The organism is Paraburkholderia unamae (assembly GCF_003268775.1).
Classification (GTDB): Bacteria; Pseudomonadota; Gammaproteobacteria; order Burkholderiales; family Burkholderiaceae; genus Paraburkholderia; species Paraburkholderia unamae.
In genome coordinates, this window is the sequence record NZ_QLSU01000035.1 from 57,199 (window position 1) to 99,873 (window position 42,675).

At 63.4% G+C, this 42,675-nt stretch carries 34 protein-coding genes; 12 read left to right on the forward strand and 22 right to left on the reverse strand.

Translation table 11 applies throughout. The annotated features are described in order from the left end of the window. The first annotated feature begins 173 nt into the window (after nt 1-173). The 3 genes from C7401_RS37255 (at nt 174) to C7401_RS37265 (ending at nt 2,629) form a co-directional block, all read left to right on the forward strand. The gene (locus C7401_RS37255) at nt 174-1,340 is read left to right on the forward strand and encodes a porin (protein ID WP_112177047.1); all 1,167 of its coding nucleotides are present in this window, start codon (nt 174-176) and stop codon (nt 1,338-1,340) included. A gap of 240 nt (nt 1,341-1,580) precedes the next feature. Then, nucleotides 1,581-1,988 carry a sugar ABC transporter ATPase gene (locus C7401_RS37260; protein WP_258397372.1) on the forward strand — a complete coding sequence of 136 codons (408 nt, stop codon included), beginning with the start codon at nt 1,581-1,583 and terminating at the stop codon, nt 1,986-1,988. Nucleotides 1,989-2,122: 134 nt separating this feature from the next. Beyond that, a complete protein-coding gene (locus C7401_RS37265) occupies nt 2,123-2,629 on the forward strand; it encodes a metal-dependent hydrolase (RefSeq protein WP_112177080.1) in 507 nt (168 codons plus the stop codon). A 129-nt stretch (nt 2,630-2,758) separates the two neighbouring features. Here C7401_RS37265 and C7401_RS37270 read toward each other — a convergent pair whose 3' ends face one another. Further along, a complete protein-coding gene (locus C7401_RS37270) occupies nt 2,759-3,283 on the reverse strand; it encodes a hypothetical protein (protein ID WP_133254488.1) in 525 nt (174 codons plus the stop codon). Between the two features lie 397 nt (nt 3,284-3,680). Then, the gene (locus C7401_RS37275; RefSeq protein ID WP_112177050.1) at nt 3,681-3,884 is read right to left on the reverse strand and encodes a DUF6900 domain-containing protein; all 204 of its coding nucleotides are present in this window, start codon (nt 3,882-3,884) and stop codon (nt 3,681-3,683) included. Nucleotides 3,885-4,226: 342 nt separating this feature from the next. Here C7401_RS37275 and C7401_RS37280 point away from each other — a divergent pair, with 342 nt between their 5' ends. Continuing rightward, entirely contained in the window at nt 4,227-4,892 is a 666-nt protein-coding gene (locus tag C7401_RS37280) for a helix-turn-helix domain-containing protein (RefSeq protein WP_112177051.1), read from the forward strand. A gap of 22 nt (nt 4,893-4,914) precedes the next feature. On the opposite strand, the gene pcaQ is transcribed toward C7401_RS37280, so the two are convergent. Further along, complete coding sequence (gene pcaQ, locus C7401_RS37285; protein WP_112177052.1) at nt 4,915-5,925, reverse strand: pca operon transcription factor PcaQ; 1,011 nt, start codon at nt 5,923-5,925, stop codon at nt 4,915-4,917. A gap of 143 nt (nt 5,926-6,068) precedes the next feature. Between pcaQ and pcaH the strand changes: the two genes are divergently transcribed. Both pcaH and pcaG read left to right on the forward strand, forming a co-directional pair. Beyond that, entirely contained in the window at nt 6,069-6,773 is a 705-nt protein-coding gene (gene pcaH, locus C7401_RS37290; RefSeq protein WP_112177053.1) for a protocatechuate 3,4-dioxygenase subunit beta, read from the forward strand. 3 nt (nt 6,774-6,776) lie between these two features. Beyond that, entirely contained in the window at nt 6,777-7,364 is a 588-nt protein-coding gene (pcaG, locus tag C7401_RS37295; protein WP_112177054.1) for a protocatechuate 3,4-dioxygenase subunit alpha, read from the forward strand. 190 nt (nt 7,365-7,554) lie between these two features. On the opposite strand, the gene C7401_RS37300 is transcribed toward pcaG, so the two are convergent. From C7401_RS37300 to uvrA, 3 genes are all read right to left on the reverse strand, one after another. Then, nucleotides 7,555-8,133 carry an NnrU family protein gene (locus tag C7401_RS37300; protein WP_112177055.1) on the reverse strand — a complete coding sequence of 193 codons (579 nt, stop codon included), beginning with the start codon at nt 8,131-8,133 and terminating at the stop codon, nt 7,555-7,557. A 321-nt stretch (nt 8,134-8,454) separates the two neighbouring features. After that, entirely contained in the window at nt 8,455-8,685 is a 231-nt protein-coding gene (locus C7401_RS37305) for an H-NS family nucleoid-associated regulatory protein (RefSeq protein ID WP_112177056.1), read from the reverse strand. Nucleotides 8,686-8,993: 308 nt separating this feature from the next. Then, a complete protein-coding gene (gene uvrA / locus C7401_RS37310; protein WP_112177057.1) occupies nt 8,994-14,891 on the reverse strand; it encodes an excinuclease ABC subunit UvrA in 5,898 nt (1,965 codons plus the stop codon). 479 nt (nt 14,892-15,370) lie between these two features. On the opposite strand from uvrA, the gene C7401_RS37315 reads away from it, so the two are divergent. Continuing rightward, nucleotides 15,371-17,314 (forward strand): acyltransferase family protein, encoded by a 1,944-nt coding sequence (locus tag C7401_RS37315; protein ID WP_181565788.1) that lies wholly within the window; start codon nt 15,371-15,373, stop codon nt 17,312-17,314. Between the two features lies 1 nt (nt 17,315). Here C7401_RS37315 and C7401_RS37320 read toward each other — a convergent pair whose 3' ends face one another. Together C7401_RS37320 and C7401_RS45195 are read right to left on the reverse strand one after the other, a co-directional pair. Then, nucleotides 17,316-17,507 (reverse strand): hypothetical protein, encoded by a 192-nt coding sequence (locus C7401_RS37320; protein WP_112177059.1) that lies wholly within the window; start codon nt 17,505-17,507, stop codon nt 17,316-17,318. 63 nt (nt 17,508-17,570) lie between these two features. Beyond that, entirely contained in the window at nt 17,571-17,726 is a 156-nt protein-coding gene (locus C7401_RS45195; protein ID WP_181565789.1) for a hypothetical protein, read from the reverse strand. A 151-nt stretch (nt 17,727-17,877) separates the two neighbouring features. On the opposite strand from C7401_RS45195, the gene C7401_RS37325 reads away from it, so the two are divergent. Then, on the forward strand, nt 17,878-18,135 hold the full coding sequence (locus C7401_RS37325) for a site-specific integrase (protein ID WP_112177060.1): 258 nt from the start codon (nt 17,878-17,880) through the stop codon (nt 18,133-18,135). 538 nt (nt 18,136-18,673) lie between these two features. Here the strand turns inward: C7401_RS37325 and C7401_RS37335 are convergent. Next, nucleotides 18,674-20,989, reverse strand: coding sequence for a tetratricopeptide repeat protein (locus tag C7401_RS37335; RefSeq protein WP_112177062.1), 2,316 nt, complete (start codon nt 20,987-20,989; stop codon nt 18,674-18,676). A 338-nt stretch (nt 20,990-21,327) separates the two neighbouring features. Between C7401_RS37335 and adhP the strand changes: the two genes are divergently transcribed. Then, nucleotides 21,328-22,356 carry an alcohol dehydrogenase AdhP gene (adhP, locus tag C7401_RS37340; protein WP_112177063.1) on the forward strand — a complete coding sequence of 343 codons (1,029 nt, stop codon included), beginning with the start codon at nt 21,328-21,330 and terminating at the stop codon, nt 22,354-22,356. An 84-nt stretch (nt 22,357-22,440) separates the two neighbouring features. Here adhP and C7401_RS37345 read toward each other — a convergent pair whose 3' ends face one another. The 4 genes from C7401_RS37345 to C7401_RS37360 form a co-directional block, all read right to left on the reverse strand. Further along, a complete protein-coding gene (locus C7401_RS37345) occupies nt 22,441-22,740 on the reverse strand; it encodes a putative quinol monooxygenase (RefSeq protein ID WP_112177081.1) in 300 nt (99 codons plus the stop codon). Nucleotides 22,741-22,792: 52 nt separating this feature from the next. Continuing rightward, nucleotides 22,793-23,890 (reverse strand): NADH:flavin oxidoreductase/NADH oxidase, encoded by a 1,098-nt coding sequence (locus tag C7401_RS37350; protein ID WP_112177064.1) that lies wholly within the window; start codon nt 23,888-23,890, stop codon nt 22,793-22,795. A 208-nt stretch (nt 23,891-24,098) separates the two neighbouring features. Next, the gene (locus C7401_RS37355; protein WP_112177065.1) at nt 24,099-24,782 is read right to left on the reverse strand and encodes a type 1 glutamine amidotransferase domain-containing protein; all 684 of its coding nucleotides are present in this window, start codon (nt 24,780-24,782) and stop codon (nt 24,099-24,101) included. Nucleotides 24,783-24,939: 157 nt separating this feature from the next. After that, a complete protein-coding gene (locus tag C7401_RS37360; protein ID WP_112177066.1) occupies nt 24,940-25,542 on the reverse strand; it encodes a TetR/AcrR family transcriptional regulator in 603 nt (200 codons plus the stop codon). Nucleotides 25,543-25,671: 129 nt separating this feature from the next. Between C7401_RS37360 and C7401_RS37365 the strand changes: the two genes are divergently transcribed. Continuing rightward, nucleotides 25,672-26,322: an SGNH/GDSL hydrolase family protein gene (locus C7401_RS37365; protein WP_112177067.1), complete on the forward strand. Its 651-nt coding sequence runs from the start codon at nt 25,672-25,674 to the stop codon at nt 26,320-26,322. Between the two features lie 92 nt (nt 26,323-26,414). Here C7401_RS37365 and cyoD read toward each other — a convergent pair whose 3' ends face one another. The 5 genes from cyoD to C7401_RS37390 all read right to left on the reverse strand — a co-directional run bounded on the left by cyoD (nt 26,415) and on the right by C7401_RS37390 (nt 32,176). Then, complete coding sequence (cyoD, locus tag C7401_RS37370; RefSeq protein ID WP_112177068.1) at nt 26,415-26,744, reverse strand: cytochrome o ubiquinol oxidase subunit IV; 330 nt, start codon at nt 26,742-26,744, stop codon at nt 26,415-26,417. Then, a complete protein-coding gene (gene cyoC / locus C7401_RS37375) occupies nt 26,745-27,356 on the reverse strand; it encodes a cytochrome o ubiquinol oxidase subunit III (RefSeq protein ID WP_112177069.1) in 612 nt (203 codons plus the stop codon). Then, nucleotides 27,356-29,389, reverse strand: a complete 2,034-nt coding sequence (cyoB, locus tag C7401_RS37380; protein ID WP_112177070.1) for a cytochrome o ubiquinol oxidase subunit I — start codon at nt 29,387-29,389, stop codon at nt 27,356-27,358. Before cyoB ends, cyoC begins: the two co-directional genes overlap by 1 nt. A gap of 7 nt (nt 29,390-29,396) precedes the next feature. After that, entirely contained in the window at nt 29,397-30,284 is an 888-nt protein-coding gene (cyoA, locus tag C7401_RS37385; protein ID WP_112177082.1) for a ubiquinol oxidase subunit II, read from the reverse strand. A gap of 338 nt (nt 30,285-30,622) precedes the next feature. Continuing rightward, entirely contained in the window at nt 30,623-32,176 is a 1,554-nt protein-coding gene (locus tag C7401_RS37390) for an NADH-quinone oxidoreductase subunit M (RefSeq protein WP_112177071.1), read from the reverse strand. Between the two features lie 835 nt (nt 32,177-33,011). On the opposite strand from C7401_RS37390, the gene C7401_RS37395 reads away from it, so the two are divergent. Further along, nucleotides 33,012-33,491 (forward strand): hypothetical protein, encoded by a 480-nt coding sequence (locus tag C7401_RS37395; protein WP_112177072.1) that lies wholly within the window; start codon nt 33,012-33,014, stop codon nt 33,489-33,491. A 124-nt stretch (nt 33,492-33,615) separates the two neighbouring features. Beyond that, the gene (locus C7401_RS37400) at nt 33,616-35,118 is read left to right on the forward strand and encodes an MFS transporter (protein ID WP_112177073.1); all 1,503 of its coding nucleotides are present in this window, start codon (nt 33,616-33,618) and stop codon (nt 35,116-35,118) included. 24 nt (nt 35,119-35,142) lie between these two features. Here the strand turns inward: C7401_RS37400 and C7401_RS37405 are convergent, their stop codons facing one another. The 4 genes from C7401_RS37405 to C7401_RS37420 form a co-directional block, all read right to left on the reverse strand. Then, nucleotides 35,143-36,582, reverse strand: coding sequence for a sugar efflux transporter (locus C7401_RS37405; protein WP_112177074.1), 1,440 nt, complete (start codon nt 36,580-36,582; stop codon nt 35,143-35,145). 808 nt (nt 36,583-37,390) lie between these two features. After that, entirely contained in the window at nt 37,391-38,662 is a 1,272-nt protein-coding gene (locus C7401_RS37410) for an SEL1-like repeat protein (RefSeq protein ID WP_112177075.1), read from the reverse strand. Nucleotides 38,663-38,665: 3 nt separating this feature from the next. Next, nucleotides 38,666-40,696, reverse strand: a complete 2,031-nt coding sequence (locus tag C7401_RS37415; protein WP_112177076.1) for a phospholipase D-like domain-containing protein — start codon at nt 40,694-40,696, stop codon at nt 38,666-38,668. A gap of 20 nt (nt 40,697-40,716) precedes the next feature. Continuing rightward, on the reverse strand, nt 40,717-42,675 hold a 1,959-nt coding region (locus tag C7401_RS37420), incomplete at its 5' end, for a DUF2345 domain-containing protein (RefSeq protein ID WP_112177083.1).

Consider the following 42,675-nt stretch of genomic DNA (forward strand, 5'->3'; position numbering starts at 1 on the left):
TGCAGCACGTTACGAGAATTAGTGCTGATACTGAAATGAGATATAGACATTGTTGCGGCAATTAACGCGAAGAGTCGAATTTACAGGCTTAGACTGCGTAGCGAATCACCCGAACACGAAACCGATTTTCCGAATTCGGCCGTGAAATACCCAGGTACTGACCGGAGAAAAGCATGAAAAAAACCCTCATTCTTGCAGGTGTCCTAAGTGCATTTGCAATGAGCGCCCATGCGCAAAGCACCGTCACACTGTATGGCTCGCTCGACGCCGGCATCGTCTACGCCAATAACGCAGGCGGCCACAGCCTGTGGGCGCAGGGCAGCGGCGCCCTGTCGAACAACTACTTCGGCCTGCGCGGCGCCGAAGACTTGGGCGGCGGCCTGAAAGCGATCTTCACTCTGGAAAGCGGTTTCAACATCAATAACGGCGGCTACAAGAACGGCGACAACGGCTTCAACCGCCAGGCCTACGTCGGCCTGAAGAGCGACCAGTACGGCACGCTCACGCTCGGCCGGCAATACGACTCCATGGTCGATTATCTCTCGCCGCTCGCGGAGGCCGGCGCGGGCTTCGGCAACAATCTCGCGGGCCACCCGTTCGATAACGACAACCTCGCCCAGAGCTACTCGATCAAGAACTCTGTGAAGTACGCGAGCGCGAACTACGCGGGCTTCCAGTTCGGCGGCCTGTACGGCTTCAGCAACGACGCCAACGGCTTCGCGAACGGCCGCGCATGGAGCGTGGGCGCGTCCTACGCCACCGGCCCGCTGAACTTCGCCGCCGCCTATACGCAGTTGAACAATTCCGGCGGCCTTGGCGCGGCCAACAGCGCCGCTTCGGCCGACGAGAACATCTCGGCACGGATGCAGCGCTCGTTCGGCGCGGGCGTGAACTACACCTATGGCCCGGCGCAGGTGGGCTTCGTGTGGACGCACTCGCAAATCGACGGCATGCAGAGCCTGTCGAGCGGCGGCAGTGTTCCACTGCCCGGCCTTTCGGGACTCAACCTGCATCTGGACAACTATGAGATCAACGGCGCCTACCATCTGACGCCGGCACTCGCATTCGTCGGCTCCTACACGTTCACCGACGGCACCGTCACGGGCACCGGCAACGGCAACAACAGCCCGAAGTGGCACACCGTGGTGCTCGGCACCGACTACTCGTTCAGCAAGCGCACCGACGTCTATCTCGCCGGCGTCTATCAGCACGCTTCGGGCAACCTCGGCTACAACGCCGACGGTTCGGGCATCTCGAACGTCGCGGCGATCAACACGCTCTCGCCCTCCTCGACGAACAACCAGGTCGCCGCAACGATCGGTCTGCGTCACCGCTTCTGATCGATCTGCCTGGCAGGCGCGCGGCGCGATCCGCCGCGCGGCCTTTATCTTTCCTTTGCCTTTCCTTTACGAACTTGCGAGAACAGGAAAAAACGCACACGTGCCACGAGCGCGTGTGCGTTTTTTCCTGTTCTCGTAACGGCAACATTCAATGCGGCGCGCGAGGCGGACAACGTAGCGTGCAGCGGGTACTCGCTGTTGCATCTTTTTACGTCTGCGAGGGGCTCGATTGAGATCGGCGTGCGTATACTCATTGGCACATTCCGCTGCATCGCTCATGTCACGCCGCCTATGAAAACGCTCACGCAACGTCTCCTCGCCGCCACTGCGCTCGCACTCGTCGCCGCTTGCGGATCGACGCCGCCTTCCAGCTCCGCCGACAATGGCGAGCCGATGATCTACGCGTCGTCAGCACGTTCGACGTCCTCGGTCGCGAACTGTCTCGAAGACCGCCTGCCGCACGTGCACACCTCGCGCGACGGCAACGCAACGGAGCTAAGCGTGGGCTCGCGTTCGGACGCGTCCTACCTCGTCACGCTCACGCCGAATGGCCACGGCTCCGTGATACGCGTGACGCATGGCGCTTCGGCATCGAACGATCCGCCTGAAGAAGAGTTGCGCTTCGACGTCGCGCGCTGCACGACCTGAGACGCCGACCTCATGACGGGCGGCAGCGCGTTCGAGGCTGCGCGCGCCGCACGACAAACCGTGCGCCGCCCCCTGTCATAAAGGCGACACATCTGCGAAGATTGCGCCCCTTCGACTTCGCATCACTCCGCTTCATGGCATCAGGCACCGCACATCACGCCACCGGTTGGGCCGCCGGCGTCATCGCCGCCGCAATCGTCACGCATCAGGGCGCGGACAGCCCATGGCACCTCTACGCCGCGCTGGCCTTCGTGGCCGGCGTCGCGGGCGGATCGGCGCCCGACTGGCTCGAAGTCGCATGGTGGCGCAAGAAGCGGCGCCTCTGGGTCACGCATCGAACCATCACGCACTGGGGCATAGGCTGGATTGCATTGCTCGTGTGGTCTTATCACAAGCTCGGGCATCTGGCGATTGCCGCGCCGGCGTTCGGCTTCGCATGCGGCGGTGTGATTCACCTGCTAGCCGACTGGCCCAACCCGCTTGGCGTACCGTGGATCCTGCAACGACATTCGCTGAACTGGTGGCGCAGTGGCCGATGCGATCTGGTTGTCGTCGCCGCGTCCTGGGTGGCGGCCTGGTTTTTCGCCGTGCACGGCGTGCCGCGTGAGTGGTCGCTCGGACCGCTGAGTCGATTTGTTTAGTTCGTCAGGTATCCCAGGTAATCGATACCGCAACGACTAGGTTGCGGCGATCTCCGTTGATCAGCGCGGCTCGCGCTCATCACGAAAGCCGCGGGGTTCAGGCGAGCGCCAACGACGCTCGCCGACACCTCACCAACGGGCGTTGCCGTTCGCGTTGCCGTTTCCGTTGCCCTGCCAGTTCGATCTTCCGTTCGAACCGCCGCCTTCCTGGTGGCCTCCTCCGCCCTGCCGGCCCTGCTGCCCCGGTCCGCCGCCCGCACCCGGATTGGCGCCTGGATTTGTGCCTTGATTGGCACCCGGATAGCCGCCGCGCCCGTTCGGATCGCGCCCGCCGTTCGCGGCCGTCGTCTGGCCAGGTTGCGGGCGGCGGCCGTCGTAGCCTCGCTGCTGTGCGGCGCGCGCGTCGTCGCGCGAGCCGTGCCAGTCGCCGCGCGGGGGGCCGTCGTGATAGCCGTGATAATCGCGGCCGTCGCGCTGGCTGCCCACCGCGATATCGACCTGGCCATAGCCATACCCCGGCGCATAGCCGTATGCGGGCGCCGCGCCATAAACCGGCGCCGTCGCGTAACCCTGGTCGGCGTAGCCATAACCCGGCCCAACGACACACCCCGCCAGCGAGCCCAGCGCGCCCACCGCCAACAACCGTTTAAACATATCGAAATCCCATACACAATCTGGTCGCACAGCGAACGGCCGGACCGACGCGCCCGGACTCGGGCGGCCATGTCGGCAACACAAACCCCACGCGGGCGGGATTCGGCGTTCCGCGCCGGCATCTTACCGGTAGCACCGTGCTCCGTGGAAATGTTCGCGAACTTTGTAACACAAAAGACCGCCGCAAACCCGATTCAAACCGGATACAAACGCTCGCATCCTGGCAGCAAGCCCAATAGCCCGCCACCAATGCAAAATGCAAATTAACAGAATGCCTGGCGCACGCCAGTATCGGCCGAATTAATCCGGATATGTTTCTTATCGTTTTAATAAAGACCCAATGAAAAAGCGGCGCCCTGATTAAGGAACGCCGCCTCCCAATCGCCTCAAACGGTAATCAGGCGTCTTGCTCGCACTCCGCGCGGCCCATCCGGTAGCCGACGAGCAGGCCGGCGTCATATGCCGATTCCAGCGCGCGGCCAAGGTCCTCGACGCTCACCACGTGCGCGTCGGCCGTGGGCTTGCCCGTCAGTTCGAAGCTCTCAATGCCGAGCGTCCTTCGCGCGATCAGCAGCAGTAATTCAAGTCGTTCGTCGTGCATTTTTCCCTCCAAGCTTGCTTTATATCATCTGATTTCAATGATAAATGTCAAAGCTTTATGAATTGCGCGACGCATGGACGCATTTTGAAGAATTACTCTAAAATAATAGACGAGTAAAGTTTAAAATCTGTAAAATCGTCGGAATCAATCTTTAAATATCTTTAAATTAAATCGATTGATTATCATTCCATTTTCGACTCTGGCACCAAAGGCGTCCAGGAACCGGTGACGGCGCAACGCCCCGGCCATCCGGCCAGGGTTTCGCATGGGCAAGCGTTTGATATGATCGGAAACACCATGCGCGGGCCACCCGCGCTGGCCGTCAGCCTCCCAACGTCGCCCATGGACACCACGCTCAACCCATCCGCCAGCCCGGCGACCACCGACCTCGGCCGCCGCGTGCGCGCCGCGCGCGTCGCCCAGGATCTGACACTCGATACGGCCAGCCGCCTGTGCGGCGTCTCGCGCTCGACTTTGTCGAAAGTCGAAAACGGGCTGATGTCGCCCACCTTCGACGTGCTCCAGAAGATCGTCGGCGGCCTGAGAATCGATCTGGCGGAGCTGTTCGGCACCACGCCCAAGCTCAACGCAGGCGGGCGCCGCGCGCTCACGCGCAGCGGCGCGGGCCAGCGCCATGCGTACCGCGGCTATCAGATGGAGCTGCTCGCCACGGATCTCGCCCACAAGGCAATGCTGCCCTTTCGCATCCGTATCACCGCGCACTCGCTGGATGCCTTCGACGACTGGGGCCGCCATGAAGGCGAAGAGTTTCTCTACGTGATCAGCGGCAGCGTGTGCCTGTATTCGGAGCTCTACGCGCCCACCTACCTCGAAGCCGGCGACAGCCTCTACTTCGACAGCCGCACGGGCCATGCGGCGATCTCCACGAGCGAGGAAGACGCCGAAGTGCTGTGGATGGCCACGAGCGCCCGCCTGGCGGGCGTCGTCCCGGAGGGCAAGCCCGCGTCCAAAGCGCCGCGCGCCAAGGCGAAGCTGCCCGCACGCTGAACGCGCGAGTGCGCCCGGCGGCTCAGCTCTGTGCGCCGCTCGGGCGCTTGCCGCCGCCAGCCGCTCTGGCGCGCCGCGAGCGCGGCGTAGCGGCCCCTTCCGGCACCACCTCGCGTTCGCGCGCCGCGCGCCGCACAGCCTCGATCAACGCGCGCCCGGCGGGCGTGGGCTGCGTATCCGTGCGCTGAATCACGCCCACCGGCTCCTCGCCACCCGCGGAAGGTAACGGCAGCCGCACGAGCGTCCCGCGCCGCAGGTCATATTCCACGGCGCCCGCGGGCACGAACCACACTGCGTCGTTCTCGAGCGCCAGTGCGCGCCCCACCGAAACCGAGAGCAACTCCACGAACGCCGACAGCGTCGGCGCGCCCCAGGCGGCGAGCAGGCTGTCCGCCGCCTGGCGAATCAACGTGCCGAACGGCGGCAGCACGAGCGGAAACGTCGCGAGCTGCGCGGGCAGGCCTGCGCCTTGGGCGAGCGGATGCCCCGCACGCACCACCACGGCCAGCGGCTCGTTGTACAACTGCTCGAAACTCAGGCCGACCATGCGCTCCGGGTCGGCCACCCGCCCCACGGCGAAGCTGATCGCACTGGTCTTCAGCCGCTCCAGCAGTTCCGTGTTGGAGCCGGTCACGAGGCGCACGCTCACGCGCGGCCACTCCGCCGCGAAGTGGCGCAACGCCCCCGGCAGCAAGGCCGTTGCCACCGTGGGCAGCACGCCAATATCGATCGTCGCGGCCACGGCGCCTTCGTCGCGCGCGAGCAGCGCCACGCCCTGGCGCAGCGCGCTCACGCAGGCGCTCGCGTGCGGCATGAAAAGCTGCCCTTCGCGCGTGGGCACCGCGCCGTGGCGACCGCGCTCGAACAGCTTCACGCCGAGCACCAGTTCCAGTTCCGCGATCGTCTTCGAGACGGCGGGCTGCGTGATCGACAGACTCGCGGCGGCCTGCTGCACGCTGCCCATCTGCGCCACGGCCAGAAAGCACTGGAGATGACGGAATTTGACGCGTCCGTCCGCGAGCCGGTTTTGCATAACGATTCGTTATACGAGATACGAAAAAACATCATTTTGCATAACTTTTCGCATTGGATAAAGTGGCTGCATCGGCTCGCGTCGCCCCAACCCCTCCCGGCGGCGCGTGGCGTTCCCCCAATAATCCACTCAGGAGACACCCCATGGACGAGTCCATCCTGTCGCCGCGCGACTTCGACTCGCACCCCGCGTACGTTTATCCGCCGTACCGCTCGTCGGTCAAACGCGGCCCCACGCTCCCGCTCATTCCGCTGAAGGAAAAGCTGCGTAACCAGCACGCTCCCGTGTACGGCACCGACGACCTCGGCGCGCTCGATCACGACCTCACGCGCAACGCGGCCAAAAACGGCGCGCCGCTCGGCGAGCGCATCATCGTGACGGGCCGCGTGCTCGACGAAGGCGGCAAGCCCGTGCGCAACACGCTCGTTGAAATCTGGCAAGCCAACGCCGCCGGCCGCTACGTCCACAAGCAGGACCAGCACGACGCGCCGCTCGACCCCAACTTCCTCGGCGCGGGCCGCGCGATCACCGACAACGACGGCCGCTATCGCTTCCTGACCATCAAGCCGGGCGCCTACCCCTGGGGCAATCACCCGAACGCTTGGCGTCCGAATCACATCCACTTCTCGCTGTTCGGCGACTACTTCGGCTCGCGTCTCGTCACGCAGATGTATTTCCCCGGCGACCCGCTGCTCGCGTTCGACCCGATCTACCAGGGCACGCCCGAAGACGCACGCGAGCGCATGATTTCGCGCTTCTCGCTCGACACCACCGAAGAAGGCTTCGCACTCGGCTACGAATTCGACATCGTGCTGCGCGGCCCGAACCAAACTCCCACGGAGCGTTGAACCATGGCACTCAAGGAAACGCCCTCGCAAACCGTCGGCCCGTACTTCGCATACGGCCTGTGTCCGCAGCAATACGACTTCGACTACAAGAGCCTCTTTACCGCCGACGTGGTCGGGCCTGAAACGCCGGGCGAACACATCACGCTGATCGGCCGCGTGATCGACGGCGACGGCAATGCCGTGTTCGACGCGATGCTCGAGTTTTCGCAGGTGGATGCCGACGGCCGCTATCCGGCCTCGCGCGCAGACATCGCGCAAAACGGCTTCCGCGGTTTCGCGCGCGTGGGCACCGGCACCGATGCGCAAAAGCGTTTCATCGTGCGCACCGTGAAGCCGGGCAGCGAGAACGCCGGCGAAGCGCCGCACGTGAACGTGATCGTGCTGATGCGCGGACTGCTCACGCACACCTTCACGCGCATCTACTTCGAAGACGAAGCCGCCGCGAACGCCGCCGACCCGGTGCTCTCGTCGGTGCCCGCCGCGCGCCGCGACACGCTCATCGCACGCCGTAGCGAACAAGCCGGCAGCATCGTCTACACGTTCGACATTCACATGCAAGGCGAACGCGAAACGGTGTTCTTCGACCTGTGATGGATCGCGGGGCGCGCAGTTGAAACCGTCTGGACTTTCGCGCAGCTTTCACGCGGGTTTAACGAACGCGCCCTATCATCGCGTCACTGCGATCTGATCGCGGAACTCCGAGCTGTACCTTGCGAAGCCTGCCATGCGCAGGCTTCTTTTTTGCGGCACGCGGCGCGTTCCAGCTACGCGCGCATCGGCTTCAGCCCAACGGGCGCACGCCGATCAGCACGCCGTGCAGCCAGAACGCGAACACGGCCCAGGCCACGAGCCCGACCACCACGACAATCGCGTCGCGCGACACTTGCCCCGGCGGATAGACGACCCCGGCTTCGCGCTCGCGCCGGTTCTCGCCGCGCAGTTCGAACAGCGCCCACACCAGAAATACCGCGAAGAGAACGATGTCGTTGAGCGTGCCGTTGGCGAGCAGATGCGCGAACGCCCACAGCGCCACGCCGCTCACGAACGGCTGGCCGAGCGCGCGCTTGAAGTGATTGCCCGGCACGTAGGCCGCCACGATGAGGATGAAGGCAATGGCGGTGAGGAGCGCCGTGATGTGCGCGGTCCAGAAAGGCGGCAGCCAGATCGGCACCGGATAGCGGCGCGAAAGGCCGTAGCCGTACACGGTGAGCACGATGCCGAGGATCGAGAGCAGCGCGAACGCGCCACGCCACGCATGGGGACCAAAGCGCTCGATCTGCGCGGCGCGCCACGGGGCGGCCACGATGCGGATCGAATGCACGCCGATGAAGATCACGAGGCCCAGCACGAGTATCGCCATGACAACCTCCCTGCCGCAGCAAGATGGGAATGGGCGAGATTGTCTCCCAGCCTGGCCGCGCGGCCAACCGGCGATTTCAAAAAGGCTGACGAATTACACGCATGTGAATGCTGCAAAAGCGCAATAGTAAATCGCCGCGGACCAAACGGGCGCGCGCGATTAGTCGGCACGATTAATACCACGTCGTGCTGAAAGGTATTTTAAAACTACACTGAAGAATGCCTTGCACCGCGGCATTGCGCGGGCATTACAGCAGGCGTCGCGAACGGCCGGGCGGCAACGCCGGCGCGCGTTTTCACGCACACTCGCGCGCCGTCATGGCTAACAGCGAAAATGCTCGATATCCTGTCCCGCATGCTTATAGCGCAAGAGCCACGCTGGCATTTCACCCTCGCCATTCCAGCTATTGCCATATGCGTCGCGGTACTTCGGTAATTTTTCGCTTTCGGCAATGGACGCTTCAAGCTCTTCGAGCGTAATGCCGTACTCTTCCATGCGGCGTCGAATCCACACGATGAGCCGTTCGCGCGCCTCTCCATCGAGGTCGAACATCGATTAATTCCTCTCGCTTCGTCAAGGGCAAGACGCCGATGCAACGATCAGCATCGAATCGACTTTCCTGAAAAGACAAAGGCTTCGCGCTAACAGACTGCGAAGCCTTGCTGCACTGATGAGGTGGTTCGGGCGTGAAAACCCGTGACCGGTTCGGAGGGGATGGCAGTCCGCTGCTCCGCTCGCCAGGTGACGCCGCTACAGGTGAGCGAACGTTTGCTGCAAGCGGAACCCATGATACCTTGCGCGCGCGGCACAGATCAAGCGGTTTCAAGGCGCAACGGGCCTCTGCGGCCCGTTGCGCGCGGTCAGTGCGCGGCGGCCGACCCCGTTGCGCGCCGCTTTTCTTCCGGCTTCCGAACCGCCGGCGCCGGCTCGCCTGGGCGGCGTGCCAGCACCGGCGCGAGCGCCGCGCCGGTGTGGCTCGCGCGCACCTTCGCGAGCGCTTCGGGGTCGGCGGCGGCGACGATGGTGCCGCCGCCCACGCCGCCTTCCGGCCCGAGGTCGATGATCCAGTCAGCCTCGGCGATCACGTCGAGATCGTGCTCGATCACGACGACGCTATGCCCCGCGTCCGCGAGCCGGTGCAGCACGCTGATGAGGCGCGCGACGTCGGCCATGTGCAGACCCACGGTCGGTTCGTCGAGCACATACAGCGTGTGCGGCGCTTTCTGCCCGCGCCGCGTGACGTCGTCGCGCACCTTGGAAAGCTCGGTCACGAGCTTGATGCGCTGCGCCTCGCCGCCCGAGAGCGTGGGCGAAGGCTGGCCGAGCGTGAGATAGCCGAGGCCCACGTCCTTCATGAGTTGCAGCGGATGCGAAATGCTCGTGATCGACCCGAAGAACTCCACGGCTTCGTCGATCTCCATCGTCAGCACTTCACCGATATTGCGGCCGCGCCAGGTGACCGCCAGCGTTTCCGGGTTGAAGCGCTGGCCGTGACACACGTCGCACGGCACTTTCACGTCGGGCAGGAAACTCATGCCGATGGTGCGCACGCCCTGGCCTTCGCACGCGGGGCAGCGCCCGTCGCCGGTATTGAACGAGAAGCGCGACGCGCTATAGCCGCGTGCGCGCGCCTCGAGCGTATCGGCAAACAGCCGGCGAATCGCGTCCCATACGCCGATATAGGTCGCGGGGCACGAGCGCGGCGTTTTTCCGATCGGCGTCTGGTCGACTTCGAGCACGCGGTCGATGGTTTCCCATCCGCTAATCGAATCGCAGCCCTGCCACGTATGCGCAACCTCGAGCTTCGGCTTCGCGCTCGTGCGCGCGAGCACGCTCGAACGGCGCTCCGCCGCGCTCGGCGCTTTCTCCTTCACGGCCTTGCGCGCGCGGCGCTCGGCAGGCGACGACAGCACCGAGCGCCCCACCGCGTCGAGCAGGTTGGACAGCAGCACGTCGCGCGCGAGCGTCGACTTGCCCGAGCCGCTCACGCCCGTGATCGCCACGAGGCGCCCGAGCGGAATCTGCGCGGTGACGTTGCGCAGGTTGTGCAGCTTGCCGCCGTGCACGGTGAGCCACTGGCCCGGCACCGCCTCGCGTCCCGCGCGCGCCGGACGCACTTCGCGGCGCGGTTGCAGCGGGTGGACGATCGGCTGCGCGAGGTAGCGGCCCGTGATCGAGTCGGCCTGCGCCGCGAGATCGGCCACACTGCCCTGCGCGACCACGCGGCCGCCGCGCTTGCCCGCGCTCGGCCCGATATCGATGATGTGATCGGCGCGCCGGATCGTGTCCTCGTCGTGCTCCACCACGACGAGCGTATTGCCCTTCTCGCCGAGGCTGCGCAACGCGTCGAGCAGGATCTGGTTGTCGCGCGGATGCAAGCCGATGGTCGGCTCGTCGAGCACGTAGCACACGCCCTGCAAGTTGCTGCCCAGTTGCGCCGCGAGACGAATGCGCTGCGCCTCGCCGCCCGAGAGGCTTGGCGCGGCGCGATCGAGGCTCAGATAGCCGAGCCCGACTTCTTCGAGGAATTGCAGGCGGCTGCGGATTTCGCTCACCACGTCGCGCGCGATCTGCGCGTCGCGGCCATTGAGCTTCAGCGTGTCGATCCAGCGGCGCGTGTCCGCCACCGTCCATTGCGCGACATCGACGATCGCGTGCTTGTCGAACGTCACGGCGCGCGCCACCGGATTCAGGCGCGTGCCGCCGCAATCGTGGCACGGCTCGTCGACCACGCCTTCGGGTTCCTGCTCCTCGGAAGGCAAGGTTTGCTCGCGGCCGCGGCCGTCTTCGGCGACGATCGTGTCGTCGTAGGCCGCGCGTTGTTCGCGCGTGAGCGCGAGGCCCGTACCCACGCAGGTCGTGCACCAGCCATGCTTGCTGTTGTACGAGAACATGCGCGGATCGAGTTCGGGATAGCTCGTGCCGCACACCGGGCACGCACGCCGCGTGGAAAGCACCTTGACCGTGCCGATGCGCGACGTCGAGCCGCCGTTGCCGAGCGCGTGATCGAGGCCGTCGAGCGGCGCGAGCAGATGCACCACGCCTTTGCCCGCTTCGAGCGTCGCGTCGAGCATCGCGCGCAATTGCGCCTCGTTTTCCGGCTCGATCACGAGATCGCCCACGGGCAGCTCGATCGTGTGTTCGCGGAAGCGGTCGAGCTTCGGCCACGGCGCCACGGGCACGAACTCGCCGTCCACGCGCAGATGCGTATTGCCGCGCGCCTTCGCCCACTTCGCGAGATCGGTGTACACGCCCTTGCGATTGACGACCAGCGGCGCGAGCAAGCCCACATGCTGGCCGCGATGCTCGCGCAACAACTGCGCGACGATCGCATCGACGCTTTGCGACGTAATGGGCGCGCCGTCATGCACGCAGTGCTGCACGCCGAGCTTCACATACAGCAGACGCAGGAAGTGCCACACCTCCGAGGTCGTGGCCACCGTGCTCTTGCGCCCGCCGCGCGAAAGACGCTGCTCGATCGCGACGGTCGGCGGAATGCCGTACACGGCATCGACTTCGGGGCGGCCCGCGGGCTGCACGATCGAACGCGCATACGCATTGAGCGATTCGAGGTAGCGCCGCTGCCCTTCGTGAAAGAGGATGTCGAACGCGAGCGTGGATTTACCCGAACCCGACACGCCGGTGATCACGTTGAAGCGGCCGTGCGGAATATCGACGTCCAGGGCCTTGAGGTTGTGCTCGCGCGCGTTCACGATGCGCACGACATCCTCCCCTTGCACTTCGCGGCGCGCCTGAGCCGCGCGCAGCGCGGTTTGCAGCGCCACGCCCTCTTCCTCGGCGAGCAACTCGGCGCTGCTGCCGAGCGACGCTTCGTAGCGTTCGAGCGCCGCGCCCGTATGCGAGCGCGGGCACGCGATCACGTCGTCCGGCGTGCCGACGCACACCACTTCGCCGCCCGCATCGCCGCCTTCGGGGCCGAGATCGATCAGCCAGTCGGCCGCGCGGATCACGTCGAGATTGTGCTCGATCACGAGCAGCGAATGACCGCCCGCGAGCAGCTTGCCGAAGGCGCGCATGAGCTTGGCGATGTCGTCGAAGTGCAGACCCGTGGTCGGCTCGTCGAACATGAAGAGGCGCCCGCCGCCTTCCTTGCCACGCGACTGCGCGGTTTCGGCGAGATAGCCCGCGAGCTTGAGGCGCTGCGCCTCGCCGCCCGACAGTGTCGGGACCGGCTGCCCCAGCTTCACGTATTCGAGGCCCACGTCCACGATCGGCTGCAACACACGCAATACTTCGGCATCCTCAGCGAAGCATTGCACCGCTTCGCTCACGGTGAGGTCGAGCACGTCCGCCACCGACAGCGTGCGGCCGCCGCGCTCGATCTTCACTTCCAGCACTTCCGCGCGATAGCGGCTGCCGTCGCAATCGGGGCAGCGCAGATACACATCGCTCAGGAACTGCATTTCGATGTGCTCGAAGCCCGAGCCGCCGCAGGTCGGGCAGCGCCCTTCGCCCGAATTGAAGCTGAACATGCCCGCCGTGTAGCCGCGCTGCTTCGCAAGCGTGGCCTTGGCGAACAGCTTGCGGATCTCGTCGAACGCGCCCACGTAGCTGGCCGGGTTCGAGCGCGCCGTCTTGCCGATCGGCGACTGGTCGACGAACACGGCGTCGCTGATCTGCTCCGCGCCACTCAGCTTGCGGAACGTGCCCGGCGCTTCCGTGGCCTTGCCCAGATGGCGCGCGAGCGCGGGATACAGCACGTCCTGCACGAGCGTCGACTTGCCCGAGCCCGAGACACCCGTCACGCACACGAGGCGCTGGAGCGGAATCTGCACGGTCACATCGCGCAGGTTGTGCTCGCTCGCGCCTTCGAGCAGCAGGTTCGGCGTGGACGTATCGACCGGCCGGCGCTCCCAGTGCGAAGCGTCGGCAACGGCGCGATGGCCGCCCAGATATTCGCCCGTCAAGGTACCCGAGGTGCGAATATCGTTGGGCGTGCCGTCGTAGACGATCGTGCCGCCGCGCTCGCCGGGGCCGGGGCCCATGTCGATGAGACGGTCGGCCGCGAGCATGACCGAAGGGTCGTGCTCGACTACGACGAGCGTATTACCGGCGTCGCGCAGGCGATGCATCGCCTCGACAATGCGGTTGAGGTCGCGCGGATGCAGGCCGATGCTCGGCTCGTCCAGCACGAACAGCGTTTTCGTGAGCGAGGTGCCGAGCGCCGTAGTCAGGTTGATGCGCTGCACTTCGCCGCCCGAGAGCGTGCGGCTCTGGCGGTCGAGCGTGAGATAGCCGAGCCCCACGTCGCACAGGTATTTCAGACGCGTGCGCACTTCCTCGAGCAGCAGCTTGAGCGCGTCGTCGAGCAATGATGAGGAAAGCGAAAGATTGTCGAAGAAGCGGCGGATGCGCTCGATCGGCAGCAGCATGACGTCATGCACCGTGAGGCCCGGCAGCGCTTCGAGCTGCGCGCGCGTCCAGTCCACGCCATGCGGCAGGAAGCGCCCCGAAGGCGCGAGCACTTCGTCGGCGTTCTGCTGCGTGCCGAGACGCCACTGCAAGGCTTCGGTCTTCAGGCGCGCGCCGCCGCAGGTCTCGCACGGCGTGTAGCTGCGGTACTTCGACAGCAGCACGCGAATGTGCATCTTGTACGCTTTCGATTCCAGATACTGGAAGAAACGCTTCACGCCGTACCACTGCGTTTGCCAACTGCCCTTCCAGTCCGGCGCGCCGTTGATGACCCAGTCGCGTTGCGGCTCAGTCAGCTCCGACCACGCGGTGTCGCGCGGAATGCCCGCCTTGGCCGCGTAGCGCATCAGGTCGTCCTGGCACTCCTTCCACGCCGGCGTTTGCAGCGGCTTGATCGCGCCGCCGCGCAGCGACTTGCGCTCGTCGGGAATCACGAGCCCCCAGTCCACGCCGATCACGCGGCCAAACCCGCGGCACACTTCACACGCGCCGTAGGCCGAATTGAACGAGAAAAGCGCGGGCTGCGGGTCCGCATAGCGCAAATCGCTGTCCGGGCAATGCAGGCCGGTCGAGAAGCGCCAGATCTGCGGCTCGGCGGGCGCTTGTTCATCGTTGTCGGCCATCACGTAGACATTCACGCGCCCGCTGCCACGCTTGAGCGACGCCTCGATCGCCTCCACCGCGCGGCTTTTCTCCACGTTCTGCATGCGGAAGCGGTCGGCGACCACGTCGAGCAGTTTGCGCGTGCCTTCGGCGGTCTTCACCTCGCGCTGCGCCTGCACGCGCGTATAGCCGCTCGCCGAAAGCCATTGCGTGACTTCATCCTCGGTGGTGGTGTCGGGCAACTCAACCGGAAACGTGACCACGAGGCGCGGATCGCCCACGACCGTGCGCGCCATCAGCTCGGCGTAAATCGTTTCGGGCGTGTCGTGCCGCACCGGCTGCGCCGTTACCCGGTCGAACAGGTTCGCGGCGCGCGCGTAGAGCAGCTTCAGATGGTCGTTCAGTTCGGTCATCGTGCCGACCGTGGACCGCGAACTGCGCACGGGATTGGTCTGGTCGATGGCGATGGCGGGCGGCACGCCGTCCACGCGATCGACCTGCGGCCGGTCCATGCGGTCGAGGAACTGGCGCGCGTAGGCGCTGAAGGTTTCGACGTAGCGGCGCTGGCCTTCCGCATACAGCGTGTCGAATACGAGGCTCGACTTGCCCGAGCCCGAAGGCCCGGTCACGACCGTCATTTCGCCGGTGTGCAGGTCGATGTCGAGGTTCTTGAGGTTGTGCTGGCGGGCACCGCGGATTCGGATCGTTCTATCGGACGGCAATTTTGGCAATTGAATCAGTTGGTTAGGTCGATTTCAGCTGCCGCTGCACGGCACGAATTTCCACATCCGTGCACCAATAGAATCAAACACTTGCAGAGGCATTTTGGATCGCGCGGCCGACCAAAAGCCCGAATCCAACGTCATGCTGCATGATGGTAGCATACTGTATAGCTATACAGTATTCTTGCCATCATGTCACGCCCTCATCGCCAGCGCCGTCACTCATAGCGGCAGCGCTTGCCGAGATCCAGAACACCTATCCGACGGCCGCGGTCTTGCGCCTTTTATGGAAGATCCGCCGCCAGCGAAAAAAATCGTGCTCATCGAACAAGGTGCGCCTGACGCTCGGCCCGCGTGTCGGCACAGCCAACTTTCCCTACTCCCCGACAATCTGATGCAATTTTGACCCTCCGCATAGATTTTCGATCGCCTTCTCCGCTTCAATAGCGTGAATTACAACGACGACTGAGAGGCATCGAGTGCAAGTATCTCTTCGTAGTTCGCATGAATTTGAATACCGGCCAGACATAGACGGCCTCAGAGCAATATCTGTGCTGGCTGTCTTAATTTACCATCTCGATAAAAATATCCTTCCCGGTGGATTTATTGGCGTAGATATTTTTTTTGTTATATCTGGATATCTAATTACTCATCAAATTCTAACCCGGATAGAAGATAGAGATTTCAAATTAACTATGTTTTACCGACACCGTATCCTGCGCCTGCTGCCGGCATTATTTTCAATGCTGATCGTAACATGTGCCGTCGGTCTATTCCTGCTTTCACCAGCCGACCTTGTCAAGCTGGCCAAATCGGCCGCTCTCGCAATGTTTGGCCTCTCAAACATCTACCTCTGGCATGAATATGGCGGATATTTCAACGGCGGGGCTTCGGAGGCTCCCTTGTTGCACACATGGTCACTCGCCGTCGAAGAACAGTTCTATCTCATTTGGCCGTTTGTGTTATTTGCGCTCACGAAGCGCAGTGGTCGATCGAGAATCGTCTTTTGTATCATACTGCTTCTCGTCGCCACAGCGATTTCTGAATTCGGCGTACGTTATGCCCAAAGCGCAGCATACTTTTTGCTTCCAACGCGAATCTTTGAGCCACTCGCTGGCGCAGCGCTCGCCATTTTTTTGACCTCATTCAATCACCATCGATGCAGCGCCATATTCAAAAACTCCCTAGGATTCGCTGGACTCACATTGATCACCGCGTCGATGGTGATCATTGACGATACCGCACCGTTCCCCGGTCTAGTCGCGGCAATACCCGTCGCTGCGGCAGCATTTCTAATATTTAGCGGGCTGAATCTGAAAAGTCATTTGACGAAATTTCTTTCATGCTCGCCGCTAAAATTTATTGGGCTGATATCTTATTCCGTCTATCTTTGGCATTGGCCAATCATTGCATTCGTAAGCTATTACGGCATCGAGTCGACTATCGCAGTCAATTTGACCATTCTGATGTGCTCGCTGTTGATTGGCTATATATCGTGGAAATACATCGAAAAACCATTTCGCAATGCTGACAAACAACTTTCCTTCCCTCGATTTATCATTCAACGGTATGTGCCTACTACGGCGCTCGTGCTCGGCTTCTCGATCATTTGCGTTCTGTCGAGTGGTTTGCCAGCGCGTTGGAGCGACCGCACTCTTGCGTATGATCGCGCTGAATCGCAACGACCGGACCAAATCAGAGCTGGCTGCCACGTAAGCACCCAAAACTACGCTGCACTTCCTCAGACACGGTGCGTCATTGGGAAACCGGCCGGAGATGTTCAGGGGATATTGATCGGAGACTCCTACGCCAATCACTTTACGTCAATGATCGACGCGTTGGCTTCGCAAGACCACATCACTCTTCGCGACTACACGATGGATGGATGCCCGCCAATCCTTGGATATTCGAATCAGCGTAAGGCGTCCTACGCTGCGAAGTGCATTGCCCGAAACGATTTCCAATATAGCCTCATCGAGCGAAGTCGCTTTCGCCTCGTAATCCTCGCCGCGCATTGGCCTGCGAACGACCCCGATGGAAAGTTGGGACAGGCGGTCAACGCCTCCGTGCGCGCAATTGTGACCACCAATGCACACCTGACAATCGTCCTCCCCAACCAGACAATTGCTCACGCCGCCGAATGCCCGCTGCGGGTGGTTATGTATGGCAAGCAAAGAGACTGCACCGTCCCGCGTAGGCCATCGATGCCAGACTATCTCGCCAAGGTGAAGGCGGCCTACCCGCAGGTAACCTTTTTGGATCCCGATTCCGTCATCTGCACCGCCAACACCTGCAGCCCGGTGTACAACGATGTTCCCCTCTATCGTGACGACGGCCACCTCAATGACGCTGGTTCCCGGATGCTGGGCGACGAACTGTCGCGTCGCGGCGTGGGCCTGACGGGTCAAAGAAGTAGCTCATAGCTCACTTGTTCGAGCGCGGCACAAGTGGACCGAACGGTAACTGGATCGTGCCGTCGCTCGCCGCGCGCGCCGGCAACTGGAAGCAACCGGCTGCGAGCTGGAAGTGTGTGTTGGGCGATTCGAAGGCGCACCCGCCGACGAGTAGTGCGCGCACGATCGACGCGGGCCACGATCTGCGCACCTTCTTCAGCATCGCATCGATGCGTGATCGAAAGTCGCTTTCCTCTGGTCATATGAGGATTCCTAATCGTAAAGATCAAGCGTAAAAATCTCGCGACAAGAGCGCGTCGCCGAAATATGCGATGATCTTCCGATAGCGTTTGGGATTGCCGTCCTGCTCGCGCTTCAGCACGCAGTCGATCCACGTCCCTTTCTCTACCGCCTCCGCCACGCGAATCAGGTAGTCCGGCATCAGCTCGTTCGGTGTCGCGGGCAGGTTCTGCCGCTTGCCCAGCGTACCGATGCCTGACGCGCTTTCCCATCACAGCGCGCCGTCGCCGTCATGCCCAGTCAGCTCGCTTTCGTCCAGCGGCAGCTCGTCCTCCCACCGACGCTGATTCAGGATGAAGCGCGAGAACCGCGCGATGGCATTGGCCGCGCGCGCGTTCCTGCTTGTGCTGCTCACGGGCGAGCGCCGCGAGGACATCACGAAGTTGCAGTTCAACGACGTGCGCGATGGCTGCGTATGGGTCGAACAGTCAAAGAGCAAGGGGCAGACAAAGCTGAGGATTCCGGTGACGCTCGGGTTGGCAGCGCTCGACGGCCTCACGATAGAGGACGTGCTGAGCGAGTGCCGCGAGAACTACTGTCGAAGCACGTGATCAGCAAAGGCGCGGCGGAGCCCGGTGACAGACCGAAGCTTGGCTGCTTCACGACGGTGCTCGTCAAGTTCCGAGATCTTGCAGAGGTAGTCGCCCCCGACGGCAATACGCCCCCATCCTTTCATGAAATTCGCTCGCGGCGCGCCTCTACTGTGATGAGCGCAGCCCAAAATTTGCCCAAGCGCATCTCGGCCACAAGAACGTACTGATGACCGCGCTTTACCGCGACAACCGCGGGCGTGAGTGGAATGAGGTAAAAACAGGCTGATCGTTTTGGACCGGCTTTGGATAGTCCAATAAAAATTGTTTCAAATCAACCACATAGACAGCACCAATCCATCGGATTCTGATGGATCGGTTATCGCTCACTCGCGCTGGCATTCCGGATGGATCTCACGCGTGGGGCCGGACGGCGCGCGAATTGGGGCATAGGCGCGGCGCGACCCGGCAGCTTGCAGCGCGGCGCGCGGGAAGTTCGCCGCGCGTGCCTGGCGGCGCATTGGGCACGAAATCGGATGGATTGACGCGCCAGATCGCTTCATCGCGCCGCCGCGCGCCACATGCCCTCGTAAGCATGCTCCATGCCGCGCGCGAACCGCTCTCCGTCCATGAGCGGCGACCCCGCCACGCGCTCGCGCAGGGTCGCGCGCGGCCGCGCGAGCCGTGGCAGGTCGTTCGCGAGACTCCCCGCCATCGCCATTAAGGTCTCGTCGGAACCGGCGGCGAGATCGGTCAGGCCGAGATTCGCCAGTTGGCTCAGGCCCGCGGGCCCCGCCACCGTAGGCCCGACGCGCGTGACGACGGGCACGCCCATCCAGAGCGCGTCGAGCGACGTCGCATGGCCGTTGTACGGCAACGTGTCGAGGGCGAGGTCGATCTCGTGATAGTTGCGCAAATACGCCTCGCGCGGCCTGAACGGCACGAAGCGCACGCGCGCCGGATCGATGCCGGCGCGCACCAGCCGCTGCACAAGGCGCGCGGCGGGCAAGCGCTCGAAAACGCCGGCCCACATCGCCAGCGAGGCATCCGTGAGCTTGCAGGGGTTGTTCAGGCTGCCGAACGTGACGCTGCCCGCCGTCAAGGGCGGCAGCGGATTCACTTCGACATCCGGATCAAGCGGGTCGTAGCACCAGAACGTATGCGGCAGGCGCCATGACTGCTCGCTGTAGTGACTGTCGTGCACGCCCGGATCGAGCCAGGGGTCGGTCAAGCGCCAATCCATCGCCCCGATTCCTGTCGTGCCGGGGTACGCCAACCACGCGACCTGTACCGGCGCCGGCTTGCGGGCGAACACCAGCGGCCGGCCATCGGACATGTGCATGGTGAGATCGGCGAGGATGTCGATGCCGTCCGCACGAATCCTGTCCGCCAGCGCCGCGTCGCTCAACGTGCGGACGTCGCGCCACTTTTCGACGTGCGCGGCGAGACGCGCAGTTGTCGCATCGGGCCTCACCACACTCGAATACGCATGGATTTCGAAGCGCGTGCGGTCGTGATGCGCGAGCAACGGCGTCATGAACAACGCCTGGCAATGCTCACGAAAATCGGCCGACACGTAGCCGATGCGCAACCGCCGTCCCTCGGCCCATTCTCCATGCGCGCGCGTGCGCTCCTGGCGCAGTGGCGCTTCGTGCTGCGCCGACCAGCGTCTTGCCTCGTCGAGGATCACATGCGGATCGGCGACCTGGAACGACAGGGCGTACAGGAGATTGCTGTGCGCGATGAGGTTGCCGGGTTCGCTCGTCACAGCACGGCGAAAGCACTCGATGCCCTCATCCAGATCCCCGCCGTCCTTGAGCACGTTGCCGAGGTTGTTGAGCGTGGCCGAGCGCGAGGGATCGAGTTCGAGGGCCTTGCGCAGCAGCGCTTGCGCCTCGTCGAGGCCGCCGAGCGTGCGCATCAGGTTGGCGGCGTTGTTGTACGCGTCGACGAAATCCGGCCGCACATGAATGGCCGTTTCGTACGCCTCCTGCGCGGCCCGGTGCTCGCCGAGATCGCGGCAAACGTTGCCCAGGTTGCAGGCCGCTTCCGCGTGCGCCGGGTCGAGCGCCAAAGCGCGGCGATATTGCGCCCCGGCGTCGCGCAAGCGGCCTTGCGCCTGAAGCGCGACGCCATAGTTGTACGCGGCAGGCGCGAGGTGAGGTTCGAGCACAATCGCGCGTTCGAGCAGGGACAACGCTTCGTCCAGTGGCCCGAGACGCGTGAGCAGCACGCCGAGATTGATCATCGCGACCGCCGTGCCGGGCGCGGCGGCCAGTGCGTCGCGCAGGCATGCCAGCGCCTCGTCCTCGCGCCCTTCTTCCTGCATCAGCGTGCCGAGGTTCGTGAGCGCGTTGGCGTCGCCCGGTTGCACGGCGAGTGCGCGGCGATATGCCGCCTCGCTTTCGCGCGGTTCGCCCAGCAGCCGCAGGCAATTGCCGAGGTTGTTCCAGGCGTCGCCGCGGTGCGCGTCGCGCAGCAGCGCCGCTCGCCATGCATCGGCCGCTTGCGCGAGCGCGCCGTGCGCCTGCCACGCCGAGGCGAACCCGCACCAAAGATCCGCGGACGATGGATCGTCTGCGAGCAGGCCGCGATAAATCGCCGCCGCTTCTTCGTGGCGGCCGGCCATCGTGTACGCCTGGCCCAGTGCTTCGCGGTAGCGCCGCTGGCCCGGTTCGATCGCGAGCGCACGCCGAAGCCACTCGATCGCGCCCGCCGCCGCGCCCTCCTGCAAGGCAATGACACCGAGGCGTAACATCGCCGCCCCGTGCGCGGCGTCGTCGGCAAGAAGTTGCGCGTACAACTGGCGCGCGCCCGGCAGGTCGCCGGCGACATGGCGCTCGCTCGCGCGCTCGAAGAGGGTTTCGTCTGGCATGCGGTTTTGTCGTTGTTCGTGCCGTGACAGGCTGTCGCACATGTCTCGCCCCCGGTGCACGAGACTCCGCCAGGGATAGGGCTCAACGCCCTTTCTTCATTTGCCGGTGTTCACCAGAACTTACCCGAAGATCGTTCGAAAACTTTCCGGCCAGGGCGACCAGAATTTGCGCATTCTCATCGCAGGCGAAACGGGTTTCCCTCACACTTGAAAGCCAGCCGCGAACGCACGGCGACACCGCGATGCGCAACGCATCCGGTCGCACGCCGCCACTCAACCATGCATGTGTCCAGAGCGAGCATGAAAGCGCTGACTCTGGATCGACAAGGAGCCCGACGATGAACAAGACGATGCAAGCAGCAGTAGTCCGCGCGTTTGGTCAACCCCTCGTTCTCGAGGAGGTGGCTGTCCCAACGCCCGGTCCGGGCGAACTGCTCGTGAAAATCGAGGCGTGCGGCGTTTGCCACACCGACCTGCACGCAGCCCATGGCGACTGGCCGGTCAAGCCGCAGCCGCCGTTCATTCCCGGCCACGAAGGCGTGGGGTATGTGGTGGGCGTGGGCGCCGGCGTCAAGCACGTGAAGGAAGGCGACCGGGTGGGCATTCCGTGGCTCTACTCGGCGTGCGGCCATTGCGAGCATTGCCTCGGCGGCTGGGAAACGCTTTGCGAGCAACAGCAGAACACCGGCTACTCGGTCAACGGCGGCTTCGCCCAATACGCAAAGGCCGACGCGAACTATGTCGGCCTGTTGCCGAAGGGCGTCGATTTCATCGAGATCGCGCCCGTGCTTTGCGCCGGCGTGACGGTCTACAAGGGACTCAAGGTCACCGACACGCGCCCCGGCAACTGGGTCGTGATTTCCGGTGTGGGCGGGCTCGGCCACATGGCCGTGCAATACGCGCGCGCAATGGGGCTCAATGTCGCGGCCGTCGATGTTGACGATGCGAAACTGGAACTCGCGAAGCGGCTCGGCGCGACCGTCACGGTCAACGCGAAAACCACCGACCCCGCCGCGTATCTGAAGAAGGAAATCGGCGGCGCGCATGGCGTGCTCGTCACCGCCGTTTCGCCCATTGCGTTCTCACAGGCGCTCGGTATGGTGCGCCGGGGCGGCACGGTGTCGCTCAACGGCCTGCCGCCCGGCGACTTCCCGCTGCCGATCTTCGACATGGTGCTGGGCGGCGTCACGGTGCGCGGCTCGATCGTCGGCACACGCCTCGACCTCGAAGAGTCGCTGATCTTCGCGCAGGAAGGCAAGGTCAAGGCAACCGTTTCCACCGACAAGCTGGAGAACATCAACGACGTGTTCGCGCGCATGGAGCGCGGTGCAATTGAAGGCCGCGTCGTGCTCGATTTCGCGAGCTAAGCGGCGCGCGATGTAAAAGCAGGACGCCGCGGCGAAGCGGCGTCCTGCGCCGGCCGGCATGCCGGCCAGCACGCAAACGCGGTTTCAGTCCGCGACATCCACGCCAGAGAGCACCTTCACTTCTGGCGGCTCGGTCACCCACGCACCGATCTTCGCGCGATACGTAATGAAGTGCGCGCTGTCGCGATGCGCCTGCACAGCGGCCTCGTCGACATAGGCTTCGTACAGATGGAATCCCGGTGCGCCATCGGCGCGGCGCAGCAGGTCGTAGCGCAGATTGCCCGGCTCCTTGCGCGTGTGCGAAACCATCTCGCGCATCAGCGCTTCGACTTCGGCGACATGCCCGGCCTTGGGCGTGAGGCTCGCGAACACATAGACGGTCATCGGGATTCCCTCATCGTCAGCGGTTTTGCCGATCGGCAACATTCGGCGTGTTTCAGCCGACCTTGTAGCGTTCGAGCCAGTGCGCGTACGGCGCGGGCAAGGTCCACGCCGCACGCTCGACGCCCAGTTCCTGGGCCGCGAAGTACGGCCAGTGCGGATTCGCGAGATGCGCGCGGCCCACCATCACGAGGTCGAGCTGCTCTTTCGCCACCGAGCGCTCGGCCAGTTCCGGCGTGCCGATGCCCCACGCCGACGACACCGGCAGCCCGGCCGCGCGGCGCACCTTTTGCGCGATCGGCGCGAGGAACGCGGGCGCCCACGGAATCTGCGCGGTGGGCGTCGAGAAACCCACGCTCACGCCCAGCATGTCGAGCCCTTCGCGTTTGAAGCCTTTCGCGAGTTCGATCGATTCGGCGAGCGTTTCCTCGTCGCGTCCATCGTATTCGATCACGCCGAAACGCGCGGTCAGCGGCAGGTGTTCCGGCCAGACCTTGCGCACCGCGGCCAGCGTTTCCAGCAGGAAACGGCTGCGGTTTTCGAGGCTGCCGCCGTAGGCGTCGTCACGCTGGTTCGAATGCGTCGAGAAGAAGCTCTGGCCGAGATAGCCGTGCGCAAAATGCAGTTCGAGCCATTCGAAGCCCGCGTCGAGCGCGCGCTTCGCGGCCGCCACGAAGTCTTCGCGCACGCGCGCGATGTCATCGAGCGTCATGGCTTTCGGCACCTTCGGCAGATGCGCGCCGAACTCGATCGCCGAAGGCGCGATGGTCTGCCAGCCGCGCGCGTCGCCTTCGGGAATATGGTCGTCGCCTTCCCACGGACGGTTCGCGCTCGCCTTGCGGCCCGCGTGCGCAATCTGGATGCCGGGCACCGCGCCCGCCGCCTTGATCGCGGCGACGGTGGGCTTGAACGCCTCGGCCTGCGCGTCGTTCCACAGCCCCGCGCAAGCGGGCGTGATGCGGCCTTCGGGCGAAACCGCCGTGGCCTCGACGATCACGAGCCCCGCGCCGCCGCGCGCGATCTGCGCATAGTGCACGTGGTGCCAGTCGTTGATCACGCCGTCGACGGCCATGTACTGGCACATCGGCGGCACGGCGATGCGGTTGCGCAGGGACACACCCTTGAGCTTGAACGGTTCAAACAATGCGGACATCTACAGCACTCCTTTCTGGCGCATGTCGCGCTGCGCGCGGCCTGCGCCGGTTGGCGAAAACGGGATTTCCTCGCGGCCACACACAGCCGCGCAGCCGCTGCGAGCGGCGCTCGCAGCGTTGCCGAAAGGAAAAGGAAATAGGGACTGCGGGCGGGCAAACGTACGTGACGCGCGCTTGCCCGCGTTGCGGTGCGGATCGGCGGCGCGATCAGCCTTGGCGCAGCGCCGCGAGCAGGGCCTCGGCAACCGGCTCCGACGACGCCGGGTTCTGCCCGGTGATGAGCAGCCCGTCGGTGACCACGTGCGGCTGCCAGTCGGCGACCTTGGAGTACTGGCCGCCGCTCGCCTTCAACATGTCCTCGACGAGGAACGGCACGACGTCGGTCAACTGCACGGCCGCTTCTTCGTCATTCGAAAAACCGGTGACCGACTTGCCCGCCACGAGCGGCTTGCCGTCTGCCCCCTTCACGTGACGCAGCACGCCCGGTGCATGGCAAACGGCAGCGACGGGCTTGCCCGCCGCAATCGTCTTTTCGATCAGCGCAATCGAAACGGGGTCTTCGGCCAGATCCCACAGCGGGCCGTGGCCGCCGGGGTAGAACACGGCGTCGAACGCGCTCGCGTCGATGTCGGCAAGACGTTTCGTATTGGCAAGCACCGCCTGTGCATCCTTGTCGGATGCGAAACGGCGCGTCGCGTCGGTTTGCGCCGAAGGGTCGCTGCTCTTCGGATCGAGCGGCGGCTGGCCGCCCTTGGGCGAAGCGAGCGTGAGGTCCGCGCCGGCGTCGCGCAGCGCGTAATACGGCGCGGCGAACTCCTCCAGCCAGAAGCCCGTTTTCTTGCCCGTGTTGCCGAGGTCTTCGTGCGAGGTCAAAACGATCAGTACCTTCATCGGCGTTCCTTTATCGGTGAGGTTCGGGTGCTCGCGCACCCCGTGAAAACCGGTCCTGGCCGCATCGGCTATTAGACCGGTCGTCTAGTAGAATCACACAATGCGCGGCGCTCGCGGCCAGACTTCGGGGCCGCTCCCGCTGCTGCTTCGCGTTCGATCAGTTGCCCGGAGGCAGGTTCAACAAGATTCGCGTGGTCGTCATCGCCGAGTCGAGCGGCTTGCGGTCACGATGGATTTTTTCGAGCAGCGTGGCGCCCAGCCACAGTTCGTAGAGCGTCACCGCCGTGGTCGCCGCGTCGCTCACGCTCGCGAGCGAACCATCGGCGCGACCTTCCTCGATGCACGCGGCAATGCGCGTGATGATCGCGTCCGTGCCGCGCCGCAGAACCTCGCGCATCGCCTCGGAAAGGTCGCTCACCTCCGCGCCCAGCTTCACCGCGAGACACTTGCCTACGGGGTCGTCGGCGCACTGGATCTGGCGCCATTCGTCCCAGTAGCGCATCAGTTTCGCGGCGGCCGTGCCCGGTTGCCGCACCAGCAGTTCGTCGAGGCGCTCCGCGTACTCAGCGAAATACGATGTGAGCAACGCCTCGCCGAACGCTTCCTTCGAACCGAAATAGTGATAGAACGAACCCTTCGGGACGCCGGCCGCCGCGAGGATCTCGTTGAGTCCGACTGCCGAGAAGCCCTTGCCCAGCAAGATGGGCATGGCGGTATCGAGGATGTGTTGCCGTACTTCGACGGCGGCCGTTGCATTCATGGGGTGGCATGTTACAGACCAATTAGACCAGTCGTCTAGTAATCTCCCATGCTGAGTAGTGGCATTGCAGTCCGGCCGGAGTTTCACATCGGCAACTCCGCAACCTCACCCCATTCGAGAGAGGCAACCATGACGTCACGCACCCTGCTCTGTTACGGCGATTCCAATACGCACGGCACGAAGCCGTTGACCGTACCCGGCGTATCCGAGCGATTCGGCCCCGCCGACCGCTGGCCCGGCGTGCTGCGCGAGCATCTCGGGCCGGGTTGGACCGTCATCGAGGAAGGCTTGCCCGCGCGCACCACGGTTCACGACGATCCCATCGAAGGCCGGCACAAGAACGGGCACGCCTATCTGCGCCCTTGCCTCGAAAGCCAGTTGCCGGTGGACGTGGTCGTGCTGATGCTCGGCACCAACGACCTCAAGACGCGCTTTTCCGTCACGCCCACCGACATCGCGAACTCGGTGGACGTGCTGCTCGAAACGCTCGTGGCGTGCCGTGCGGGCCCCGGCGGCTCGACGCCGCATGTGCTGCTGATGTCGCCTGTGCCGATCGAGGAGATCGGCTTTCTCGGAGATATCTTTGCGGGCGGCGCGGCCAAGTCGCGCCTGCTCGCCCCGCTCTATGAGCGCGTGGCCGTGAAGTACGGCTCGGCGTTTCTCGATGCGGGCGAGTTCGCCGCGGTCAGCCCCACGGACGGCATTCACTACGAAGCCTCGCAACACCATCGGCTCGGCAAGGCCGTCGCCGAAGTCGTGCGCCAACGCTTTGGAGCCTGAGTCGCAAGCCTGAGCCGCAAAAAAGAAAAACGCCGCCGGCCCGAAGGCTCGGCGGCGTTTGCCGAAACGTTGCCGTTAGCGGCGCGATGCGCTTAACGCGACATCATGTTCATGCTGACGTTGTGCATGACCCACAGCGTACCGACCACGACAATCAACACGGTCAACACGGTGAAGCCAAACGCGGTCACGTTCCAGCGCTGACCCGACGACGTGTTCATGTGCAGGAAGAACACGAGGTGAACCACGATCTGCACCACGGCCAGCGCGGCGAGGCCGAGCAGCGCGGTTTCGCGCGGGAAGCCGCCGTGCAGCACGAGCCAGAACGAAGCGGCCGTGAGCACCACCGCCAGGACGAAACCGGCCACGTAGCTGCCTACGCTGCCATGGCTTTCTTCTTCATGGATGGAATGAGCACTCATTTAGATCACGCTCGCAAGATAAACAAAGGAGAACACGCAGATCCAGACGATGTCCAGAAAGTGCCAGAAAAGGCTCAGGCACGTCAGGCGGCGGATTTCGCGCTCGCCCAGCGTCGGCGCCTTCACGGCCTGAACCATCAGGACGATCATCCAGATCATGCCCATCGTCACGTGGATACCGTGGGTGGCAACCAGCGTGAAGAACGACGACAGGAACGCGCTGCGTTGCGGGCCGTTGCCCTCGGCGATCATGTTCGCGAACTCATGCAGTTCGAAGTACAGGAACGTCGCGCCCAGCAGGAAGGTGATCGCCAGCCAGAACAGCACTTGACCCTTGCGCTGCTTGTGCGCGCCGATCATCGCGAAGCCGTACGTGATGGACGACAGCAGCAGCACTGCCGTTTCCATCGCGACGCCATTGATGTCGAACAGGTCCTTGCCCGTCGGGCCGCCTGCGAACTGGTTCTGCATGACGGCGAACACTGCGAACAGCGAGCCGAACAGAATACAGTCCGTCATCAGGTACAGCCAGAAGCCGAACACCGAGTGTGACGGCGGGTGATCGTGGTGATCGTGCTCCGCGAGTGCGGCCGCACTTGTTTTCGTCAACATCAGTTGGCCTCCAGGGCTGCTTCAACCTTGCCACGGCGTTGCTTGTCTTCGAACGCCTTGACCAGTGCGCGGCTGCGCGCTTCTTCGTCTGCCCGGACCTTGGCGGCCGGGATGTAGTAACCCTCGTTCTTCTGGAAGCTGTAGGCGATGGCCGTGCCGAGAATACCGACGAAGCCAACGATCATGAGCCACCAGATGTGCCAGATGCCAGCGAAGCCGAGCACCAGGCTGAAGAAACCGATGAACACACCAGCGCTCGTGTTCGAGGGCATGTGGATGTCGGTGTACTTCGTGTTCGCGACGTCCACGGTTTCGCGGCCGGTTTCCTTCAGGTGCGCAAACTCGTCGAGCTCGCTCACGTGCGGAATGATCGCGAAGTTATACGACGGCGGCGGCGACGACATCGACCATTCCAGCGTACGGCCACCCCACGGATCGCCCGTCAGGTCGCGGTTTTCCGGCAGGTTGCGGTCGCGGATCGAGACATACAGTTGCAGCAGTTGATGCGCGATGCCGATTGCCACGAGCACGGCGCCAACCCACGCGATGATCATCCACGGATGCCATGCCGGATTGTCGTAGTGGTTCAGACGGCGCGTTGCGCCCATGAAGCCCAGCACGTACAGCGGCGTGAAGGCGACATAGAAGCCCGAGAGCCAGAACCAGAACGCACGCTTGCCGAGCTTTTCGTTGAGCTTGAAGCCGAACGCCTTCGGGAACCAGTAGTTGAAGCCGGCGAGGTAGCCGAACAGCACGCCGCCGATGATCACGTTGTGGAAGTGAGCAATCAGGAACAGCGAGTTGTGCAGCACGAAGTCCGCGCCCGGGATCGCCATCATCACGCCGGTCATGCCGCCGATGGTGAAGGTGACCATGAAGCCGATCGTCCAGAGCACCGGCGAGGTGAACTCGAGGCGGCCGCGGTAGATCGTGAACAGCCAGTTGAAGATCTTCACGCCCGTCGGGATCGCGATGATCATCGTCATGATGCCGAAGAACGCGTTGACGTTCGCACCCGAACCCATCGTGAAGAAGTGGTGCAGCCACACGAGGAACGAGAGCACCATGATCGAGCAGGTCGCGTAGACCATGGTCTTGTAGCCGAACAGCGGCTTCTTCGCGTAGGTCGCGACGACTTCCGAGAAAATACCGAACGCCGGCAGGATCAGGATGTACACCTCGGGGTGACCCCAGGCCCAGATCAGGTTCAGGTACAGCATGGCGTTGCCGCCGCCGTCATTCGTGAAGAAGTGCGTGCCGATGTAGCGGTCGAGGCCGAGCAGCGCGAGCGTCACGGTCAGGATCGGGAACGCGGCCATGATCAGCACGTTCGTGCACAGCGCCGTCCACGTGAAGACCGGGATCTTCATCATCGTCATGCCGGGGGCACGCATCTTGATGATGGTGACGAAGAAGTTCACGCCGGTCAGCAGCGTGCCGACACCGGAGATCTGGAGCGCCCACAGGTAGTAATCGACCCCTACCCCCGGACTGTACGCAAGCTCCGAAAGCGGCGGATACGCGAGCCAGCCCGTCATCGCGAACTCACCCACGACGAGCGAGATCATCAGCAGGATGGCGCCGACCGCGGTCATCCAGAACGACAGCGAGTTCAGGAACGGGAACGCGACGTCACGTGCGCCGATCTGCAACGGCACGATGATGTTCATCAGGCCGACCATGAAGGCCATGGCCATGAAGAAGATCATGATCACGCCGTGCGCCGTGAAGATCTGGTCGTAGTGGTGCGGCGGGAGATAGCCCGGTGCGTTGTACGCGAGCGCGAGCTGGGTACGCATCATGATGGCGTCGGCGAAGCCGCGCAGCAGCATGATGAGGGCGAGGATGATGTACATCACGCCCAGACGCTTGTGGTCGACGCTCGTCAGCCACTCCGTCCACAGATATTTCCACTTACCGAGGTAAGTGACTGCACCGAGGACCAATGCCCCGATGACTGCCATGCCGATCATCGTGCCGAGAATAATCGGCTCGTGATACGGAATGGCGTCCAGTGTAAGTTTTCCGAACATGCTTGGCTTACCCCTTGGTCACACACGACGGGTCACTGAAATTCGTGACGTGGCCGTTGTTGTACTTCGCGATGATGTTGTTGAAGAGCTTCGGGTCGACCGTCGAGAAGTACTCAACCGGAGCCTTCTCACTCGGCTGCGAGACCGTTGCGTATTGATCCATGGAAAGCTGCGTCTGCGACGCCTTCACCTTCTGGACCCACGCGTCGAAGTCTTGCTGGCTCGTGGCGAGGGTGCGGAACTTCATGTCCGAGAAGCCCTTGCCGCTGAAGTTCGCCGAAAGGCCGGCGTAGTCGCCAGCGTGGTCGGCGATCAGGTGCAGACGCGTCTGCATGCCAGCCATCGCATAAACCTGGGTGCCAAGCTGCGGGATGAAGAACGAGTTCATCACCGAGTCCGACGTGATGCTGAAGTTCACCGGCGTGCCAACGGGCACGGCCAGCTGGTTCACCGTCGCGATACCGAGATCGGGATAGATGAACAGCCACTTCCAGTCGAGCGCCACGACTTCGACGTTGATCGGCTTGACGTTCGATTCGAGGGGCTTGTACGGATCGAGCTCGTGCGTGGTTTTCCACGTGAGCACGCCGAGGAAGAGAATGATCAGCGTCGGGATCGTCCAGACGACGATTTCGATGGCTGTCGAGTGCGACCACTTCGGTGCGTAGGTGGCGTTACGGTTCGACGCACGATAGTGGTACGCGAACCAGAGCGTCAGGATGATCACGGGGATCACCACAATCAGCATGGCCCAGGTGGAGGTCGCGATCAGCTGCTTTTCCGCCACGCCCACGCTACCTTTGGGGTCGAGGAGCTCCATGTTGCAGCCGGAAAGACACATGGCCAATCCGGCGCTGACTGGAAGCAATAACCTTTGCAAGGTTGTTCTTTTCATCACGTTTGCCTGAATTTCATTCATTGAATAGTTCCGGGCACATCCCCTGACATCCAGCAAAGGAAGCGCGCCCGCATCATACAGCCGCTTTGATATTTCGCAATCAATGAATGTGGAAAATGACCTTTGTCAAAACGCGATTGAGACACTTTGTCGCATGTGTTCGCGAGGTTTGTCGCGCCTCGGAAACACACGCACGTCGCGCCCCACTCTCGTGTTGACAGTGGCCCGCCGCGGCTATTTTTCGAATCTCAAAATTCGAAAACCCTTACACACAGCAACGCGCCGCACGGCCTGTGAGCGGTGCGGCGCGTTGTTGCGTCGTCAATCTCTGGTAATCACGTCGGCGAATGCGGCGGCTGCGCGGCACGAACGTCCGTGCCCGCGCGAACTGCCTCGGCAGGTGCGCCGTCGTCGACGGGTTGCTTGCTGCGAAGGGCCTGGGTGACGAGGTTCGCCGCCGAGAGCTCGATCGCGTCGGTCATTGGCTTCGGATAGAGGCCAATCGCGAGCACAAACGCTGCGAGCGAAGCGAAGATCAGCGTTTCGCGACGGCCGATGTCGGCCAGCTTCGCGACGCCCTTGTTCGCCACAGCACCAAAGATCACGCGCTTGTACATCCACAGGGTGTACGCAGCGCTCAGGATGACGGTCGTCGCGGCAATCGCGCCGATCCAGAAGTTCACGCGGATCGCGCCCATGATGACCATGAACTCGCCCACGAAGCCCGACGTGCCCGGCAGGCCGAGGTTGGCCATGCAGAACAGCATCATGAAGGTCGCGTAACGCGGCATCACGTTGACGACGCCGCCATAGGCCGAGATCGAGCGCGTCTTGGTGCGGTCGAACAGCACGCCGATCGAGAGCAGCATCGCGCCCGAGACGAAGCCGTACGAGATCATCTGCACGATCGCGCCTTCGGTGCCGATCTGGTTGAAGAGGAACAGGCCCAGCGTGACGAGGCCCATGTGGGCGACCGTCGAGTACGCGAGCAGCTTGGTCATGTCGGTCTGCGCGAGTGCGAGCAGGCTCGAATAGACCACGGCCACGAGCGAGAGCGTGATGATGGCCGGCGCGAAGAAGTGCGCGGCGTCAGGCGTGATCGGCAGCGTGAAGCGCAGGAAGCCGTAGCCGCCGAGCTTGAGCATGGCCAGCATCACCGTCGCGCCGGTCGGCGCTTCGAGGTGGACGTCGGGCAGCCAGGTGTGGAACGGCCACATCGGGACCTTCACCGCGAAGGCCGCGAAGAAGCCGATGAAGACGAGGATCTGCGGGATGAAGCCGAGCGTGAGGTTGTGCCACACGGACATGTCGAAGGTGTGCGACTGGCTGTAGAGGTACAGCATCGACACCAGCATGAGCAGCGAGCCGGCCAGCGAGAAGAAGAAGAACTTCACCGCGGCGTAGGTGCGACGCGCATTGCCCCACGTGCCGATCAGCAGGTACAGCGGGATCAGCGTGGCTTCGAAGAACACGAAGAAGAGCATGCCGTCGGTCGCCGCGAAGGTGCCGACCATCAGGCCTGAGAGAATCAGGAACGCGCCGAAGTACTGGGCGACGCGCACCGTGATCGACTGCCACGAGGCAATCACGATCACGAGCGTCGTGAACGCGGTGAGCACCACGAGCCACATCGAAATACCGTCGATACCGAGTCGCCACGCCACGCCGAATTCAGGCAGCCAGTCGCGGAACTCAACGAACTGCATGCCGGCCTGATGATTATCGAAACCGGAAACGAGCGGGAGGGTCAGCAGCAGGCCGACGATGGCGCCAATGAGAGACAGCCAGCGGGCACGCTGCGGATGACGATCAGACCCGAGGCGCAGCACGGCCACGCCGAACAGGATGGGAATCCAGATCGCCAGACTCAGGAATGGAACGGATTGCATTTCAACAGGACCTTAAAAATGCGGAGCAAATAGCTTCGACAGCGCACGCTCTGGTGCGCAAGCAACTTGAAAGTTTGACGCGGGGTGAAAATCGAACCAGGCTGGCTGTAATGTATTTGTCAGCGACGAGGCGAAATGCAACACACGTTCAAGGGTTAACGAGGGTAAACGGAATACGGAAGTTTTGCAGCGCAACAACACGGGCCGGATCGAAGATTGATGCAAGTCATTGTTTTTATTCAGAAACGTACTAAGAGAAAAAACAACAAACAGGCCGTCTCGGCCCATTTTTGACCTCGAAAACCACGCTTTCGACCGCCAGGGCGCCGTGGGGCGCGGCAGGCTGTCGCGCTGCGTGGGCTGAATAATACATTACTTGTTTCTTTCGGTTCAATGACTTATGCATCAGGATGCGGCCCCCGGCGTCCTCCAAACCCCGTGCCAGTCCCATGTGCGGCACGTTTGCGCGGCGCAAAAAAAAGCCCCGGCCGTTGTGGGGCCGGGGCCAACTCTCACGATGCGCCAGGCAACTGGAACACACGCATGGCGGCACTTTAGCGCCTTATGTCCCCGCAATTAAGCGCGCGGCCTGGAACAGTCCTTTCCCGGTCGCGCGAAGCCAGCGCCACCTCGACCGGATTCTCCGCATCAATTCACAAATGAGAATCATTTGCATTTACGGAGAATTTGCCCGAGAATGGAGCCCATGCCGGAAACGCCCGGCACAACCTGAATGAACGCGGCGGCGCCCTGGCGCCCCGATTCCTTGTTCGCCAGCTCTGCAAGGGGCCGGAGTCACTGCTTGAGCAGCCGACTGCGGCCGACAGGAGGCTCCATGAACTACACCGCCCCTTTCGCAAGAAATGACACGCTGATCGACGACACCTTCGTCCAGCACCCCGACACCGTCGAGCAAACCGTGCTGCGCGCCGTGCGCACCTGGCTGCGCCCGCACTGCGACGCCTACGGCAAGGCGGAAAGCTGGCGCGGCGTGCTGGCCGACGCAGGACTCGGCGTGGACGGCATCGGCCACTTCGACCTGCTGATGGGCACGCTGCGCCGCGCCTCGTGCCGACCGCTCGACACGCGCTGCCGCTGCGCCTCCGAACTCGCGAAGGACGAAGGCTCGTTGTTGCAGGTGATCGCGCTCCTGCAATCCACGCGCAGCGAGGCCGCCGTGCGGTTGCTCAACGACTGGCTGCCCATGCCGAGCGTGAGCGGCATGCTCAAGACCGCACGCTGGTTCGCCATCGCGCTGCTCGACGCGGGCCTGCAACTGAGCGACCGCGCACGCCGCGTCACCTATATGCACTGATCGCACACTGACCATACCGGGCGCGGCGCATGAGCTCATAACCAAAAACGATTTGGGCGCGGGCCGCGCGACCGGTAGCATCTCGCGCTTTCCGCTATCTGCGCGCCCGAGCGCATCGCCTCGCATGTCCGCCCCTGCTTCTCCTTCTTCGCACAACACGTCCGGCCGCCCGGTGATCCGCAGCGCCGCCGACGTCTCACGGCTCGTCAACGCCGGGGCGGCCACCGGCAGCAACGCTCGCATCGTCGTCGCCATCGCGCTGGGCGGCGTTTTTCTCGACGCCTACGATCTCGGCGCCCTCGCCTTCGGCCTCAAGGACGTGGCGCGGGAATTCTCGCTTTCGCCTGCGGGCACCGGCTTCGTCGCCTCGGCCATCACGTTCGGCGCCATCGTCGGCGCGTTTCTCGGCGGCTTCCTGACCGATCGCATCGGGCGCTATCGCGTGTTCATGGCCGACATGTTCTTCTTCGTCGTGGCCGCCATTGCGTGCGCGCTCGCGCCCAACGCCTGGGTGCTCGGCGGCGCGCGCTTCGTGATGGGGCTGGGCGTGGGCATCGACCTGCCCGTGGCCATGGCCTTTCTTGCGGAGTTCTCGCGGCTTCAGGGCCGCGGCAACAAGGCCGCGCGCGTGGCAATGTGGTGTCCTGTCTGGTATGCGGCGATCAGCGTTTCGTACCTGCTGGTGCTGGCGTTCTACGCGAGCCTGCCCGCCTCGCACTCGCACCTGCTCTGGCGTTTGACGCTCGGCTTCGGCGCGGTGCCCGCGCTCGTCATCATCGCGATTCGCAGCCGCTATATCAGCGAGTCGCCGGTGTGGGCCGCGAATCAAGGCGATCTCGCGGGCGCCGCGCGCATCCTCAAGCGCTCGTACGGCATCGACGCGCAGCTCGCGCCCGAAGCCACCGCGAACGCCGGGGCGAAGCCCGCGCGCGTGGCGTCGTGGAAGAACTACGGCGCGCTGCTGCGCGGCGTCTATACGCGGCGCACGATCCTGGCCACGGTGATCGGCGTGGCTTCCTCGTTCGCGTACAACGCGGTCGCGTTCGGCCTGCCCGTGATCATCTCGAGCTTCCTGGCTCAATCGATGCTCACGACCATCCTCGCCTCGCTCGTGCTCAATCTCGGCTTCGCCTTCGTGGGCGGGCTGATCGCCGTGCGCACCGTGCCGCGCTTCGGCGCGTGGAAGCTCACCGTGTGGGGCTACACGATCCAGTTCGCCGCGCTCGTCGGCCTCGCGATCGTCGGCAAGCCGTCGAGCGGCCCCGAAGTCGTGAGCGCCGTCGCCCTGCTCGCGGCGTTCCTGTTCGGCCAGGGCGTGGGCCCGGGCTCGCACAGCATGACCTTCGCCTCGCTCGGCTATCCCACGTCGCTGCGCGGCGTGGGCGTGGGCTTCAATCAGACGCTCATGCGCGCAAGCTCCACGGTTTCGCTGTTCCTGTTCCCGGTGCTGGCCGCCGCGCTCAACACGCGCGTGTTCTGGATCATCGCGATCGCGCCGCTCGCGGGCCTCGCGGCGTTGCTGGCCATCCGTTGGGAGCCGTCGGGCTATGACGTCGACGCGGAAGATTTCGACGCCGCGCCGCCGGTGCGCGCCAACGCCGGACACGCCGCGGAGACCGTGCAATAACGCCGGGGCGCGTCCACTTGCCAGCTACTTGCGCGCCTTCATGCGCTCGCGCCAGTAACGCCGCACGGCGCGCGCCATCTTCGGATACTGCTCGCCCGGCACGGCGAACAGCACGAGCGCGCACAGCGCGAGCACGGCGCAAAAGACAAACGTGCCGCGATAGCCGAACGCCTGCACGAGCAGGCCCGAGAGCACGCCGGAGAGAATCGAGCCGAGACGCGCGGCGTTGAAGAACAGCGCCGTCGCCCGCCCCGGCGACGAGGGCATCAGATCCTGCACGAAGGTCATGCCAAGACACGACGTGACGGCGACCACGAACGCATTGAGGATCTGCATGGGGATCAGCGCCTGCACGCCGGGCGCCACCGACATCGCAACGAAGTACACGGCGTGCACCACGGCGCACGCCGCCAGCCACCACGGCTTGTCGAGCACCGAGGCGCGCGCGCCGAGCGCGAGCATCATCGGGATCTCCATGAACGCGCCGAGGCCGAGCATGATCGAGACGTCGATGCGCGTGCCATGCAGACCGTGCACGATGTAGAGCGGCAGCACGATCATCGTCGCGTTCGCGGCGAGGCCGATGAGTGTCAGCGCAACGATCGCGCGCATGATGTCTTTCTGCGAGCCCTCGGCGGCAAGCGGCAGCGGCGCCTTGGCTTTGCGCGTGGCCGTGGCCTTTGTCCTTGAATCCGACTTTGACTTCACGGACGGCGCGGCCAGCGCAGCGGAGTCGCGCGGCGCGCCCGGCTGCACCTCGGCCTGCGTGAGCGGCTGGCCTTCGTACTGCGCCGCGCCCTCCTCCGCCATTTCCCGCTCGACTTCGCCCGAGGTGGGCCGCGCCATCCAATGCTGCGTGGCGTGCTCGTCGGCGCGCGGCTCGCGCATGCGCCAGACGATCGCGCCACACGCCGCGAAGCTCGCCGCCGCGAACAGAAAGAGACCATAGAAGCTCGTGGCCGCGAGCACGAGCGCGCCGACCGCCGGGCCGAACACCCAGGCGGCCGAAAGAATCGTGCGCAATGTTGCGCTGGCGAAGGTGCGCTCGGCGTCGTCGCGCGCGGGCAGCGCCGCGCGGCTGAACGAGAACACGAGCGAGAGCGCGCAGCCGCCCGCGCCGATGAACGCAATGCCGACGATGAGCAATAGCCGGTAGTCGCGCACGACGCACAGACACAGATAGCCGAGCGTCGCCGCGCACAACGACACCAGCAGCAGCAGCTTGTGCTTGCCCGTGGCGTCGCTCCAGCGCCCCGCCGCCGTGCTCGCGATGACGCCGCTCGTGGCGATGGCGGTCATGAACACGCCCAGCCGTAACGGCGTCATGCCGGCGCGCTCGACGCCGAACAGCGACAGGTAAGGCGCGGTGAAGGACATCGCCACGCCCAGCATCAAGGTGGCCGCGGCGAGCGGCAGGAAACCGGGAATACGCAAAAGACCGGCAAAGCGCGAGTTCTTGAGCACGGCGCGGCGGGTAGTGGCGAGAAGTGAGTTTGCCGTGCGCGTGCAGCCACGCGACGGTCACATCGACGGCGATTATCGGGCGGAACTCCCACACTGTGCAAGGTTGTATCCGCCACGGTCAACATCTGGGTGCGCTATCCACAGCTTTGGTGGACAGGCTTGTGCGTAACCCTGGGACGACGCGCTCAAGTGCTTGATGCGATTCGTTTTGTGCGCAACGTCGCGGATTGTTGCAGCGGCGGCGCAGCGAGGAAAAATGCGCGTGGGCTTTTCCACAGTTTTTGGTGACAGCCCTGTGAGCAACTTCTGGACAGCTACGCCAAGTCCCTGATTGTAAAGACGAAGCCTGCAAACGACACGGAAGATGCACGTTTTTTGCGCAACAAGGTTGTCCACAGTTTTTGGTGGCAAGGCTGGAGATGACTATTCCCTCACACCGCGCAAGTCCACGCCACAAGGCTTTCCGGGAGGTGCGTGGGGGAATTTCCGTTCCCCGAGCAACCCCAAGCATCCATTTCCCCACGTTTCCCCAACATTGCGCTGCGGGGAAAACGCCGCTCCCCCACAGGGGAAACGGTCAACATATTAAACATCTCTCCTGCAAGAATTAAAAGAAAATGGCGATCTCACGGCACTTTCCACAAATCACTTCACTTGTCGAAGCAAAACACCGACAAGTCACTTGTTGATGTTGCGCTGCACGTGGGCCTGCGCGGGAAACGAACTTTCCCCACTCGGTGATGATAGGGAAATCACAGGGTGTGATCTTTTAGCGCTGCCATGTCTTGCGCCGCAGTGACCACTCCCTCTATGCCTGTTCGTCGTAGGACACCAGGCTCCAGTCCGCATTGGTTCGGTGCTTACGCATACCAAGCAGCGAATCGAGAAACGGAACGGGACGACGATCGTCCAGGACGAGTTGAGGCATCGTCTCGCCTTTCCTGAAATGGCGTGTCGCCTCATGGCTGACGGAAGCCCAATGACGGTCGCACCACATGCCATCCACGGGGCAGACCTCTCCAGTCCGTACCACAGTCCCCAGGGGCACGCGCTCAGCCTTCTTTTCGGGCGTGAGCGGCAGGCCCGTCGCGGGGTCGAGGTTTTTTTCCTTCGCCATGCGCACCACCAGCCCGTCATCAGGTTTCCGCGGCGGCTTCGCGGCGTCCTGCTCCTTCTGCCACTGGAACGTGCCGTCCCACTCCGGCAGCTTCGCGGGCGGCAGCGGCACGATCTGGTCGATGTCCGGCACTTTCGGATTGAGGCCGTCGTTGGCGTCGAGGAATTTGCCGATCAGCTTGTAGCGGCGTGAGCGTTCGGGGTCGTTTGGAACGTCAACGTAATACAGCACCCTATTTTCCGGCGTTACCGCGAAACCATTTTCGAGAGCCCATGCAGCCTGGCTGTTGCCTGCCATGACGCCCTGCTGGAAAGCCTTGAGCGCTTCGGCGTAGAATCCATCATCCTGGCGACCAATAGCCAGCGAGGTCGCTGCCTTGCCATGTCCCTGGTCCGCGGCACAGCGGTACATCTGCAACGCTACCTCGGGGGCCGCGTCAATCGGGAACAGTTTCTCCGCGAGGTAATACTGCGCGTCCGGACTACCCTGGTCCGCCGCCTTGCGGAAATAGCGCAGGGCCGTCACGCTGTCCTGCTTCAGGCCGTAGCCGAGTTCGAGGTAATGGGCGATGTCGTAGTAGCCGCCCGGCACGTCCTGTTTCACCAACTGGATGGCTAGGTCAACCGTCTCTTTCGGTGCGTCCGGCGAATAGGTAAGGCCCGTCGACACCAGTTGCTGAAGATTGCCGTTGGCCTTGTAGTGGCCGTGGGCCGCCGCAATCCGGTAATACCGTGCGATGTCATCGAAGTCCTTCGCGCCGTCCTGCTTTTGCAGCCAGCGGGCGTATTTGAACAACTGGTCCGCATCGGGGTCGAGCGGCGGCAGGTGGTCCGCTTGGTGTACGCAGGTAAAGGCGAGGTTCGCGCGAAGGGCGCTTACGTCAGGTAGTGAAGCCAATGGGTTCTCCTTGGTGCAGGCGCAGGCGAGGGTCGCCAGCAGGGCGATGAGCATGCCTCGTCTCATGGATCAGTCCGCGTAAGTGCGCGCGGGCGAGGTACGCAGGAAGCCCACCAGCGATGCCACCGGAGCCTTCTTATTACCTTGTCGTTTGGTGTTCTTCGAAATGATTTCACTCCATTGCTTATACGCCTGCGACACGTCATCCTGGGCTCCCAGGTTGTTCGTATGAATCCCCCACATCTGCTTGCGCAGGTTGCGAGTCGCGTCCCCGTGCTCATGGCAGATATTCAGTTCGCTATCGACTTCCATGCTGCGCCGGTTGACATTGGCCGAGCCGTGCGTGGTAAACACGTCGTCAACGATCATCAGCTTCTGGTGGATGTAGACGTAATCCCACGGCTTGCCTGCCGGCGTATCCGGAGCAACCAGGGTACAGACCAGTACTTTCATGCCGGGGATATCCTGTGGCGGCACCAGATCCCCGTCTTTCGTCATGCCATCCGGGCCGAGGGCGGCCACCCGGCGTTGCTCCTGCCCGACCTCGTTGAGTTTCTGCTGTATGTCACCCTGGCGAAGCTGCGAGTCCGTGGCGTAGTTCGCCAGCCCCTGCATATGCGCAAAGTCCGCGCCCTGCGACAGTACACGCTGACTGGCTGCCTGTTCGCTGGCCAACTGGCCTTCCAGCTCCTTCTGCTGCTGCGCAAGCTGTGCGCTCTTCTCCAGCGCTTCGACACCGGGCATGCGGCCACCGTACCCAAGCGCATCGAGCATCTGGTAGGTGCTGACCGTCCCGAGTCCGATGCCATCGTCGTTCGAGTTGGTGACCACGAACAGGTACACCACACCGTGCTTCGCCGGATGGCGGCCACCCTTGCTCTGCGCGTTGACGTTCTCCCGCAGCTTGTCGGCCACCGGCATATAGCGGAAATACTGGTTTTCGACATACACGAAATTCGTCGTGTTGTTGACCGCCTGAAGGTACAGCGCCGCGATGTCCTTAGTGGCGTCCTGGCTGTTCTTGCCGTCCTTTCCGAACTGCGATTGCGTGCGAAGAATCTGCGCCATGACCGGTGTACCGTATTCCGGGCGAGGCTTCAGCCGGCAGTACAACGCCGCCCGTGCCTGGGTGATATTCTGGCCGGTCGCGTCGTCCCAGGCCTGGCAGAAATTCTGGTTCAGATAATCGAGAATTGGCCCCGTCACCCTGGCGGACATGTCCTGCCGTGGATGCAGGCCGCTACGCCCCATTCTTGGCGCCTGCCGCAGAAAAGTGTGCTCGTCCCTGTCCCAGTACTCATCCAGCGTGTTGTGTCCCATCACGAACCCGACTGCCTGCTCGGGAGCCTCATAGTCAACGAGCACCATCTTCTGGTGATGCGAGGGCTCAGCCGTCATCGCCGCGGTGTTCATTTTCTTCAGCATGGGATCGTCCGGGCCGTTCGTCCACGTGCGCCATGCGATTTCGGCACGCTCCCGCAGGTCAAAATCGCGCGTGGCGAATTCGATGTTTTTCAGCGGTTTCGGCGCGCCTGGCAACGCGTCCAGCGCGGCATTGGCGAAGGATTTCGCCGCCGCGAAGGAATTGGCTTTCCTCTGCGCCGAAACCAGCGTGACATTGTTCAGGTTGGCCCGCTTGTACCAGAGGATGTCAAATTCCTGCTGGGCACGGGTGCGCCCGTCCTTTGCTGCACCCGCCAGTCCGAATAGTCCGTGGTTGCCGGGCATCATGTCTTCCGAGAAGGAAGCGACATGCAGCGAATCGCTCCAGACCAGCAGCCGGATCTTGATGCCGGGTTTTTCGAGGCCCTTGAATTCAAGCAGTTCGCCAATCGACGGCGAACCTGCCGCATCGCTGCCCCGCCTGAAATGCATCGACGGCTGGAAACCCCAGCACAGGATATCGATGCTGTGTTCAGCCTTGCGGATCGCGTCGAACACAGCCCCGAAGGCCACCTCGCCGTTCACAAGCGGCTGGTACGTTGCCGGGGCCGGGTTGTATTCGGTCCCCTGCACGAACCACGGAGACGTGATCGTTGCGCTTCGCGTGCAGCTCAGCGCGAGCGGCGTCACAATGGGCTTGGTGGTTTGTCCTGTCATGTGTATGTGACTGATCCGTTTCAGGCGTCCGCTTTCGGACTGAGCAGCTTGTCGTAGCTGGCGCGGTGTTCGGCACGATCAACGGCGCCCGACTTGCCTTCGTGAAAATGGAAACCCTGGTTTGCCAGCGTGCCGTTGGCCGTATTGCCGCGATACACGTCGGCTACCGGGACATCATGCGTAACACCATTGGCCAGTTGTAACGTGTATTTCTGCGTCGTGGGATGATGATCGACCTGAACCAGCCCGGTTTCGTCAAACACACCCTGCTTAACCAGCGTGCCGCCAGCAAACAGCTTGTAGGGCATTCCGGCAGGCATGGTCGCCCGCGCTGAAGGCGACGCGCCCGCATAGAACGTCAGGGGCGTGGTCGGCAACCCCGAGAGCGCCGGATGAGTCAGGTCCAGCGGCGCGTTCAGCGACGCCTTGCCCTGCTTCTGGATCGTGATGAACTTGAGGAAAAGGTCGTTAGGACCGCCGAGTGTGATATTGCCGTCCTTGAGCTGGACAAATGCACCGCCGCATTCGAGCGTGATTTCCTGCTTCGCGACGATACGCACCGTGCCGTTCACGCTTGATATCGACATGTCCTGATCGGAGTACATCGACATTGCGTCGGTTTGTGCCTGGAGTTCAACCGGTCCTTTCGCGGCGTAGATTTTGATACCGAACTTCTGCACGAACAGCGAAATCTTCTCGCCCGCCGCGACCGTGAAGCGCTTCAGCACGTTCCAGTCCGCATTCTTCCCGGCCACCCCCGAAATGTCGCCCTGCGCCGCGAACTGCATGCCCTGGCCGGTGACAAGCGCAGCCGATGCGGGGGTACTCATCAGGAGGCCCGCCTTTTTCAGGCCGTCCAGATCGTCCTTGATCTGCTGCTGCGCGTCGGTATCGGCAGGTTCGGCCTTGGCGCTGCTGGCGGATGCGGCCAGCGCCTTCGCGGTCGCCAGCGCGCTTTCGAGTTGCGCGATGGTCTCCTGCATGTCCAGTTGCTTGCCCGTCGCGCCGGGACGGTCGTAGGCCGTGAACATGAGCCCCTTGCCCGCGCGGTTGACCCCGTAACCCGATGTTCTCGCCTCGAAGCCTTCGCCCCGGTATTCGAGTTTGTTGTTAACCAGGTAGCCAAGGTTTAATTGCGACTTGCCCGAATGTTCCGTGCTGAGTTTGACGCCCTCCTGGCCCGCCCAGTCCTCCATGCGCAGTTTGTTGTTGCGCTGCGTGCGGATCGTGTTGCGCGAGAGCCAGCGCCGGTCACTCGTGATGAGGTCGCGCGCCTGCGAATGATGATGAAACGCAATAATTTCCGGTTTATCAGGGTCGCCATCTCGAAAAGAAATCACCGCTTCATCGTTGTCCAGCGCGACAAAGTGGAAGCCAGTTTGCAGCTTTCCCGCGAAGGGCTTGGCGAGTCGCAGCGGTACGCTCTCGCCCCCTTTGGGCCATGTTGCGAAGTCTACATCGAAGCGGACAACGTAATAGCCGGAGGCATTGAGGTAGGCGTAGGTGTACTTGTCCGGGCTGCAAATCCGGGCGCTCAGTGTGCCGCTGATTTTTGCCCAGGTTTCCGGCTTCAGTTCCAGACGGAAACGGCGGTCAGCAGGAATCGCCCGAAACGTGTTCGAATACGCCGCGTCACGCGCGCCGCTGTGCGTGGCCTCGATGATGACCATGCCTTTGGGCGCATCGGGCAGCACGATCTCTGTTTCGAGCACGGTGGCGCATTGCAAGGCAAGCACATTGCCCGCGCCTTCGTACACAACCTGGCCGGCGATGGCCGCTTCGTGCCTGAGTTGCGCTTCCCACTGCGCCCCGTCCGCGTCGAGGTGGTTCGTGCCGTAGACATACGGCTGACCGTAGGTGGTCGGGTCCTCTGGCGCAACGGAAGCCGAGGCGCGATAACGTTCCCACGCTGCGTCCGGGTTGTACTCGGCCACCATGAACGACTTCGGGACTGTGACGGTATGCGTCTTGATCGCCGT

Coding starts and splice junctions, on each gene's coding strand:
- C7401_RS37325 (WP_112177060.1), top strand. CDS start 17,878: ATGAAGCGCGAGAACCGCGCGATGGCATTGGCCGCGCGCGCGTTCCTG.
- cyoA (WP_112177082.1), bottom strand. CDS start 30,284: ATGAAAAGAACAACCTTGCAAAGGTTATTGCTTCCAGTCAGCGCCGGA.
- C7401_RS37345 (WP_112177081.1), bottom strand. CDS start 22,740: ATGACCGTCTATGTGTTCGCGAGCCTCACGCCCAAGGCCGGGCATGTC.
- C7401_RS37300 (WP_112177055.1), bottom strand. CDS start 8,133: ATGGCGATACTCGTGCTGGGCCTCGTGATCTTCATCGGCGTGCATTCG.
- C7401_RS37320 (WP_112177059.1), bottom strand. CDS start 17,507: ATGCTGAAGAAGGTGCGCAGATCGTGGCCCGCGTCGATCGTGCGCGCA.
- C7401_RS37350 (WP_112177064.1), bottom strand. CDS start 23,890: ATGTCCGCATTGTTTGAACCGTTCAAGCTCAAGGGTGTGTCCCTGCGC.
- C7401_RS37360 (WP_112177066.1), bottom strand. CDS start 25,542: ATGAATGCAACGGCCGCCGTCGAAGTACGGCAACACATCCTCGATACC.
- adhP (WP_112177063.1), top strand. CDS start 21,328: ATGAACAAGACGATGCAAGCAGCAGTAGTCCGCGCGTTTGGTCAACCC.
- pcaH (WP_112177053.1), top strand. CDS start 6,069: ATGGACGAGTCCATCCTGTCGCCGCGCGACTTCGACTCGCACCCCGCG.
- C7401_RS37395 (WP_112177072.1), top strand. CDS start 33,012: ATGAACTACACCGCCCCTTTCGCAAGAAATGACACGCTGATCGACGAC.
- C7401_RS37355 (WP_112177065.1), bottom strand. CDS start 24,782: ATGAAGGTACTGATCGTTTTGACCTCGCACGAAGACCTCGGCAACACG.
- cyoB (WP_112177070.1), bottom strand. CDS start 29,389: ATGTTCGGAAAACTTACACTGGACGCCATTCCGTATCACGAGCCGATT.
- C7401_RS37390 (WP_112177071.1), bottom strand. CDS start 32,176: ATGCAATCCGTTCCATTCCTGAGTCTGGCGATCTGGATTCCCATCCTG.
- C7401_RS37265 (WP_112177080.1), top strand. CDS start 2,123: ATGGCATCAGGCACCGCACATCACGCCACCGGTTGGGCCGCCGGCGTC.
- cyoC (WP_112177069.1), bottom strand. CDS start 27,356: ATGTTGACGAAAACAAGTGCGGCCGCACTCGCGGAGCACGATCACCAC.
- pcaQ (WP_112177052.1), bottom strand. CDS start 5,925: ATGCAAAACCGGCTCGCGGACGGACGCGTCAAATTCCGTCATCTCCAG.
- C7401_RS45195 (WP_181565789.1), bottom strand. CDS start 17,726: ATGCCGGACTACCTGATTCGCGTGGCGGAGGCGGTAGAGAAAGGGACG.
- C7401_RS37410 (WP_112177075.1), bottom strand. CDS start 38,662: ATGAGACGAGGCATGCTCATCGCCCTGCTGGCGACCCTCGCCTGCGCC.
- C7401_RS37415 (WP_112177076.1), bottom strand. CDS start 40,696: ATGACAGGACAAACCACCAAGCCCATTGTGACGCCGCTCGCGCTGAGC.
- cyoD (WP_112177068.1), bottom strand. CDS start 26,744: ATGAGTGCTCATTCCATCCATGAAGAAGAAAGCCATGGCAGCGTAGGC.
- C7401_RS37305 (WP_112177056.1), bottom strand. CDS start 8,685: ATGTTCGACCTCGATGGAGAGGCGCGCGAACGGCTCATCGTGTGGATT.
- C7401_RS37365 (WP_112177067.1), top strand. CDS start 25,672: ATGACGTCACGCACCCTGCTCTGTTACGGCGATTCCAATACGCACGGC.
- pcaG (WP_112177054.1), top strand. CDS start 6,777: ATGGCACTCAAGGAAACGCCCTCGCAAACCGTCGGCCCGTACTTCGCA.
- C7401_RS37270 (WP_133254488.1), bottom strand. CDS start 3,283: ATGTTTAAACGGTTGTTGGCGGTGGGCGCGCTGGGCTCGCTGGCGGGG.
- C7401_RS37255 (WP_112177047.1), top strand. CDS start 174: ATGAAAAAAACCCTCATTCTTGCAGGTGTCCTAAGTGCATTTGCAATG.
- C7401_RS37280 (WP_112177051.1), top strand. CDS start 4,227: ATGGACACCACGCTCAACCCATCCGCCAGCCCGGCGACCACCGACCTC.
- C7401_RS37275 (WP_112177050.1), bottom strand. CDS start 3,884: ATGCACGACGAACGACTTGAATTACTGCTGCTGATCGCGCGAAGGACG.
- C7401_RS37335 (WP_112177062.1), bottom strand. CDS start 20,989: ATGCCAGACGAAACCCTCTTCGAGCGCGCGAGCGAGCGCCATGTCGCC.
- C7401_RS37400 (WP_112177073.1), top strand. CDS start 33,616: ATGTCCGCCCCTGCTTCTCCTTCTTCGCACAACACGTCCGGCCGCCCG.